Below are 56577 nucleotides of genomic sequence, written 5' to 3' on the forward strand. Positions count from 1 at the left end.
CAACATCGCCACGGCGGCCTTGAGCAGCCATGGCCTGGGGGTTGAATACGGCACGGCAGGCTCCGCCAGCGGCTCTTACCGCCTGGACAACGCCCTCAAATACACAGGCCGGTTCGGGCCCGTCACCGCACGCGCCATGTACAGCTTCGGAGAAAACGCTGGCAGCGCCTCGGCCCAATCCTCGGCGGGAGCAGGACTGGCCTATGCCGCAGGGGCCTGGACCGTCTCGGGCGCCGTCCAGCGCTTCAAAACGGCAGGCAACCTGTCGTTGCAGGCCTTTACGCTGGGCGCCGCCTACCAGCTGGGCAGCCTGCGCCTGGCCGCCAACACCGCGCGCAGCGAAGCCGACACTTCCACCACGGCACGCACGGAACAGCGGGTGCAGTCAGCGGGGGCGACCTGGTCGGCAACCGGCGCGGTGGACCTCACCGCCGCCGTGTACCGCCTGGACCGCCAGCGAACCGGCAAGCGGGAAGACGGCTACACCCGGACCCTCCTGTTTGCCGAGTACAAGCTTTCGCGCCGCAGCAAACTGTATGCAGAGCTGGACCGCACCCAGTGGCGCGACGGCTTCCAGGGCGCCGCCCACAAGGACCGCGCCACCGGCATCACCACCGGCGTGCTGCACACCTTCTGACCGGGCTCCAGACCCGGGCATCCAGAACGGCAAAAAAACGGCGGGGCTGCTCCTCACAGCCCCGCCGCTTCCAATGGGATGGCTTCCCGCACTCACCACATAGGCACTACCGGCCGATTTTTTCTAAAAATCACGCTGGCGCACTGGTGCGGATCAAATGATCGAACGCGCTCAGCGCGGCCGTGGCGCCGGCGCCTGCAGCAATCACGATCTGCTTGTAGGGCACGGTGGTGCAGTCACCGGCGGCAAACACCCCGGGCACGTTGGTGTGGCCCTTGGCATCGATCTCGATCTCGCCAAACTTGCTCAAGTTGACCGTGCCCTTGAGCCAGTCGGTGTTGGGCACCAGGCCGATCTGCACGAACACGCCCTCCAGCGGCACCAGATGCTCCTGGCCCGTCGCCCGGTCCTTGAACTTGAGGCCGTTGACCTTGCCGTCGGCACCGGTGATTTCGGTGGTCTGCGCGTTGGTGTGGATGGTGACGTTGGGCAGGCTTTGGAGCTTCTTGACCAGCACGGCGTCGGCCTTGAGCTGGTCGGCAAACTCCACCAGCGTGACATGCGCCACGATGCCGGCGAGGTCGATGGCCGCCTCGACACCCGAGTTGCCGCCGCCAATCACGGCCGTGCGCTTGCCCTTGAACAGCGGGCCGTCGCAGTGCGGGCAGTAGGCCACGCCCTTGTTCTTGTACTCAGCTTCGCCGGGCACGTTCACGTTGCGCCAGCGCGCACCGGTGGACAGGATCACGCTCTTGGCCTTGAGCGAACCACCGTTGGCCAGTTGCACCTCGATCAGCCCGCCAGGCTGCGCGGCCGGAATCAGCTTGTCGGCGCGCTGCAGGTTCATGATGTCCACGTCGTAGGCGCGGGTGTGGGCTTCCAGGGCGGCGGCAAACCTGGGGCCGTCGGTCTCGATCACCGAGATGTAGTTCTCGATGCCCAGCGTGTCGTTGACCTGGCCACCAAAGCGCTCGGCGGCCACACCGGTGCGTATGCCCTTGCGGGCCGCGTACACGGCGGCCGCGGCGCCTGCGGGGCCACCGCCAATGATGAGCATGTCGTAGGGGGCCTTGGCCGACAGCTTGGCCGCGTCGCGCGCGGCGGCGCCGGTGTCGAGCTTGGCCACGATCTCCTCCACCGTCATGCGGCCCGAGGCGAACTCCTGGCCGTTCAGGTACACCATGGGCACGGCCATGATGCCGCGCTCGGTCACTTCCTGCTGGAAGGCGCCGCCTTCGATGACCGTGGTCTTGACCTGGGGGTTGAGGATGGCCATGAGCGCCAGCGCCTGCACCACGTCGGGGCAGTTGTGGCAGGTCAGGCTCATGTAGACCTCGAAGTTGAAGTCGCCTTCCAGGGCCTGGATCTGCTCGATCACGTCCGCCTCGACCTTGGGCGGGTGGCCGCCGGTCCACAGCAGGGCCAGCACGAGGGACGTGAACTCATGGCCCAGCGGCAGGCCGGCGAAGCGCAGCTGGCTGGTGCTGCCCGTGCGCTGCAGCGTGAACGAAGGCTTGCGAGCGTCGTCGCCATCGGTGCGCAGGCTGATTTTGTCGCTGCGCAGCGACTGGATGGTTTGCAGCAGCTCCAGCATCTCGCGGGATGTGTCGCTGTCGTTCAGGGATGCCACCAGCTCGAACGGCTGCTGCACGCGCTCCAGGTATGCCGAAAGTTGGGTCTTGAGTTGTTCGTCGAGCATGGTGGTGTCCTTGTAGATTCGAGTGGCAGAGGGTGTGTGCTCAAGGCGCTTGTGGCGCCGCCCGCACAAAAAACGGACGTAAAAAAGCCGGACGGCATGGCGCGGGCGCCACAGCGTGGTCCGGCTTGGGAGCGCCTCCCAGGCGCTCCGCCGTCAAACAGTCTTGTGGCTTAGATCTTGCCGACCAGGTCCAGCGATGGAGCGATGGTCTTTGCGCCTTCGTTCCACTTGGCGGGGCAGACTTCGCCGGGGTGGGCGGCGGTGTACTGGGCAGCCTTGAGCTTGCGCAGGGTTTCCTTCACGTCGCGCGCGATTTCGTTGGAATGCACTTCCATGGTCTTGATCACGCCATCGGGGTTGATGATGAAGGTGCCGCGCAGCGCCAGGCCTTCTTCGGCAATGTGCACATCAAAAGCGTTGGTCAGCTGGTGCGTGGGGTCGCCCACCAGCGGGAACTGGGCCTTGCCCACGGCGGGCGAGGTTTCGTGCCACACCTTGTGCGAGAAATGCGTGTCGGTGGTGACGATGTACACCTCGGTGCCGGCCTTCTGGAATTCAGCGTAGTGCTCGGCAGCGTCTTCCACTTCGGTGGGGCAGTTGAAGGTGAAGGCGGCGGGCATGAAGATCACGACCGACCACTTGCCCTTCAGGCTCTCTTCGGTCACGGTGATGAACTTGCCGTTGTGAAAGGCTTCGGTCTTGAAGGGCTGAACTTGGGTGTTGATCAGGGACATTGCTGCTTCCTTGGTGGTTGGTTGACTGAACAGGATTGAAGTTTAGGCTTTTCAGGGAAATCAATCCAATTAATTGAATTCATTGAATCAATTGGTTATTGCTATTTTATGACAAGACCGCAGGCTGCTTCGCCACCCCGCCGCTCCTCGCAGGGGCTTGTGTTGCGCGCGTGCTGCCGGGCCGCGACAATCATTGCCGGAACAACCCACCAAGGAAACCACCATGAAGGGCGACACACAGGTCATTGGCCATCTGCAGGCCCAGCTCAAGAACGAGCTCACGGCCATCAACCAGTACTTTCTGCACTACCGCATGCTCAAGCACTGGGGTTTTGACAAGCTGGCCAAGAAGGAATATTCCGAATCCATCGGCGAGATGAAGCACGCCGACTGGCTGATGGACCGCATCTTCGTGCTCGACGGCCTGCCCAACCTGCAGGACCTGGCCAAGATCCAGGTGGGCGAAGATGTGCCCGAAATCCTGGCCTGCGACCTGCGCGCCGAACAAGGCGCCCAGGCCACCATCAAGGACGGCATCGCCCACTGCGAAACCGTGCGCGACTATGTCTCGCGCGACCTGCTGCAAAAGATCCTGGACGACACCGAGGAGCACATCGACTTCCTCGAAACCCAGATCGACCTGATAGCCAAGGTGGGCCTGCCCAACTACCTGCAGTCGCAGATGGGTGAAGTGGAGTGACGCTGCACCGGCGTTGCTGATGCGACGCCTTGGTGCGCCCACACGCCCCGCGTTTCAAGTGCTGCAGGCCCACAGCGCTTGCGGATCAGGCGCAAGCGGCCATAGGGAAAAAGCATTTCCGAGACAGGGCACCGGATCGGTGCCCCCGCCCGCAGTCCGGTCACCCACGCTCGCGCAGTGCCCGCTCGATGCGGTTGCGTTGCACGGTGGTCTTGGGCACCTTGAAGGGGAACCAGCTGCGCACGTCCTCTTCGAGCCCGATGCCGTGCATGTAGTTGTAGATGGCCTTCTTGAGCGCGCCGCCCAGGGCGTCGTGGTCCACGCCCGTGGGGTCGTGAAAGCCGATGTCGTTCTTGGCAAAGCTCACCGGCGGCAGCGGCTCCAGGGTCACGCCAAAGTCTTCGGGGTGCTGGCCCACCGGTGAGTGAACGGTGCAGGCAAAGCGGTGGAAAAAACCGCTTTGGATACAGCCATTGGCAAACAGCTGGCGCACGTATTCCAGCGCATCCACGGTGTCCTGCACCGTCTGCGTGGGAAAGCCATACATCAGGTAGGCGTGCACCAGAATGCCGGCGTCGGTAAAGGCCCGCGTCACGCGCGCCACCTGGTCCACCGACACGCCTTTTTTCATGAGATTCAGCAGCCGATCGGACGCCACTTCCAACCCGCCCGAGATGGCGATGCAGCCGCTGTCGGCCAGCAGGTTGCACAGCTCGGGGCTGAAGGTTTTTTCGAACCGGATATTGCCCCACCACGAGATGCCGGCATTGCGGGCGATGAGTTCGGTGGCCAGCGCCTTCAGGGCCTTGGGCGGCGCCGCTTCGTCCACGAAGTGAAAGCCGGTCTGCCCGGTCTCGCGCACGATGGTGTCGATGCGGTCGGCCAGCACGGTGGCCGAGGCGCCTTCGTAGCGGCCGATGTAGTCCAGGCTCACGTCGCAGAAACTGCACTTCTTCCAGTAGCAGCCGTGGGCCACGGTGAGCTTGTTCCAGCGCCCGTCGCTCCACAGCCGGTGCATGGGGTTGAGCATGTCAAGCAGCGAGAGGTAGCGGTCCAGCGGCAGGCCGTCCCAGGTGGGCGTGCCCACTTCGGCGAAGGCGATATCGGCCTCCATCAGGTTGATGTACTGCACGGCGCCCGCTTCATCGCGGACAAAGGTGCGCACCAGCCGCTGGCGACCGCGCTGGCCCTGCAGGTGTTCCAGCAGCGCCAGCAAGGGGCGCTCGCCCGCGTCCAGCGTCACGTAGTCGAACTGGTCGAACACGCGCGGCTCGGTCAGCTCGCGCAGTTCGGTGTTGACGAAGCCACCGCCCAGCACCGTGACGATGTGCGGGTGGTGTGCCTTGATGGTCTGGGCAATGCGGAAAGCCGCGTAGGCCGAGCCCGGGAACGGCACCGACAGCAGCACCACGGTGGGCGCATGGCGCTGCACGGCGGCCAGCGTCAGATCGCGCAAGGTGTCGTCCACCAGGTTGGTCGGCGCGGCCAGCGCCTGCGCCAGGGGCTCGAAGGTGGGCTGGCTGCCCGCCAGCGACTCGGCATAGCGCACAAATTCGAAGCGCGGGTCGACCGCATCGCGCAGCACATCGGCCAGGTCATTCAGGTACAGCGTGGCCAGGTGCTTGGCGCGGTCGTGCAGGCCCAGGGCGCCAAAGGCCCAGCCCAGCGGGTCGCCACCCTCGTCATCCACATACACATCCAGTGACGCAAAGCGTGGCCCCTCGGGCAAAAAGTTGCGCCCCACGATGCGGTGCGCCAGGGTGGAGTCGCGCCCCTGCAGGAAGGCAATGGCGGGCGCGATGGTGGCCAGGTAGCGATCGCGCTGTGCCATAAAGCTCTGCACCGCCGGGCTGCGCCTTGGCGCGGGCAATGCGTCCACCTGCGCCGCCACCGCGCGCAGGCCTGCGGGCGACAGCAGTTGCAGCACCAACGCCAGCGCCAGGTCTTCCTGCACCGCCGCCACCCCGCGCGAACGCAGGAACCCCGTGAGGTACGCGGTGGACGGATACGGGGTGTTGAGCTGCGTCATCGGCGGGATGACGGACAGGACGCGAAGGGCAGGCTGGGCGGGCATGGAAGGATGGACAGGGTGGCCACCTGTGCGGGGCGGGTGCTGATTATCGGCGCCCTCACCCGGCGGCGCTGCCAGGCCCCGCAAGCCATGGCCTCCCGTGCGGGAACAGGGCCGAGCCACGGCGCCTGCACGCAAGGCCGCAGCCAGGTCGTTGCTTGCCTGCTAGGCCACAACGATACAAATGAGATCAATTATCATTTGTATTGTAAGATTCGATGTTCGCAAGCCACAGCCGCCCCGGCTGGAGCCAGCACCCACCCTGCCGAGACTTTTCGGGTTGCCTGGCTTGAACCACTCCCTTGCTCCCACGGACCTTCTGTCTGCATCCCTGCCAGCCGGTGATCGGGCCGTGCAGGCGCGGGCCAGGGATTCGCGCAAGTGCCCGCCAAACCTTTAGCACCAACCGCCCCGCCATGCTTTCTCCCGTCGCCATCCGTCGCTGGTCCTGGGTCCATCAATGGTCCAGCCTGGTGTGCACCGTGTTCATGCTGCTGCTGTGCCTCACGGGCCTGCCGCTCATTTTTCACCATGAAATAGGGCACCTGCTGGGCACCGAGGTCGAAGCACCGGCCATGCCCGCCAACACGCCACGAGCCAGCCTCGACCAGGTGCTGGCCGCCGCACAGGCACTGCACCCGCAGCGCGTGGTGCAGTTCGCGTCGCAACCCGAGGACGACGATGCGCTCTGGTTCGTCACCCTCACCCCCACGCCCGCGCCCACCGACGACTTCAAGTCGATCGCCGTGGACGCCCGCACGGGTGCCGTGCTCTCCGAGCTGCCGGTGGGCGAAGGCTTCATGCATGTGATGTTGCGCCTGCATGTGGATTTGTTCGCGGGCCTGGCCGGTAAGTTATTCCTGGGGCTCATGGGTTTGCTGCTGCTCGTCGCCATCGTCACGGGCGTGGTGCTGTATGCGCCGTTCATGCGCAAGCTGTGCTTTGGCGAGGTGCGGCAGCACCGGTCCACCCGTGTGAAATGGCTCGACCTGCACAACCTGCTGGGCATCGTCACGCTGACGTGGGCCCTGGTGGTGGGTGCCACGGGCATGGTCAACACCTGGGCTGATCTGGTCATCCAATACTGGCAGCACGACCAGCTTTCGGCCTTGCTCAAGCCGTATGAAGGCCAGCCCATCGTGCCCGCCATCGAGCGCGGCCCGCTCCAGCACTCGCTGGAGGCAGCACAAGCCGAGGCGCCAGGCACCAGGCTGTCGTTCATCGCGTTCCCGGGCACGTCGTTTTCCAGTCCGCACCACAACACGTTCTTCCTGCGCGGCAACACGCCCCTTACCTCGCGCCTGCTGCAGCCGGTGCTGGTGGATGCGCGCACGGCGCAGGTCACCGCTGCGCCCCAGTTGCCTTGGTATGTGACGGCGCTGCTGGTCTCGCAGCCGCTGCACTTTGGCGACTACGGCGGCATGCCCATGAAGATCCTCTGGGCGCTGCTGGACATTGCCACCATCGCGGTGCTGGGCAGCGGCCTGTACCTGTGGCTGCGCCGCAAGGCCCCGGCGGCGGCGGCGCAGACCACGTCCACGCCGCCCGTCAAGGGCCAACCCCTGGTGGCCACGGCACTCACCCACAGCAAGCACACGGCATGAAAAAGTCGTCCTTTCTCGCCATGTGGGGTTGGCCCCTGGCCCTGGCCGTCTTGTCGGCTTCGGGTCTTGCAACCGCCCTGGTATCCGACACCTGGGGCGACTGGTGGTCCTGGCTGGGTCTGGGCCTGCCGGTGGCCGTGATGGGCTGGCACGCCTGGCCCCGTTCACGTGCCCTGCCCGCCCCGGTCGCCCTTGCACTGCATCACCGCTGCGACGCCGACAACGCTTGCACACCTCACTCAACCCACCGCTGATCACCATGCGCCATTTCCACCTCTCTTCGCCATCCCGCAAACGCCCGGTATTCGCCCCGACTCCTGCCGCCATGCTGTGCGTGCTGGCGCTGCCCTCGGCCCAGGCCCAGACAGCGTCCACCACCACCGCGAACGGCGACAAGACCTTGTCCACCGTGACGGTGAACGCCAGCGCCGACGCATCGGCCCCGGGCCTGTCGCCCGCCTATGCCGGCGGCCAGGTGGCCCACGGCGGCCGTGCGGGCGTTCTGGGCACACGCGACGCCATGGAGACGCCGTTCTCCATCACCAGCTACACCCACGAACTCATCCAGGACCGCCACGCCCGCAGCGTGGGCGATGTGCTGCAAAACGACCCCACCGTGCGCGTGGCACGGGGCTTTGGCAATTTCCAGGAGGCCTACTTCATTCGCGGCTTCATCCTGGCTTCGGACGACACCGCCTACAACGGCCTGTACAGCCTGCTGCCACGCCAGTACATCGCCACCGAACTGTTCGAGCGTGTGGAAGTGCTGCGGGGCGCCTCGGCGTTTCTGAACGGCGCCAGCCCCGGTGGCGGCGGCATTGGCGGCAGCATCAACCTGCTGCCCAAGCGTGCCCCCAATGCGCCGTTGAACCGCGTGACCTTTGGCGTGGGCAGCGGCGGCCAGACCCAGGTGGCGGCCGACATCGCTCGCCGCTTCGGTCCGGACGGCAGCACCGGCATCCGCGTGAACGCAGCCTCGCACCAGGGCGGCACCGCCGTGAACGACGAAGACGCCCGGCTCGGCCTGCTGGCCGTGGGCCTGGACTGGCGCAGCCGCGACGTGCGCCTGTCGGGCGACATCGGCTGGCAAGACCACAAGCTCCAGCGCACCCGCACCAACGTGACCCTGGGCCCCTCCGCCACCAGCGTGCCTGCGGCGCCCGACAACCAGACCAATTTCGCCCAGCCCTGGAGCTATTCCAACGAGCGCGACACCTTCGGCACGCTGCGCGGCGAATGGGACATCGGCACCAGCGTGACCGCCTGGGCGGCAGCCGGTGCGCGCCGCAGCGAAGAAGCCAACGCGCTGGCCAACCTCACCGTCCACAATGCGGCAGGCGCCGCCACCACCTACCGCTTCGACAACACCCGCAAGGACAGCGTGAACACCGGTGAACTCGGCCTGCGCGGCAAGCTGCAAGCGGGCGGCGTGGGGCACGAATGGGTGGCTGTGGCCTCGGCCTTCAGCGCCGAGAAGAAAAACGCCTACGCCATGGACTACGCCAACACCCAGGCCACCCACCTGTACGGCCCCGTGGCCACCAGCCTGCCCGCCTTCAGTGCCAACGCCTTCCGCGGCGGCGATCTGGCCCACCCGCTGCGCACCGGCCTCACGCGCCTGACCAGCGTTGCCGTGGGCGACACCCTGTCGCTCATGGACCAGCGCCTGCTGCTCACGGCCGGCCTGCGCCACCAGAAGATCGACATCGGCAACTACGCCTATGGCACTGCCGCACTCACCGACCGCTACGAGCAAAGCCGCACCAGCCCGCTGCTGGCTGGCGTGTTCAAGCTGGACAGGAGCGTGTCGCTTTACGCCAACTACGTCGAAGGCCTGAGCCAGGGGCAAACCGCGCCCAGCACCGCCGCCAACCGGGGTGACATGCTGGCGCCCTACGTCTCCAGGCAAAAGGAAGTGGGCGTGAAGTACGACGGCGGCCGCGTGGGCGGCAGCCTGGCCTTCTTCAGCACCGACAAGCCCCGCGCCTACCTGGACAGCAACAACATCTTTGGCACCAACGGCAAAGACCGCCACCAGGGCCTGGAGCTGGCCGTGCAGGGCGAGGCCACCAAGGGCCTGCGCCTGCTGGGCGGCCTGACCTGGCTGGACGCCACGCAGCAGACCACCGGATCGGCCACGACCGATGGCAAGCGCGTGATCGGCGTGCCCAAGCTGCAAGCCAACCTGGGCGCCGAATGGGATGTTCCCGGCCTACCCGGCCTGGCCCTGGATGGCCACGTGGTGCACACCGGCGCCAGCTACGCCAACGCCACCAACACCCTCCAGCTGCCCCGCTGGAGCCGCCTGGACGCAGGTGCCCGCTACCTCACCGAAGTGCAAGGCCGCCTCGTCACGCTGCGTGCCCGCATCGACAACCTGACCAACCGCAGCTACTGGGCATCCGCCGGCGGCTACCCCGGCCAGGGCTACCTGGTGGTGGGTGCGCCGCGCACGCTGTCGATCAGCGCCAGCGTGGATTTCTGACGCGGCCTGCCCATTTGATTATTCTTGTCAAATAGGGGCGCATCCCGGACGATCATATGGCCGCCTGTGGAACAGATCCGGGTGCTCCTGATACCGCTGCATGGCTGTTGAACCGGCGGGTCTTGAGCACATCGGTGATGCGCCCAGTCACCACCCCGACAGACTTCACATGGCCCATGGTCGCCAGTATGCTGGCAGTGTATGGCTACCGTGAAAGAAGACGACATGATGGCTTTATTGCGCAGAACGGCTGTGGGCTTATGGATCGTGTTCGCTGCAATCGGCGTGACATGGGCAGAAGATATCGCTGCCACAGTGGAGCCACCTGTTGTGAAGGCGCAAGAGCCGGAGGCATTTTTGGTGGTGCTCAATATCAGCGGCCCCACTTTGTTGGCCAGCAACCAGGACATCACAGACAACGGAAAGGAACTGGTCAGCCTGCCTCGCAGCACATACAAGCGTTTGAGCATCGCGCCCGGCCCGCATGAATTCCGATTCAAACCCTTTCCGTCCGGCAAGCGTGTCGCCCATCTGGAAGCACAAGCGAACAACACGTATTACCTGGTGGTGGGCTACAGCCCTGGCAAGTCGTGGGCCTTTCCGCTGGGGGGCGACCCCATGACCATCAAGGTCGTGAGCGAAGAAGATGCGACGCCATTGATGAAGGAAATGATGGCCCAGTGATTCGCTCTGGAGGCCAGCATGACCAACGTGCGCTCCAACCCATGCGGCCGCCTGCGCGTGAACGGGGAACGGCGGGAGCGCGGTTGACCATCCTTCCGAATCTGGCAGATTTTCACGCACGCTGCCCCGATATCTGCAACGCCATGGAACGCCCAAGCATCCCCTGGGCATTGAACCGGGCGGCTCAATTGCGCCAGAACGTGCCCCTGCTGCAGTGCGTCACATGCGCCACCGCCATGTTCGCATTCGCCTTATGCTTGCGGCCATGAATGCCCCAGCATCCCCCCCCACCCCGGCCCCCGACAAGCCCGCAGCCGACATCGCGGCGCCCCCCGGTGCGCGCGCCACCCAGGCCCACAACCCCTTGCATGGCGTGACGCTGGAAGCCATGGTGGTGGCACTGGCCGACTATTTTGGCTGGCAGGGGCTGGGCGAGCGCATCCCGGTGCGCTGCTTTCAAAGCGACCCCAGCGTGTCATCGAGCCTGAAGTTCCTGCGCAAGACGCCCTGGGCGCGCGCCAAGGTCGAAAGTCTTTATCTCTTCATGCTGCGCGAGCAGCGGCGCAAGGCGCCAGACGCCCCCTGAAGCTCCCGGCACAAACGCTGGCGCCTGGGAAGCGGCGGAACCGGATGCCTCAATCGGCTGCCACCACCAGGAAGTCGCGGCTGATCCCCCCGCCCAGGTCATTCACCCGGTCCAGAAACTGCGTGAGATAGGCGTGCAGGCCGGTGGCCAGGATTTCGTCGATGTGCCCGTATTGCAGGTCTGCCAGCAGCCGCCCGGCACAGCGCTGCGTCTCGGCGGATTGCCCGTTGGCCACCATGGCCAGGTTGTCCACCACCTCGCGCAGGCTGGCATGCAGCGAGCGCGGCATGTCGCGGCGCAGGATCAGCAGGTCGGCCACCCGCCCCGGCGTGATCACGTCGCGGTAGACCTTGCGGTACACCTCGAAGGCGGACACGCTGCGCAGGATGGCGCTCCAGTGGTAGAAGTCCTTTTCCTGGTTGCGCTCGCTGGCGCGGCCGAAAAAATCGCTCTCGACCGCATGGAACTTCACGTCCAGCAGCCGCGCCGTGTTGTCGGCCCGCTCCAGGAAGGTGCCCAGGCGCAGGAAATGAAAGGCCTCGTCCTGCAGCATGGTGCCCAGCGTGACCCCGCGCGAGAGGTGCGAGCGGTACTTGACCCACTCGAAGAACTGCGCAGGATCGCGCTCGAAGGCGCCGCCTTCGAGTTGCCGGGCCAGTTCCAGCCAGGTCTGGTTCTGCGTTTCCCAGACTTCCGTGGTGAGTGCCCCGCGCACCGCCCGCGCGTTCTCGCGCGCTGCCCGCAGGCACGACAGGATGGAGGACGGGTTGTTGCCATCGCGCACCATGAATTCGAGCACCTTGGCGGGGGCGACCTCCCCATGCTTTGCGGTGTAGGCCGGAATCAGCTCGCTGATCGACAGCAAGCCCAGCCAGCCCTCCTGGGCGACAGCGGCGGACTGCGGCAGCAGCGATGTCTCGTAGCTCACATTGAGCATGCGGGCGGTGTTCTCTGCCCGCTCGGTATAGCGAGACATCCAGAATAGATGATCGGCAGTGCGGCTCAGCATGCTTCCTCCCCGGGCAGAGAACCCCGCACGCGCTGCGCGCGCGCGCTGTGTTGTGATGAAAGTCCGCCTGCGGCAACCTTTTCTGCCCGCTCGGTATAGCGTGACATCCAGAACAAGTGGTCGGCAGTACGGCTCAGCATGTTTCACCCCCTTCCTGTCCCAGTACCCAGGTGTCCTTGGTGCCCCCGCCCTGCGAGGAGTTGACCACCAGCGAGCCTTCCTGCAGCGCCACGCGCGTGAGGCCGCCGGCCACCATCTGCACCCCGCGCCCGCTGAGAACGAAGGGGCGCAGGTCGATGTGGCGCGGAGCGATGCCGCTGTCCACATAGGTCGGGCAGGTGGACAGGCTGAGCGTGGGCTGGGCGATGTAGCCCGCCGGATTGGCCAGCAGGGCACGGCGAAAGTCGGTGATTTCTGCCTGCGTGGCGGCTGGGCCGATGAGCATGCCGTAGCCCCCGGCGCCATGCACTTCCTTCACCACCAGTTCGGGCAGGTGCGCCAGCACATGCTGCAGATCGTCAGGCTTGCGGCACATCCAGGTGGGCACGTTTTGCAGGATCGGCGCTTCCCCCAGGTAAAAGCGGATCATTTCGGGCACATAGGGGTAGACCGATTTGTCATCGGCCACGCCCGTCCCCACGGCATTGCAGATGCCCACGTTGCCCGCGCGGTAGGCGTCCATGAGGCCGGCGCAGCCCAGCGTGGAGTTGCGGCGAAACACCTGCGGATCGAGGAAATCGTCGTCCACGCGCCGGTAGATCACATCCACACGCCGCAGGCCGCGCGTGGTGCGCATGTACACAAACCGGTCCTTGACCACCAGGTCCTGCCCCTCCACCAGTTCCACCCCCATCTGCTGCGCCAGAAAGGCATGTTCGAAATAAGCGCTGTTGTGCATGCCGGGCGTGAGCACCACCACCGTGGGCGCGGCCACGGTGGTCGGGGCGCTGGCCCGCAGGGTTTCGAGCAGCAGGTCGGGGTAATGCGCCACCGGGGCCACCGCATGCGCGCTGAACAGCTCGGGAAAAAGCCGCATCATCATCTTGCGGTTTTCCAGCATGTAGGAGACACCCGAGGGCACACGCAGGTTGTCTTCGAGCACGTAGTACACGCCATCGCCCTGGGCGTCGGCGGCCCGCACGATGTCGATGCCGGCAATGTGCGCATAGAGGTTGCAAGGCACCTGCACACCCACCATCTCGGGGCGGTATTGGGCATTGCTCAGCACCAGGTCGGTCGGAACAATGCCGGCACGCAGGATGTCCTGGCCGTGGTACACGTCATGGATGAAGCGGTTGAGCGCCGTGACCCGCTGCACCAGGCCGCGCTGCATCTGCGTCCATTCATGCTCCGGAATGATGCGGGGAATCAGGTCGAACGGAATGAGCCGCTCGCTGCCCGCGCCACTCTCGTCCTTGGTGCCATAGACCGCAAACGTGATGCCCACGCGCCGGAAGATCATTTCGGCCTCGGCACGCCGGGCCTGCATGGCGTCTGCCGGCTGGCGCGCGAGCCATTGGCCATAGCGCTTGTAGTGTTCGCGCACATCGCTGCCGTCAAAGGGCAGCATGGCGTACATCTCGTCGAATTTCTGCATCGGCGGGCCTCCTGGAAATCAGGATAGCAAGTTGCGCACCCACCGCCTCTGCTCCATGACAACCCATGCAACCAGACCGCTCGCGCAGGCGTTGGCGCCTGACGCCGGTCAGGGTGCGAGGGTATGCTGCCAGTAGCGCCGCCCGGCCTCCCGCTCGCAGCGCACCTGCCGGGGCTGCAGCGACTGCCAGGTGGCCGCACCGCAGCGTGCGGACTCCACCACCCGGATCTGCCGCTCCTGGTAACGCCCCAGCACCTCGGGAGCCGGGTGGCCAAAGCGGTTGCGGTAACCGGCCTGCACCAGGGCGGTGCGCGGCTGGACAGCGTCCAGAAACGGCGCGCTCGACGACGTCTTGCTGCCATGGTGCGGCACCAGCAGCAGATCGGCGGCCAGCGGTGCGGCACCCGCCACCAGGGCCTGCTCCTGGGCCTGCTCGATATCCCCGGCCAGCAAGGCCACGGCGGGCTGCGGCCCCTGCGTCGCGATGCGCAACACGCAACTGGCAGCATTGGTGCGTGCGGCGCTCTTGGCGCGGGCGCCATCGCCCACCGCCGGGTGCAGCACCTCGAAGGCCACGCCATCCCAATCCCAGCGCTGACCCGCCACACAGGGCGTGACCGGGCGCAACGCCTGCAAGCCATGTTCGGCCTCGATCGATCCCGTCACGGCGGCCTGGGGTTGCTGGGCCAGCACGGCCGCCGCGCCGCCTGTGTGGTCGGAATCGCGGTGGCTCAGCATGAGCAGGTCCACCCGCTCGCCTAAAGCGCGCAGCAGCGGCACCAGCACCCGGTGGCCCGCGTCGCTTTCACGGCTGAAGCGGGGGCCGGCGTCGTACAGCAGCGCATGGCTGGCGGTGCGCACCAGCACGGCGTTGCCCTGGCCGATATCGGCCGCAAGCACCTCAAACTCGCCCGGCGCAGGCCGCGCCGGTTGCCACCACAGCGCGGGCACCAGCAGCGGCAGCGCCAGCGCGCGCACCGCCCAGGGCAGGCGCATGGCCAGCAGGGTGCCGCCCACCACGGCCGCCACGCCCGCCCACAGCGGCGCCATCGGCACAAACGCTACCGCAAAAGGCCAGGCCGCCAGCCATTGCAGGAAAACAGCCAGGGGCTGCACGGCCCATGCGGCCAGGCTCCACAGCGGCGCCCACAAGACGCCCGCGAGCGCCAACGGAGTCACCACCAGCGTGACCCACGGAATGGCCAGCAGGTTGGCCGCAAACCCCACCAGCGACACCTGGCCAAACAGCAGCAGGGTGAGCGGCGTCAGCGCCAGCGTGACGACCCACTGCTCTCTCCAAAGTGCATAGAAATGGGCTCTGGCGCCCGTACCGTCATTGCGACCGGCTATCGGATCCGTCGCAAAAAGCACCGCCACAGCGACAAAACTCAGCCAAAATCCCGCCTGCCACAGCGCCCAAGGGTCCGCCACAACCACCACTGCACAGGCCAGCAGCCACACCTGTGGCCAAGGCCAGCGGCGCCCGCTCAAGCGCAGCGCGGCAATGGTGGCCAGCATCAGCACGGTGCGCTGCGCGGGCACACCCCAGCCACTGAAGAGCGCATAGCCAGCGGCCAGCAGGACACCCGCCAGCAGCGCCGCAGAGGGCGCCGGCAGCGCCAGGCACAAGCGCGAAGAACGGCACCACAGCCGCCGCACCACCAGTGCCGCCAGCCAGGCAAACAGGGTGATGTGCAAGCCCGAAATACTCATCAGGTGCGCCACGCCGGTGGCGCGGAACACATCCCAGTCGGCACGGTCAATCGCGCGCTGGTCGCCCGTGACCAGCGCTGCCACCACCCCCGCAACACGCCCTGGGCCCTCGTCGCCAGCAGCGGCATGGCCGGCGAGGCGGGTCACGATGGCGTCGCGCACAGCCTGGCGCGCGCGCTCGACAGGGTGGCGCCAGGTGCTGCCCAGCCGCACCGGCGGCACATCCTTCGCGCCGGTGCGCACATAGCCCGTGGCCTGCACGCCCTGCTCCCACATCCAGAGTTCGAAGTCGAACCCATGGGGGTTGCGCGCACCGTGGGGGGCTTTCAGGCGCACCGTCATTTCCCAGCGCTCGCCGGCCCGCAGTGGTGGCGGCTGCCGCCCTGCATCGGCAGGCTGCGCCCACCCCTGCGCCGGCTCGCCGTACCACGACACATCCACCAACGGCGGCAGCGTCACCGCCGTGCCTTGCCACAAGGCAGACTCGATTTCCAGGCGCAGGCGCACACCCGCTTCATTCACCTGCGGCATGGTGGCGACCACACCGGTCACGCGCAGGTCGCGCCCCTCCAGCCCCGGTGCCAGCGCATGGGACGCATAGGCACCGGCACGCAGCCCGCACAGCGCAAACAAGGCCAGCGCCCCCGCACAGGCTGCAAAGCCCAAGGCCCACCACCGTGCCACACGCCGCCCGGCAGCCAGGTGATACGCCACCCGCAATACCCTGCGCGAACCACTGAGGAGCCACGCCACACCCGCCAGGGCCAGCACCACCCCATAGGCCCGCCCATTCCAGAGCAGGGGCTGCTGCAACTGCAGCGCCGCACCCACCAGCATCCCCAGCAAGCACGCCGGCAAGCGCCAGGCGCCCCGCGCGAAACTCTCCTCTGGCGGATGGGGCGCAGCAGGATGGATGGCGCTGGGCGCAATGGGTGACATGGGCACATGCTAAACCCACCTTCCATCGCAGAAATGGGCGGTTTTCGCGCAGGCTTGTGCAACACTGGCGCCCTCTGCACCGAAATCCAGGCGCCGCACTCTATTGCACGCCTGACCGGACTTTCCCTTCACCCCTCCGAGGAAAACCATGAGCGTTTACGACAAGCTGAAAGAACTCCAGATCACCCTGCCCCCCGTGTCGGTGCCTGCGGCCGCCTATGTGCCTTATGTGCAGACCGGCAACCTGGTGTTCCTGAGCGGCCATATCGCACGCAAGGACGGCAAGCCCTGGGCCGCCCAGTTTGGCCGCGACATCACCACCGAAGAAGGCAAGGCCGCCGCCCGGGCCGTGGCGATCGACCTGATGGGCACGCTGCACGCAGCCTGCGGGGGGGACCTCAACCGCGTCCAGCGCATCGTGAAGGTGATGAGCCTGGTCAACTCCACCGGCGACTTCACCGAACAGCACCTGGTGACCAATGGCGCCAGCGAGCTGCTGGGCCAGGTCTTTGGTGAAAAAGGGGTGCACGCCCGCAGCGCCTTTGGCGTGGCGCAGATTCCCATGGGGGCATGTGTGGAAATCGAATTGATCGCCGAACTGGCCTGAAAGACGGAGCGTACTGTGATCAGTCCGCTCCAAAAGGCACTCAGCCGCCAGGGGCCACCACCAGGCCGCTCGCCTGATGGGCGCTGCGGGCACTTTGCTGGATGGTGCCGGTGAACTGCTCCATGGCGGCCGCTGGTGCCTGCAGATTGCGGGAACCCGCGCTGCCATGTCCTTCACCACCGCGTCGGTCTGCACCTTTGCCGGCCGGTACCCCGAAAACCTGCCACCACGCTCCGCATGACCATGGCCCGGTGACGGCCAGCCACAGCTGGCGGGCAAGACGAAGCCGGTTCTGCATCATTGGTCGCCCGCACTCGGATGATTTGCCACGGACAGTGTGCAATTTTCTGTTTTCACGAATCCCTAGCATTCCCGTCGGGCGTCCCATTCCGGCGAAAAATGCCGGCGCACAGCCATTATTCGACGCGCACCACGGATGCGGGCTTGAAGCCTAAATCTGCGACCTTGCCCTTGCGCCCCCGTGCGGCGCGGGCATTGTTGAGCGAGCGGATTTCCAGCGTTTCTTCCCGCACCTTGCCGCCCCGGCCCACACCCTCGATGCGGATGCTGCGCGTGTAAGCGGCGGCCCCCGCCAGCTGGTCTTTGGGCTCCAGGTCGATCAGCACCAGGCCACGGCCACCGTTGGCCATGGTCTTGAGTTCGCTGATCTCGAACGTCAGGATGCGCCCCCCCGCCGAGGCGCAGGCCACATGCGTGGCGGCAGGCAGCGGCTGCCCCCCGGTGCTGCCCGCCGCATGGGAGGGTGGGCACACGCTCTCGCCATCGCCCAAGGTCATGAAGGACTTCCCGCCCTTCTGGCGCGACACCAGGTTTTCCACACTGGCCAGAAAGCCATAGCCACCCGAATTCGACAGCAGCAAGGTGGCGCTGGCCGGGCCGGCGAAGTAATGCAGCAGTTGCGTGCCCGACTCCAGTTCGATCAGGGTGGTCACAGGCTGCCCGTCACCTCGCCCGCCGGGCAGTTGCGCCACCGGCACCGAATAGACGCGGCCATTGCTGCCAAACCCGATGAGCTGGTCCACGGTACGGCATTCAAACGTGGCATAGAGCCCGTCACCCGCCTTGAAGGCAAAGCTGGCCGCCTCGTGGCCATGGCCAGTGCGGGCGCGCACCCAGCCTTTTTGGGACACCACCACCGTCACCGGCTCGTCCACCACCTTGACCTCGGCCACGGCCTTCTTTTCGGCCTGGATCAGCGTGCGGCGCGGGTCGGCAAAGGTCTTGGCGTCCGCCTCGATCTCCTTGACCATGGTGCGGCGCAGCGAACCGGGGTTGTTCAGGATGTCTTCGAGCTTGCCCTGGCTTTCGCGCAGTTCCTTCAGCTCCTGCTCGATCTTGATGGCTTCGAGCCGCGCGAGCTGGCGCAGGCGGATTTCCAGGATGTCCTCGGCCTGCCGGTCGCTCAGGTTAAAGCGCGCTACCAGCGCGGCCTTGGGCTCCTCCGCAGCACGGATGATGGCGATCACCTCGTCGATGTTGAGCAGCACGGTCTGCCGCCCTTCCAGGATGTGGATGCGGTCCAGCACCTTGGCCAGCCGGTGCTGGCTGCGGCGGGTGATGGTGGTCTGGCGGAAGGCGATCCATTCTTCCAGCATCACGCGCAGCGATTTCTGCACGGGCTTGCCATCCAGCCCCACCATGGTCAGATTGATGGGGGCCGAGGTCTCCAGGCTGGTGTGGGCCAGCAGCGCGGTGATCAGCTCCTGCTGCGGGGTCTTGCCCGTCTTGGGCTCGAACACCAGGCGCACGGGCGCATCCTTGCTCGACTCGTCGCGCACCACGTCCAGCACGGCCAGCATGCTGGCCTTGAGCTGCGTCTGGTCCTGGTTCAATGCCTTCTTGCCGGCCTTGACCTTGGGGTTGGTGATTTCCTCGATCTCTTCGAGCACGCGCTGCGTGCTCACGCCGGGCGGCAGCTCGTTGACCACCAGCTGCCATTGACCACGGGCCAGTTCTTCGATCTTCCAGCGCGCCCGCACCTTGAGGCTGCCCCGGCCCGTGCGGTAGGCGTCGGCAATGTCGCCCGCGCTGCTGATGATCTGGCCGCCACCAGGGTAGTCCGGGCCCGGCACGATGGCCAGCAGCTCTTCCTGGCTCAGCGCGGGCGTCTTGATGAGCGCGATGCAGGCATCGGCAATCTCGCGCAGGTTGTGGCTGGGGATTTCAGTGGCCAGGCCCACGGCAATGCCGCTGGCGCCGTTGAGCAGCGCGAATGGCAGGCGTGCGGGCAACTGGCGCGGCTCCTCGGTGCTGCCGTCGTAGTTGGGCATGAAATCCACGGTGCCCTCATCGATCTCGTCGAGCAGCAGGCTGGTGATGCGCGACAGGCGCGCCTCGGTGTAGCGCATGGCGGCGGCGCCATCGCCGTCGCGGCTGCCGAAGTTGCCCTGGCCGTCGATCAGCGGGTAGCGCTGGGCAAAGTCCTGCGCCATGCGCACCAGTGCGTCATAGGCCGACTGGTCGCCGTGGGGGTGAAAGCGTCCCAGCACATCGCCCACCACGCGGGCACTCTTGACCGGCTTGGCCGCCGTGCTGCGCGTGGGGCCGCTATAGCCCAGGCCCATGCGATCCATCGAGTACAGGATGCGCCGCTGCACGGGCTTGAGGCCGTCGCACACATCAGGCAGCGCGCGGCCCTTGACGACAGAGAGTGCGTATTCGAGGTAGGCGCGCTGGGCGTAGCCTGCCAGATCCAGGGAGTCACCCCCATCGCCAGCGGTGGTGAAATCGAGAGTGGGTTGGTCGCTCATTCGTTCGGGTTCGGTTCAATCACGTTCTGGTGCGAAATCACGCGTGTCTGGAAGCTTGTCCCGGCCCAGGGCGCCGCCCGGAAGCTCCATGCGCACGCGGCCCGCAGCGGTGCGCTGGGCCAGCACGGTCGTAGGCGGCTTGAGCTGGGCATACAGGCCGAGCACGGTGCGCACATAGTTCTGGGTTTCCTTGAAGGCCGGAATCTGGTTGCCCGCCTTTTTCACCGCGCCCTCACCCGCGTTGTAGGCGGCCAGGGCCAGGTCCATGCGGCCGGGAAACAGATCGAGCAGGTAGCGCAGGTAGCGGGTGCCGGTGGACACATTCACGGCCGGGTCCACGAGTTTCTGCGCCACGGTCCGGCGGGCGTCCGCCGCCACGCCGAAGCGCCCCGCCGTGGCCGGCATCACCTGCATCAGGCCAATGGCGCCCTTGGGGGAGACGGCACCAGCGTCAAACCCCGACTCGGTGGCGATCAGGGCCTGCAGCAATTCATAGTCCACGCCCTGGTGGCTGGCCGATGCGCGCAGGTGGTGCCTCACGCGCTGGTAGTCGGGCGAGATGTCAAAAAACGCCAGCAAACGCGCACTGGCTGCGGGCAGCGCCCCCGGCATAGGCCCCAATGCACCCGGCGGCCCATTGCTCGATGAATCGAATTGCGTGCCACGGAAGAACAGCTGGTAACGCGCATCCGTCTGCTCTGCGGCGTAGTGGGTCACGCCGCGTTCGTCCACAAAGGCCCACAGGTCTGCATGCGCCGGTTGCTGCGTTACCCATAGCAACAGCGGCACAGCCAAAAATCGCAAACGGCCGAAAAGACTCAAAAAACGGTGCATCGTGGACATGGTAGATACCGGCAATGCGCGCTCAGATATCCACTTCCACCGCGTCACCATGCAGCTCCATCAGCTCGCGCCGCGAAGCCGCTTCGCCCTTGCCCATGAGCTTGGTGATGAGCCCTTCCGTGGCAGAGAAATCCGTGCCCCCCAGCTGCACGGGCAGCAGGCGGCGCGTATCAGGGTTGAGCGTGGTTTCCCACAGCTGCTCGGCATTCATTTCGCCCAGGCCCTTGAAGCGGCTGATCTGGCATTTTTCGTGCGGCACGCCGTCTTTCGCGCATTTGTCGAGAATGGCGGTGAGCTCGCCTTCATCGAGCGCATACATCTTGGCCGCTGGCTTCTTGCCGCGCGCGGGCACATCCACGCGAAACAGCGGCGGGCGCGCCACGTAGATATGACCGGCCTCGATGAGCTTGGGGAAATGCCGGAAGAACAACGTGAGCAGCAGCACCTGGATGTGCGAGCCGTCCACATCCGCGTCACTGAGGATGCACACCTTGCCGTAGCGCAGGCCCGAGAGGTCGGGTGTATCGTTGGGTCCGTGCGGGTCCACCCCCATGGCCACCGAGATGTCGTGGATCTCGTTGTTGGCAAAAAGCCGGTCGCGGTCCACCTCCCAGGTGTTGAGCACCTTGCCACGCAGCGGCAGCACGGCCTGGTTTTCCTTGTCGCGGCCCATCTTGGCGCTGCCACCGGCCGAGTCGCCCTCGACCAGGAACACCTCGTTGTAGGCGATGTCGCGGCTTTCGCAGTCGGTCAGCTTGCCGGGCAGCACGGCCACGCCCGAGCCCTTGCGCTTTTCGACTTTCTGCCCGGCCTTCTGGCGGGTTTGCGCGGCCTTGATGGCGAGTTCGGCCAGCTTCTTGCCGTATTCGACATGCTGGTTCAGCCAGAGTTCGAGCGCCGGACGCACAAAGCCACTCACCAGGCGCACGGCGTCGCGCGAGTTCAGGCGCTCCTTGATCTGGCCCTGGAACTGGGGGTCCAGCACCTTGGCACTGAGCACATAGCTGGCGCGTGCAAACACATCTTCGGGCATCAGCTTCACGCCCTTGGGCAACAGGCTGTGCAGCTCGATGAAGCTCTTGACGGCGTTGAACAGGCCATCGCGCAGGCCGCTCTCGTGCGTGCCGCCGGCGCTGGTGGGGATCAGGTTGACGTAGCTTTCGCGCACGGGCTGGCCGTCTTCGGTGAAGGCCACGCACCACGAGGCGCCCTCGCCCTCGGCAAAGTTGTCGTTGCCACTGTCGGCAAAGCCCTCGCCCTCGAACAGGGGGATCACCGGGTCGCCGTTGAGCGTCTGCTGCAGATAGTCGCGCAGGCCGCCCTTGTATTGCCAGGTTTGCGTGTCCCGCGTCTTCTCGTTGACCAGAGAGACCGACACGCCCGGCATCAGCACCGCCTTGCTGCGCAGCAGGTGGGTGAGCTCGCCCAACGGCAGGGTGCTCGATTCAAAGTATCTGGCATCGGGCCACACACGCACCGTGGTGCCCTGCTTGCGCTCGCCAGCCTCCAGGGGGCGGGCCACCAGGGGCTCGATCACGTCGCCGCCAGAGAACACCAGGCGCGCCACCTGGCCTTCGCGGTGGCTGCTGGCCTCCAGGCGCGTGGCCAGGGCGTTGGTGACACTCACGCCCACGCCGTGCAGGCCGCCCGAAAAACTGTAGGCACCGCCCTTGCCCTTGTCGAACTTGCCGCCCGCGTGCAGGCGGGTGAACACCAGTTCGATCACCGGGGCCTTTTCCTCGGGGTGCATGCCAAACGGAATCCCGCGCCCGTCGTCCTCGACGCCCACCGAGCCATCGGCGTGCAGCGTGACCTTGATCTTCTTGCCGTAGCCGGCCAGCGCCTCGTCGGCGGCGTTATCGAGCACCTCCTGGATGATGTGCAGGGGGTTGTCGGTGCGGGTGTACATGCCCGGGCGTTGCTTGACAGGCTCCAGCCCCTTGAGCACACGGATCGAACCCTCGGAATATTCGCTGGCGGACACAGAAGACGGTTTGGCAGACATGGGGCGGATTGTAGTGCCGCAGCAGTACACGAACTGGATAAATACCCAGCCATAAGTCCCGCATCGTCCCAGGTCATGCAGGTGTCAGGCAGATGCGTGCGGTATTCGCTACATTCCCCGCATGCCTACGAATCCTCCCAAACTGTCCATGCTCCAGGTGCTGGCCTGCGGTGCCGCCATCGTGACGCTGTCCATGGGCATCCGCCACGGCTTCGGGCTGTGGCTGCAACCCGTCACCCAGGAAATGGGCTGGACGCGGCAGTCGTTTGCGCTGGCCATTGCCATCCAGAACCTGTCCTGGGGGCTGATCGGCATTTTTGTTGGCATGGTGGCCGACCGTTTTGGCGCCTTTCGCGTGCTGGTGGGCGGTGCAGCGCTCTATGGCCTGGGTCTGGCCGGCATGGCGCTGTCTCCCACGCCCACCCTGTTTGCCATGACAGCGGGCGTGATGATTGGCGCGGCCCAGGCCGGCACCACCTACGCCGTGATCTACGGCGTGCTGGGCCGCCAGATCGCACCCGAAAAGCGCTCCTGGGCCATGGGCGTGGCGGCGGCCGCCGGCTCGTTCGGGCAGTTTCTGATGGTGCCGGTGGAGGGCTGGCTGATTGCCAGCCTGGGCTGGCAGCAGGCGCTGCTGGCACTGGCGCTGATGGTGCTGCTCATCGTTCCGCTGGCTTTCGGCCTGCGCGAACCCGGATTTCACGGGTCGGCACCCGCCCGACGCGACCAGACCATTGCCCAGGCGCTGGGCGAGGCGTTCCGCTACCCCAGCTTCCTGCTGCTGACGGCGGGGTATTTCGTATGCGGCTTCCAGGTGGTCTTCATTGGCGTGCACATGCCCAGCTACCTGCGCGACCATGGGCTCTCGCCCCAGGTGGCCAGCTATTCACTGGCGCTGATCGGGCTGTTCAATGTGTTCGGCACCTACATTGCGGGCACGCTGGGCCAGCACATGCCCAAGCGCAGGATTTTGGCCTTCATCTACTTTGCGCGGGCCGTGGTCATCACCGTTTTTCTGCTGGCGCCCCTGTCGCCGCTGTCGGTGTATGTGTTTTCCGCCGTGATGGGGGCACTGTGGCTGTCCACCGTGCCCCCCACCAATGCCACCATTGCGCAGATTTTTGGCGTGCAGCACCTGTCCATGCTGGGTGGTTTTGTCTTTTTCAGCCACCAGGTCGGCAGCTTCATGGGCGTGTGGCTGGGCGGCTACCTGTATGACCGCACGGGCAGCTACGATGTGGTGTGGTACATCGCGATCGGGTTGGGAATTTTTGCGGGACTGGTGAATCTCCCCATCAAGGAGGCGCCCATCCGCCGCGTCGCGCCACTGCCCGCCTGACCACACCCGTTCCGCACAATCCGTCCATGGCCCTGCACAACCCTGCTCCACGCCTTGCATTCCGCCCCGCCCGGCTGCTGGGCTGGGTGGCCGCCGTGCTGGCCTTGCTGGCGGTATTTGCGCTGTACACCGCGCCAAGCTTCATGGTCATGCTGTCGGACCAGCTCTGGGCATGTTTCTGAGGGTTTCAAGCCTTCCAAGCCACGAGCGCTCATGAATCAAGCGCCAACAGCTCTTATGACAATAGCAAACATTTCCCATGCACGGCACTGAAGCCCCTTCCAACTGGGTGCGCCGCTGGTCCCCCCTGGCACCGCCGGGCAGCGCGGTGCTGGACGTGGCCTGCGGCGCGGGCCGCCACCTGCGGTGGATGCACGAACGCGGCCACCCCACGGTGGGCGTGGACCGCTCCGCCGATGCCGTGGCCGCCTGCGCGGCCTGGGGCGAGATCCACTGCGCCGACATCGAAGCGGGTCCCTGGCCCTTTGCCGGCCGACAGTTTGGTGCGGTGATCGTCACCAACTACCTCTGGCGCCCGCTGCTGCCCCTTCTGGTGGACAGCGTGGCCCCCGGCGGCGTGCTGATCTATGAAACCTTCGCCAGCGGCAACGAAACCGTGGGCCGCCCTGCGCGCGCCGACTTTCTGCTGCGCCCCGGAGAGCTGCTGGCCGCCTGCGCGCGCCTGCGCACCGTTGCCTACGAAGACGGTTTTGTGGACGCCCCCGCGCGTTTCGTGCAGCGTATTGCGGCCGTGCGCGAAATCGAGCATCCAGGCCAGCCCGTCCGATACCGCCTGGACCTTCCGGTCTAGTTAGAATGCCCTTTTACCGTTTACCACTGCGGACATGACCTCTTCTTCCGTGCCCCTTACCGGCAGCATCGTCGCCCTTGTCACCCCCATGCACGAGGACGGTAGCGTGGACTACCCCGCCCTGCGCAAACTGATCGACTGGCACATCGCCGAGGGCACCGACTGCATCGGCGTGGTGGGCACCACCGGTGAATCGCCCACGGTCAACGTCGAAGAACACTGCGAAATCATCCGCGTGTCTGTGGAGCAAGCGGCCAAGCGCGTGCCCATCATGGCCGGCTGCGGCGCCAACTCCACCGCCGAGGCCATCGAGCTGGCCCAATTTGCCAAGAACGTGGGGGCCGACAGCCAGCTGCAGGTCGTGCCCTACTACAACAAGCCCACCCAAGAGGGCCAGTTCCAGCATTTCAAGGCGATTGCCGAAGCCACGGGCGACCTGCCCATCGTGCTCTACAACGTGCCCGGCCGCTCGGTGGCCGATATGCAGCACGACACCGTGCTGCGCCTGGCCCAGGTGCCCGGCATCATCGGCATCAAGGAAGCCACAGGCAACATCGAACGCGCCCAGTGGCTCATCCGCGACCTGCCCAAGGGCTTTGCCGTGTATTCGGGCGATGACCCCACCGCTGTCGCCCTGATGCTGTGCGGCGGCCACGGCAACATCAGCGTGACCGCCAACGTGGCGCCCCGCCTGATGCACGAGCTGTGCGTTGCCGCACTGGCCGGCAATGCCCGGCGCGCCATGGAAATCCAGTTCCAGCTGATGCCGGTGCACAAAAACCTGTTCATCGAAGCCAACCCCATCCCCGTCAAATGGGCCATGGCCCGCATGGGTCTGTGCGCAGGCACCATGCGCCTGCCCATGACGCCCCTGAGCCAGGGCAACGAATCCACGGTCGAAGCAGCCCTGCGCGCCAGCGGCCTTCTGTAAGCCGCCCGTCCCCCGACACTTGAGACACTCTGAGGATTTCCGCGTGAATCACACCGCACGACTGGGCCTGCTGGGCCTTGCCATGGCCCTGTCCGCCTGCTCCGTCCTGGAAAGCGACAAGATCGACTACAAAAGCGCCACCCGGGGGGCCACGCTGGAAGTACCGCCCGACCTGACACAACTGTCGCGGGACAACCGCTACGCGGTGCCCGGCACGACCGTCTCTGCGGCCGCATTCCAGGCAGGCCAGAGCGCGAAAACATCGAACACATCCACCACGGCAGCCACCAAGATTGGCGATGTGCGCATCGAACGCAATGGCAGCCAGCGCTGGCTGGTGATCGACCGACCGGCCGACCAGCTGTGGGAACCCGTGCGTGAATACTGGCTGGAGAATGGTTTCAACCTGGTTGTCGATCAGGTCGACCTGGGCATTCTGGAAACCGACTGGGCAGAAAACCGCGCCAAGCTGCCGCAGGACGTGATCCGCGCCACCCTCGGCAAGGTTTTTGATTCACTGTATTCCACCGGGGAGCGTGACAAGTTCCGCACGCGCCTGGAGCGCAATGCCGCAGGCGGCACTGAAATCTATGTCACCCACCGCGGCATGGTAGAGGTGTACACCAGCGCCGCCAAGGACAGCACCGTCTGGCAGCCCCGCGCCGCCGATCCCGAACTCGAAACCGAATTCCTGCGCCGCCTCATGGTCAAGCTCGGTGTGAGCCAGGAACAATCCCAGGCAGTGGCGGCAGCGCCCGCACTGAAGGCCGCCACGGTGCGCATGGCCTCGGTCAACAACGTTCCCGTGGTGCAGATGGACGAGGGCTTTGATCGCGCATGGCGCCGGGTAGGCCTGGCCCTGGATCGCACCGGTTTCACCGTGGAAGACCGCAACCGCAATGATGGTCTGTACTTTGTGCGTTATGTCGCTCCAGGAACCGACAAAAAGGAGCCCGGCTTCTTCAGCAAGCTGCTGGGCGGCAGCGCTTCCGCAACACCACCGCTCAAGTACCAGGTGGTAGTGCGCAGCCAGGGTGACGCCACCACGGTTTCCGTGCTGAACGAGGCCGGCGCTCCCGAATCATCTGCCAACGCCGAGCGCATCCTGCGCGTGCTGGCAGACGACCTGAAATAAGAGCCTGACTGCCAATGCTGCGCTTTCGCAGCTTGGGTAGCGGCAGCTCAGGCAACGCCACCGTGGTGGAGGCCGGCGACGGATCACAGATTCGCCGCCTGCTGGTGGATTGCGGCTTCGGCATCCGGCAGCTGGCCACGCGGCTTGGCGCTGCGGGTCTGGGCATCGACCAGATCGATGCCATTTTCATCACGCACGAACATGCCGACCATGTGGGCTGCGCCAAAGCTTTGGCGTTGCGACACCGCATTCCCGTATGGATGAGCGACGGCACCCACGCGGCACTGGGTTGTCCAGACCTGGACGGACTGCTGCAGGTGGCCTACGACATGGTGCCGATCGACCTCGGTACCCTGTGCGCATTGCCCTTCACCGTGCCACACGATGCACGGGAACCGCTGCAATTGCGCTGCACCGATGGCGCCTCTCACCTGGGTCTGCTCACCGACCTGGGCCACGCCAGCAGCCATGTGCTGCAGCAACTGCAGGGTTGCCACGCACTTTTGCTGGAAGCCAACCATGATCCGGGCATGCTCGAGGCGTCCAGCTACCCCGCCTTTCTCAAGCGGCGCATCGGAGGCGAGCACGGGCATCTGGCCAACCATGCGGCCGCCAGTATCCTGACGGCCGTTCAGCACGCAGGCCTGAATCGGGTGGTGGCGGCCCACCTCAGCGCTCAGAACAACCAGCCCTGGCTGGCACAACAGGCGCTGGCGCAGGCGCTGGACTGGCCTGCTCAGGGTGTGGACGTTGCCTCGGCCGTCGCAGGCACTGAATGGATCGACGTCACGTTGTCCCGCTAAGCCCGCCCACCACCGTTGCGGGAATACCCTCCCAACACGGAGGCCATCCACAAAAAAAAGCCCCGCACCTGCAGAGGTCGGGGCTTGCGGCTTCAGAAACTCCAGCAAAAAGCTGGAAGCCTCTGAAATCGTTTCTGGCTTTACTTGGCAGCAGAAGCGGCGTTGGTGGCGGCAGTCGCAGCAGCATCCACAGCGGCCTTGGCATCGGATGCTGCAGTGGCGGCAGCGTCCACAGCGGTCTGGGCGCCAGTGGCGGCCGTGGCGGCAGCGTCAGCAGCAGCCTTGGCAGCGTCTGCAGGAGCAGCTGCGTCAGCGGCGGGAGCCGGCGCTTCCACGGGAGCTGGGGCAGGAGCAGCAGCGGGCTCTTCTTTCTTGCCACAAGCGGCAAGGGCAGCAGCAGCGATCAGGGTAGCCAGAACGAGGGATTTCTTCATTTCAATTTTCCTAAATAGACAGACAAAGAACCGGAATTGCCACCACGATCAGCTTCGATAGCCGTTGACGCGTTGGCGGAATGCATTCGCATGCGTTTCAGCGCAGTCGGTAATTATATTGGGGATTCGTCAATACTGACTAACACTGACTAAACGCAAGCAGTGCATTGAATCTTTCAGATACACATCAGTATTAACGCTACAAGCCCAAAGTGGTTGACGGAAAGCCAGGAGAACTTTTACTCCGCAGCCACTCATTGAGCGATTCACGCAGCAAAACGCGCCGATCCGGTTCGAACCCGCTGACCCCCACACAGTGCAAGGGATCAACCCGGTGCAGCACCCAGGCGGGAGACCACAAAGCACTGGGAAGGTCCAGCGGATCTGCCGACGGGCTGCGCCGGCAGGTAATGATGTGATCCCAGGTGCCGCGCCAGCGCACAAAGCGCGCATGCCGCCGAATCACCTCATCAAACGTACAGGCCAGCATGGTGAATCGCCGGCCACTGCGCGCCCACTGCTGCAGTGATTCGATCACGGCGAGCTCACCCAACGGCCAGTCGTGGAAATTGGCATCACTCACCACGATCTCCGTCCAGCCGTCGCGGGCAGCGGTAGCCAGGCCATTGCGCACCAACTGCATGAAGGCATCCCGACCGCTGAACCGCCCCGAAGGCAAGCCAGGCAGCAAAGGAGCTGAGGGCGCGGCGTCGGTCATGGGGTTTCCTGGGCCTCTTGACAGGCATGGGCCCAGCCGGCGTCGCACCAGGCAGACAACAGCTCCAGGGCATCGTCACTCGCACGCGCCAGATCGCGGCTTTGCAGCCGGCGCTGATCCGCCAGGCGCCGCATCAACGTGGCGTCACGGCCTGCCGCACGATAGCTTTCGCCATTGATGAAAACGTGGTGCGCGTCGTACATCATGCGGGTGCGCCGATCCAGCGCAACGCCCTCCAGCATCACCCCTGCGTCATTTGCCTCGAACCACACGCTGGGCTTGGGCTCGGTCAGGTATTCCCCCAGCGCCCGCTCCAGCACCAGTGGCTCGCTCAATGCACGTTGCAGGGCCTCGCGGGCAAAGTCGTGCAGCCGATCCGGGATGGCGGCAGGTCGCTCCACCGCTTCCTGGCCCGCGTCGCGGTACAACACGGGCGCATCCTGTTCGCCCGCATCCTCTGCCACCCGCATCAAGAGCTCCTGGGCCAGATCAGCCCGTGCTGGAGCCCTGAAACCGATCGAGTAGGTCATGCACTCCCCTTCAGCGATACCGTCATGGGCATACCGGGGCGGAAGGTACAGCATGTCCCCCGGCTCCAGCACAAACTCCTGCTCGGGCTCGAACTGCGCCAGCACTTTCAGCGGAATATCGTCTCGCAAGCTCAGGTCTTTCTGGCGACCAATGCGCCAGCGGCGGCGGCCATGGGCTTGCAGGAGAAATACATCGTAGCTATCGAAATGCGGGCCCACACCCCCGCCATCGCTGGCATAGCTGATCATGAGGTCATCCAGGCGCGCATCCGGCACAAAACGGAATTGCTGCATGAGGGCGTGCACCTGGTCATTGTGCAGATCGACACCCTGCACCAGCAAGGTCCAGTCAGGCTGCTGGAGGACAGGCAATGCCCGGCGCGAAAACGGTCCGTGGCGCAGCTTCCAGACATCCTTGACCTTTTGCACCAGCCGGGATTCCACACCCTCCTGTGCAGCCAGCGCAAAGAGACCGGCACGCAACACGGGCGGCTTGAATCCGGGGATGGCCTGGCGTACCAGCAAGGGCTTTTTCTGCCAGTGCCGGTGCATGAATTGCGCGGGGGTCAGGCCGCCAAGGAGGGCGAGGGGTTGCTGGATATCCATGAGTACCTGTCCGCCCCATGACAGGGCCATTGATCAAACTGCGACAATTCTCCTATGGAAATTACCCAACAATGCGTGGTCGCACTGACCTGGACCCTGAAAGACACCCTCGGCGAAGAACTCGACGTGCTCGATGAGCCTGTCGAATTCCTGGTGGGCGGCGATGACCTGTTGCAGCGGATTGAGGAAGCCCTGCAAGGCCACGGCCCTGGCGCAACGCTTGCGCTCCACCTCGAACCCGAGGATGCCTTTGGCGACTTCGACGATCAATTGCTGTTCCTGGAACCGCGCAACCTCTTCCCCCCCGAAATCGAAGAAGGCATGACATTCGACGGAAGCGCGCTGCCGGAAGGCGTCAACCCTTCTGCGCCCCGCAGCGGGCTCTACACCGTGACGGAAATCTATCCAGACCATGTGGTACTGGACGGAAACCACCCGCTTGCCGGTATTGCACTGCGGCTGCAACTCACGGTGCGGGGGGTGCGCGAAGCCACCGAAGACGAGATTGGCAAAGGCACTGCAGGTACCGGTTTCTTTCGCATTCAGCCCCAGGCGCCTGGCAACTCGCTGCTGCATTGAATGCCATGGCGGCCGGCTGCGGCCGTCATGGTGTGCCTGCTCTTTACAGCCGGGAAATCTGGCCGTTGTAGAGACGCACCCGGTCACCAGGGCGCAGGTCGCCCGGATGGCTCACGTCGTAGGAACGATACCCCCCCTGGTCGAGCTGAATCGAGATGCGGTAGCCCTGCACTTCTCCGCCACCGGCATCGCGGTTGCGCCCTTCGATGGCATTTCCTGCCAATGCGCCACCGACCGCGCCCACCGCTGTGGCGGCAGTGCGGCCCGAGCCCCCACCCACCTGGTTGCCCAGCACCCCGCCCACCACGGCGCCCAGCACGGCACCGACACCGGTGGTCTGCCCCTGGCTGCGCGCCTGCAGCACCTCAATGTTGGCCACACGTCCATACTCGGTGCCCATGGGCTGGTTCGAATAGACCGGCGCATGGCTCTGGTAACCCCCGGAGGAATATCCGCCCGAAGGGTATTGGGCTGGGTATTGCGACGGGTAAGGCTGCTGCGGCGCACAGGCGGCCAGCGCTCCCAGCAAAAGGGCAGAGCTTGCCAGCGTGGCGAAACGTGTGATCTTGCGCATAAGGGTTCTCCTTGAAATATTCCAGTGGTGGCGGGCCGTGGCGAAGCCCTTGCCCTTGGCCACCCGGTGAATCGATTGAAGCATGGACCCGAGGTTCCCCGGGACGGTGAAGTACGAACGCAAAGGTCGGCCTGGGGCTCTGCACCGCGTAGGAATGCGCCGACACACCGATGGTACAAAAACGGCCCCAGGGCCACCCTTCATCGCTCACCCCTTGCCGGTGGAGCCGTAGCCGCCCTCGCCGCGCGTGGTGGCCTCGAACTCGGTCACCACATTGAACCGCGCCTGCACCACGGGAACGATCACCAGCTGGGCCAACCGCTCCATGGGCTCCAGCGTGAAGGGCACCGTGCTGCGATTCCAGGCACTGACCATGAGCTGCCCCTGGTAATCGCTGTCGATCAGACCCACCAGATTGCCCAGAACGATGCCGTGCTTGTGCCCCAGCCCCGAGCGGGGCAGGATCAGCGCAGCGTAACCGGGGTCTCGGATGAACACGGCGATGCCCGTGGGCACCAGATGCCAGGCATTGGGGGCCAGCACCAGGGGCGCATCCAGGCAGGCCCGCAGGTCCAGGCCCGCACTGCCCGGCGTGGCATAGGCCGGCAATTGACTGGCCATGCGCGGATCGAGAATCTTGACGTCAATCTTCACTTCTTGCTTTCTGATGCGTAGTGGTGGAGTGCGGGAACATTCGGTGCCCGTCCGTGAGCGCTCGCCCCGCATGAGGGCCACAGTGCCGGCGGCGCGCGCCACGGCCTGCGCTTGCGGATTCACTCGGGAGGCAGGCGCCGGGCGATCTCGGCAATCAGCTGTTGGGCCAGTACACGCTTGGAGGCCCGGGGCAGCTCGCGATGCCCCTGTGCATCCACCAGCAGCAGGGCGTTGTCGTCCTGCCCGAAGGTGGCGGGGCCGATATTGCCCACCAGCAGCGGCACGCCCTTGCGCTGGCGCTTGGCCGTGGCGTGCTGCAGCAGATCGTGGCTTTCGGCCGCGAACCCGACGCAATACAGGTCGCCCACCAGCGCATGCTGCGACCTGGCCACGGTCGCCAGGATGTCGGCGTTTTCGACAAAACCCAGCACCGGCATCTGGCCCGAGCCATCCTTCTTGATCTTCTGGGTGGAGGGCATGGCAGGCCGCCAGTCGGCCACTGCCGCTGTCGCGATGAAAACGGAAGCAGCCTGCGCACGCTGTTCAACCGCTGCAAGCATTTCCTGCGCCGATTGCACGTCCACGCGGTGCACACCACGGGGCGTTGGCAGATGCACGGGCCCCGCCACCAAAGCGACCTCGGCACCCGCCTCCCGGGCGGCACGCGCAATGGCAAAACCCATCTTGCCACTCGACAGATTGGTAATGCCGCGCACCGGATCGATCGCTTCAAAGGTCGGGCCGGCCGTGATCAGCACCTTGCGACCGCGCAGCAGCTTGGGCGCAAAAAAGGCCACCAGCTCATCCAGCAGCTCCAGGGGTTCGAGCATGCGCCCGTCGCCCGTCTCGCCGCAGGCCTGGTCGCCATGGCCCACGCCCAGCACCACGGCGCCATCCTGCGCCACCTGGGCCAGGTTGCGCTGGGTGGCCGGGTGGGCCCACATCTCGCGGTTCATGGCGGGCGCCAGCAGCAGCGGCACGCGCCCCGTGGGTCGCGCCAGGCACAGCAGGCTCAGCAATTCATCGGCCCGCCCCTGTGCCAGGCGCGCCACGAAATCGGCACTGCACGGCGCAATCACAATGGCATCGGCCTCGCGGCTCAGGTTGATGTGGGGCATGTTGTTGGCCTCGCGCGTGTCCCACTGCGAACCATAGACCGGCCGCCCCGACAAGGCCTGCATGGTCACCGGCGTGATGAATTGTTCCGCCGCCTCGGTCATCACCACCTGCACGGTGGCCCCCTCCTTGATGAGCTGGCGGCACAAGTCAGCCGCCTTGTAGCAAGCCACGCCCCCGCTCAGACCCAGAACAATGTGTTTGCCAGCAAGCTCATTCATGGACGCGAATTTAGCAGACGGCAGAAGGCCCCGCCGCTGCCGCTTGCCGGGGGCCCATCTATAATCCCGATTTCCCACCACCAAAAAAGACATGACCAAATTTGTCTTCGTCACCGGCGGTGTGGTGTCTTCCCTCGGTAAGGGAATCGCCTCAGCCTCCCTTGCCGCGATCCTCGAATCGCGGGGACTCAAAGTCACCCTCATCAAGCTTGACCCCTACATCAACGTAGATCCGGGCACCATGTCGCCGTTCCAGCACGGCGAGGTTTTCGTGACCGACGACGGCGCGGAAACCGACCTCGATCTGGGCCACTACGAGCGTTTCATTGAAACGCGCATGAAGAAGTCCAACAACTTCACCACCGGCAAGATTTACCAGTCGGTGCTCGAAAAAGAGCGCCGTGGCGACTACCTGGGCAAGACCGTGCAGGTCATCCCGCATGTCACCAACGAAATCCAGGAATACATCAAGCGCGGTGCCGGCATTGGCACCGAGGATGCGGTGGACGTGGCCATTTGCGAAGTGGGTGGCACCGTGGGCGATATCGAATCGCTGCCGTTCCTTGAAGCCGTGCGCCAGTTGAGCCTCAAGCTGGGCCCCAACAACTCGGCTTTTGTGCACCTCACCTACCTGCCCTGGATTGCCGCGGCCGGCGAGCTCAAGACCAAGCCCACGCAGCACACCGTACAGGAGCTGCGCAAGATCGGCATCCAGCCCGACGCCCTGCTGTGCCGTGCACAGAAGCCGGTGCCCGAAGAAGAGCGCGAGAAGATTTCGCTGTTCACCAATGTGCCCGAATGGGGTGTGATCAGCATGTGGGATGTGGACACCATCTACAAGGTGCCCCGCATGCTGCACGAGCAGGGCCTTGATGGCCTGATCTGCGACAAGCTGCGCCTGAACACCCCGCCCACCAGCCTCAAGCGCTGGGACGAGCTGGTGTATGAAACCGAGCACCCCCGGGGCGAAGTCACCATCGCCATGGTGGGCAAATACGTGGATCTGTCGGACAGCTACAAGTCCGTCAACGAGGCGCTGCGCCACGCGGGCATGAAGAACCATGTGCGCGTGAAGATCGAGCACCTGGACTCGGAAACCATCGACCACGCCAACGCCGCTGCAAAACTGGCCAGGTACGACGCGATTCTGGTCCCCGGCGGCTTCGGCAGCCGCGGGGTGGAAGGCAAGATCAGCACCGCCCAGTTTGCCCGCGAGCACAAAGTGCCCTACCTGGGCATCTGCCTGGGGATGCAGGTGGCCACCATCGAATACGCGCGCCATGTGGCGGGTCTGGCGGGCGCCAACAGCACCGAGTTCGACCCCGCAACGCCCCACCCCGTGATCGCCCTGATCACCGAGTGGAAGGATGCGGACGGCACCATCAAGAAGCGCGACGAAAATTCGGACCTGGGCGGCACCATGCGTCTGGGCGCGCAAAGCTCCGACGTGTCGGCGAACACACTGGCCCACAGCATCTATGGCGACGTGGTGACCGAACGCCACCGCCACCGCTACGAAGCCAACGTGAACTACCTGGACCAGCTGCGCAAGGCGGGCCTGGTGATTTCGGCCCTGACGCAGCGCGAGCAGCTCACCGAAATCGTCGAGTTGCCCAGCGCTGTGCACCCCTGGTACATCGGCGTGCAGTTCCACCCCGAGTTCAAGTCCACACCCTGGAATGGCCACCCGCTGTTCAATGCCTTCATCGAGGCGGCCGTGGAACACCAGAAGCAAGCGTCGCAAGCCTGAGGGAAACTACCATGCAACTGTGCGGATTCGACGTCGGCCTCGACCAGCGCTTTTTCCTGATCGCGGGCACCTGCTCCATCGAAGGCCTGCAGATGTCGCTGGACGTTGCCGGCCAGCTCAAGGAGGCCTGCACTGCGCTAGGCATTCCCCTGATCTACAAGGGCTCGTTCGACAAGGCCAACCGCTCGTCTGGCACCAGCCAGCGCGGCGTGGGCCTGGATGCGGGCCTGAAGATCCTGGACGAGGTGCGCCGCCAGTTGCAGTTGCCCATCCTGACCGATGTGCACGACGCGTCCCAGGTGGCCGAAGTGGCCAGCGTGGTCGATGTGCTGCAAACGCCCGCCTTTCTGTGCCGCCAGACGGATTTCATCCGCGCCGTGGCACAAAGCGGCAAGCCGGTGAACATCAAGAAGGGCCAGTTCCTCGCGCCCTGGGACATGAAGAACGTCATCGACAAGGCCCGCGCGGCCGCGGCGGAAGTAGGCCTGTCCCCAGACCGCTTCCTGGCCTGCGAGCGCGGCGTGAGCTTTGGCTACAACAACCTCGTGGCCGACATGACCAGCCTGGCCGAGATGCGCAAGTCCGGCGCGCCGGTGGTATTTGACGTGACCCACTCGGTGCAAAAGCCCGGTGGCCTGGGCGCGGTCAGCGGCGGCGCCCGCGACATGGTGCCGGTGCTGGCCCGTGCCGGCGTGGCTGTGGGCGTGGCGGGCCTGTTCATGGAAACCCACCCCCGACCCGCCGAGGCCTGGTCGGACGGGCCGAACGCCGTGCCACTCAAGCACATGAGAGCCCTGCTGGAAACCCTGGTGGCGCTGGACGACGTGACCAAGCAGAGCGGGTTCCTGGAGAACCACTTCGACGCCTGATTGACAGTATATTTTTGGTAGCTGGAAGCGACTACCCCATAAGCGCTACAGGCCAAGAGGGTCTGAAAAATTTTAAACTTCCCATCCAAGGAAAACCATGAGTGCCATTGTTGACATCGTAGGCCGCGAAGTGCTGGACAGCCGCGGCAATCCCACCGTCGAATGCGACGTGCTGCTCGAATCGGGCGTGATGGGCCGTGCGGCCGTGCCCTCGGGCGCATCCACCGGTTCGCGCGAAGCCATCGAGCTGCGCGACGGCGACAAGAGCCGCTACCTGGGCAAGGGCGTGCTCAAGGCCGTAGAGCACATCAACACCGAAATCTCCGAGGCCGTGCTGGGCCTGGACGCTTCGGAACAAGGCTTTCTGGACAAGACCCTGATCGACCTCGACGGCACCGAGAACAAGAGCCGCCTGGGCGCCAACGCCATGCTGGCCGTGTCGATGGCGGTGGCCCGCGCTGCGGCCGAAGAATCGGGCCTGCCGCTGTACCGCTACCTGGGCGGCATGGGCAGCATGCAACTGCCCGTGCCCATGATGAACGTCATCAACGGCGGTGCACACGCCAACAACAGCCTGGATCTGCAGGAGTTCATGATCATCCCCGTGGGGGCACCGAGCTTTCGCGAGGCCGTGCGCTGGGGCGCCGAGGTGTTCCACGCACTGAAAAAGATCATCCACGACAAGGGCATGAGCACCGCGGTGGGCGACGAAGGTGGTTTTGCGCCATCGGTGGAAAACCACGAAGCGGCGATCCAGCTCATCCTGCAGGCCATCGAAGCCGCCGGCTACACGGCAGGCGAGCAGATCGCCCTGGGCCTCGATTGTGCGGCCAGCGAGTTCTACCAGGACGGCATGTATGTGCTCGAAGGTGAAGGCGGCCTGAAACTCACCGCCCAGCAATGGACCGACATGCTGGCATCGTGGTGCGACAAGTACCCCATCATCAGCATCGAAGACGGCATGCACGAAGGCGACTGGGACGGCTGGAAGATCCTGACCGAGCGCCTGGGCAAGAACGTGCAGCTGGTGGGCGACGACCTGTTCGTCACCAACACCAGGATCCTGAACGAAGGCATCGACAAGGGCATCGGCAATTCGATCCTCATCAAGATCAACCAGATCGGCACCCTGACCGAAACCTTTGCCGCCATCGAGATGGCCAAGCGCGCCGGCTACACCGCCGTGATCTCGCACCGCTCGGGTGAAACCGAAGACAGCACCATCGCCGACATCGCCGTGGGCACCAATGCCGGCCAGATCAAGACCGGCTCGCTGTCGCGCTCGGACCGCATCGCCAAGTACAACCAGCTGCTGCGCATCGAAGAAGACCTGGGTGAAATTGCCCACTACCCTGGCCGGGCTGCGTTCTACAACCTGCGCTGAAGCATGCCAAGCCCCTGGCTCCGCTGCGCTCGCCCCACAGCCCCCGGGCGCCCTGTGGCGCTGGGGCAGCGGCTGGGTGAAACGGATGGCACGCCCCCCCTTTCCGGGCGTACCATTTAAGCCATGGTGTCCCGTCTGGTTCCCGTTGTCCTGCTGGCCCTGCTGGCAGCCCTGCACGCCCAGCTCTGGCTGGGGCGGGGCAGCATTCCGCGCGTGCAGGAGATGCAGCGCCAGCTGGCCACGCAGACGGCCGCCAACGACCAGGCCCGCCAGGCGAATGAACGCCTGAACTCCGAGGTGCACGACCTCAAGGAGGGGCTGGACATGGTGGAAGAAAAGGCACGCAGCGAGCTGGGCATGGTCAAGCCCAACGAGGTCTACGTGCAATACACCCCCCGCTGAACCGCCAGGCCGTCATCGTGCCTGTGCCGCAGACCATTGCCCTGCTGGGAGCCCCCGGCAGCGGCACGGCCGAACTGGCCGAGGCCCTGAACCTCCGTCTCGCCGATTCCGCGCTCACGGCCCAGGCCATTGCACTGGCAGATGCCCCGCATCTGCCCGACGCGATGCGCCACCGCCTGCACAGCGCCGCCATCACCTTGCTGATGGGCCTGGACGCGCCCTGCACCGCACCCGAACAAGCGCGGCGCGAGGCTTTCGACGCACGCCTGCGCGCCCTGCTGACAAATGCGGCCGTGCGCTACCAGGTGGTGTACGGACAGGGGGCCCAACGCATCGACAATGCGTTGAACGCTATTGAAGCAATAGCAACAAAAGCACGATCAACAAGCGCAAGAAATCAGTTCGACGACAAACCCATGCGCCTGCGCGCCTGGGATTGCGAGAAATGCAGCGACCCCGACTGCGAGCACCGCCTGTTCAGCACCCTTGCCGGCCGGGGCACGGCCCAACGCGTTGCAGGGCTTACTGGATTCCGGGAGACACCGGAGGCTGGCTGACGGCCGGCGAGACAAAGATCTGCGCCGCATCCACCGCGTCGAAGCGGTACTGCTGCCCACAGAATTCGCAGCCCACCTCGACATCGTCGCGCTCGGCCAGAATGCTCTCGATCTCGTCCCGACCCAGGTTGCGCAGCATGTTGCCCACGCGTTCGCGGCTGCAACTGCACGCAAAGCGGGGCCCGGTTTCGCCCTGCTGCGGCTCGAAACGCAGCAGCTTTTCTTCCCAGAAGAGGCGGCGCAGGATGGTGTCCACATCCAGGGTCAGCAGTTCCTCGCGGGTCAGGCTCGATGCCAGGTGGGCAATGCGGTTGTAGTCCTCGTTGCGGCCGATCTGGTCTTCATTCTCGCGGTGCGTCAGGCCTGCCGCCAGGTTGCCCTCACCCTTGAGGGGCATGCGCTGGATCAGCAGGCCGGCCGCCACGGTGTCGTTGGCCGCCAGCACCAGCACGGTATCGAGTTGCTCGGATTGCAGCATGTAGTGCTGCAGCACATCCGACAGGCGCTCAAGCTTTTCATGCTGATCGCCATGCAATGGCACCACGCCCTGGTAGGGTTTCTGGCCCGGGTGGCGGTCCTTGGGGTCGAGCGTGATGGCGCAGCGCCCGCCGCCCGCCACATTGAGCATCTGGCTCAGGCGCGCGCCGTCGGCCACGGGGCCGTTGACCGTGGCGGTGGCACGCAGGCTCAGGTCGGACTGCACCTCGGCCACGGCCAGCTTGACCGGACCGTCGCCAAACACCTGCAGCACCAGTGCGCCGTTGAACTTGATGTTCGACTGCATCAGCACGCCAGCAGCGGCCATTTCGCCCAGCAGCTCGCGCACAGGCGCGGGATAGGGGCCGGTGGCGGTGTTGCTGGCGCGGCGCTGCAGGATGTCGGTCCAGGCCTCGGTCAGGCGCACCAGCATGCCGCGTACGGGCATGCCATCGAAAAGAAACTTGTGGAGTTCAGACACGCAGGGGATTCCCGGAGAAATAAATCGGCAGCGGCATTCAGCCGATTCGGTGCAGGCCGTTTTGAAAGCGGCGTGCGTTGTCCATGTAGTGCCGGGCACTCTGTCGCAAGCCCTCGATCTGCTCGGGGCTGAGTTCGCGCACGACTCGGGCAGGGCTGCCGATGATCATGGAACCATCCGGAAACTCCTTGCCCTCGGTCACCAGCGCGCCCGCGCCCACCAGGCAGTTCTTGCCGATCCTGGCGCCGTTGAGCACGATGGCGCCGATGCCGATCAGTGTTTCGTCGCCAATGGTGCAGCCGTGCAGCATGACCTGGTGGCCCACGGTCACGCGCTCACCCACCACCAGCGGCTTGCCGAAGTCGGCATGCAGCACGCTCGCATCCTGGATGTTGGAGCCCGCACCGATGGTGATGGCCTCCATATCGCCGCGCACCACGGTGCCAAACCACACGCTGGCGTCCTCGCCCAGCGTGACGTTGCCGATCACCTGCGCGCTGTCGGCCACCCAGGCCGAGTCCGCCACACGGGGAGCCGCGCCATCCAGTTCGTAAATCGCCATGCACCATACTCCGTAAAAATGGATCTGCCTGTTGGTGACAGAGCATGTGCTCTGGCCCGCAGTGCAGGGCCTAGAATTGTAAAGATGGAGCTTCGCCAACGTGCACTGCAGGTCTTGTGCCTCTCAGACCCAGAACAGAAAACGGCTGCAGCAATTGACCTTCATGCGCAAGCAGCTACGCTTTCAATAGCAGAACAAACCCCCACTGTCCCGGTGGATGCCAGCACCCTGCCCGGCCATCCCGAGCGCCCGGCATTGCTGCGTCACACCGAGGTCGCTCGCCGCTCCCCGGCCACGGCCGAAGGCCGCGCCGTTCTCATCCACGCCATCGCGCACATCGAGTTCAACGCCATCAACCTGGCCCTCGATGCAGTCTGGCGTTTTGACGGCATGCCGCAGGCCTATTACCGCGACTGGTTGCGCGTGGCGGCCGAAGAGGCCCGGCACTTTCGGCTGCTGCGCGACCACCTGAGCCGCCAGGGCCATGACTACGGCGATTTTCCGGCCCACCAGGGCCTGTGGACCATGTGCGAGAAGACCCGGCACGACATCGTGGCCCGCATGGCCCTGGTGCCGCGCACCATGGAAGCGCGCGGGCTCGATGCCACGCCGCAAATACAGCGCAAGCTGCGCCAGGTGGGCACGCCCGATGCCCTGGCAGCCGCCGGCATCCTCGACACCATCCTGCACGATGAGGTGGGCCACGTAGCCATTGGCAACCATTGGTACCGCTGGCTGTGCGCGCGCCAGGGGCTGGACCCCGAAACCCTGTACGGCGAGCTGGTGCGCCAGTACGAGGCGCCGCGGCCCAAGCCACCGTTCAACGAGGCCGCGCGCCGCAGCGCGGGCTTTACCGAAGCCGAATTGCGGTGGTTGCAGCAGGGCTGATCGAGGCACCCCGATCACCGATTCTTTCCGCCATCGCCAGAGGCCGCGTCTGTCCTCCTGCGCGGGCACCGAAGCGCTGGTGGGCAAGAAGCCCATCCTTGTCAATGGCCCCCACGAAAGCCTGACGGTGGCTACCCCGAACGGGTGGACCCCGACAAGGTCGTGCTCGCCCCCCTTGTGCCACACCGCTGGCGCCGAGGTGGCCATCGGTTCCAGGGGTACTGGTTCGCCCGCCCCGCGCTCATCGAAGCCGAACTGCTCCCGGCCTCGCAGGCCGGCATCATCCATCGCATCAACCTGGTGCACCACCAAGCCAGTACATCAACCTGGCCCATCTGCAGGCACTCGCCTGGGCGGACCAGCGCACGGAGTGATCTCCCGGGCAGCGGCCCCGGTCTAGAATGCCCCGGAACCTCTCCCGCAACCCCTGACCAGCGACACCCATGTCGAGCACCCACGAACAAGACATCCCGGAAGCCGCAGTCACCGCATCCGATGGCACAGAGAACGAAAATCTGGTCATCATCGCGCGCCAGGCCATCGTGGATGCCAACCGTGCGGTCTATGGCTACGAGCTGTTCGACCGCACCACGGCATCGAACTCCCACACCGCCGCCAGCGATGCCGCACTGCTGTTCAATGCCCTGTCGCATGCCGGCACCGAAGCCCTGGTCGGCAAGAAAACGGTGTTCATCAACTGCACGCATGAAAGCCTGGCAGGCGGTCATCTGGAGCTCATCCACCCCGACAAGGTGGTGCTGGAGGTTCCCCCGCTCGCCGACAGCGCCACGGCCGAGGACATCGAAGCCCGGGTTGCCACGCTGGACGCCCTGCGCACCCGCGGTTTCCGGCTGGCATTCGACCAGAACGTGCTCAAACGCAGCTACGTATCGTGGTTACCGCTGGCAGGCTTCATCAAGCTGGACATGCAGGCCTTCCAACCCGACCTGGCGGACCCGCTGGTCAAATTTGCCAGTCTCCACAGCCAGGCCACGCTGGTGGCGGAGAAAGTGGAAACCTCCGAGCAGTACCAGCTGATGGCGGACCTGGGCGTCCAGCTGTTCCAGGGCTACTGGTTCGCCAAGCCCTCGCTGGTCAAGGCCACCACCATCCGCCCCTCCCGGGCGACCATCATCCAGTTGATCAACCTGGTGCACAAACAGGCCAGCACCGCTGAAATTGAAGACCTGCTCAAGAAAGACCCCACGCTGTCTTTCAACCTGCTGCGCTTCATCAACGCCTCGGGTTTTGGCCTGTCGTGCGAGGTCACCTCGTTCCGCCACGCGGTCATGATCCTGGGGCTCAAAAAGCTGTTCCGCTGGGCCGCCTTGCTCATGACCACCTCGCGCGCGGGCGGCGCACCGCCAGCCATAGGAACCACGGCGGTAGTGCGGGGCCGGCTCATGGAACTGCTGGCGGCCGAACTGCTGACCCCCGAAGAATGCGACCACGCCTTCGTCGTGGGCGTTTTCTCGCTGCTCGATGTGATGCTGGGCGTGCCGCTCGAAAAAGCCCTCGCATCGGTGGCATTGCCAGAGCCCGTGACAGATGCGCTGCTGCATGGCACGGGCGTGTTTGCGCCGTTTCTTGAACTCACACAGGCCTGCGAAAGCGGCGACGAAGTGGCATTCGCCAAGGCGGCAGAGGCCCTGCACCTGTCCAACCGCCAGGTCAACTGGGCCCACCTGCAGGCCCTGACCTGGGCCGAGAGCCTGGGCGAAGAGTAATCCGGCGGCAGCGCCGCCCGGACGGAACCGCAGCGGCTTGAGCCCCGGGCTCAGTTGCCCTGGATGCCGGCACTGCGGATGATGCGGGCGTTGTTCTCGGATTCCAGCGCAATCTGGCGGGCAAACTCGGCCGCCGTTCCACCCGTTGGCACGTTGTCGGTGGCATCGAGCTTGTTGCGGATGTCGGGCTGCGCCAGCGCCTTGTTCAGTTCGGCATTGAGCCGGGCCAGCACGGCGGCAGGGGTCTGCGCCGGCGCATAGATGCCGAACAGCGACGACATGTTCGCGGCCGGCAACCCCAGCTCCGCCAGTGTGGGCACATCGGGCAGGCTGTCGAGCCGTGCCGGCGCGCCCACCGCCAGGGCCTTGAGCTTGCCCGACTTCACATGCTGCAGCACGGCCGGGCCGGCATTGGTGGAAAGCACCTCGAACTGCCCGCCGAGCGCATCGTTCATCTGCTGGCCACCCCCCTTGTAGGGCACGTGGGTGATCTGCACCTGGGCGCTGGCCATGATCTGCTCCAGCATGATGTGGCCCAGCGAGGCAGGGCCCGACGTGGTCCAGCGCATCTCGCCAGGTTTGGCGCGCGCGATGGCCAGCAGATCGCGGAAGTCGCGCGCCTTGCTGGCGGGCGTGCCCAGCAGCAGCACCGGCGAATACATCACGCTGACCACGGGGGCGATGTCCTTTTTCGGATCAAAGGGCGACTTGCCCAGGTGCGGGTTGAGCGCCAGCGGACTGATGGAAGCAAAGCCCAGGGTGTAGCCATCAGGGGCGGCCTTGGCCACCGCATCCACGCCAATGCTGCCGCTGGCACCGGCCTTGTTTTCAATCACCACCGGGGTGCCCAGCTGCGCCGCCAGCTTGTCCGCCAGTGCGCGCGCCACCGTGTCGCTCACCCCTCCCGCGGGGTAGGCCACCACGATGCGGATGGGTTTGGCGGGCCAGGCTGCCGCTTGCGATTGGGCGTGGCCCAGGGGCGCCAGGGCGCTCAGGCACAGGGAGGCCAGCAGGCGGCGACGGCTTTGGAATGGCATGGCGGGTCTTTCAGAAAGCGTGAAACCGTCGATTTTCGCGCAGGTCTCGGGGCTGCGCCCGCGCCCCCTTCACCCCCGCGGATGGTGGCGTTCGTGCAGCGCCTTCAGGCGCTCGCGCGCCACATGGGTGTAGATGGTGGTGGTGGAGATATCGACATGGCCCAGCAGCAGCTGCACCACGCGCAGGTCGGCCCCATGGTTGAGCAGATGGGCGGCAAAGGCATGGCGCAGCGTGTGCGGCGACAGCGGCACCGTGATGCCCGCCACCGCGGCCCATTTCTTGACGATCATCCAGAAACTCACGCGCGTCATGCCAGCGCCGCGCTGGGTGACAAACAGGTCCTCGGTCTGCTGGCCGCCCAGGATCACGCCGCGCGATTCCTGCAGGTAGCGCTCGATCCATAGCCGGGCCTCCTCGCCAAACGGCACCAGGCGTTCCTTGCTGCCCTTGCCCATCACCCGCAGCACGCCTTCATTCAGGCCGAGCTGAAAGGTCTTGAGCGTGACCAGCTCGGTCACGCGCAGGCCGCTGGCATACATCAGCTCCAGCATGGTGCGGTCGCGCAGGCCCAGCGGGGTGCCCACATCGGGGGCGTTCAGCAGGGCCTCGACCTGCGCCTGCGACAGGGTTTTGGGCACGCGCAGCGGCTGGCGCGCGGCCTCCAGCCGCACCGTGGGATCGGCGCTGATGCGCCGCTCGCGCAGCGCCCAGTGGAAATAGCGCCGCAGCACCGTCAGGCGCCGGTTGGCCGACGTCGCCCGTGTCTGCGCATGGCGCTCGGCAAAGTAGGCCTGCAGGTGGTGCTCGGCCGTGCCATCCAGCGCCAGCGCGGGCTGCTGCTGCGCCAGCCAGGTGGCATACAGCGTGAGATCGCGCCGGTAGGCCGCCAGCGTGTTGCGCGCCAGGCCGTCTTCCAGCCACAGGGCATCCACAAAGGTATCGATGGCGGTCAGGCTGGCGGCAAGCATGTAAAAACCTGTTCAAAATCTTTTCGGGGATCGCATTGGAGTGCAATCGGGATCAGTGGATGCTTCGGATGCGCCGCATGGGCTCGTGCCCATGCCAGCAGCCGGGGCGGCGTGCAATCGCCCGATTTCACTCCAACCCTGCGGGCAAGTGCCTTGCCGGGCGGTCTGCTGCGTTGCGGCGCTTGCCAATAGCCGCGCCATTGGCCGCGCACCGCGCCTTGCATCCCATCCCGGCAAGGTACTTGTGCGACCCCGAAAAGATCTTGAACAGATTCTAAAAACCATAGCACGTAAAAAAGCCGCCCGGGGTGCGGGCGGCTGCAGGCGGGGGCAAGCCGGGAGATTATTCCAGCGTGAGTTTCTGCCTGGCCACCACGTCCTTGTACACCGCGTACTCGGCCTTGATCTGCTCGCTGAACTGTTCCGGCGTGTTGCCCACGATGAGCGAGCCCGTGTCTTCAATGCGTTTTTTCACAGCCGGGTCTTCCAGCGCCTTGCGCACGGCGGCATGGATCTTGTCGACGATGTCCTTGGGCAGCCCCTTGGGGCCCACGATGCCGTAGTAGGCCATGCGGTTCACCGGCTCCAGGCCCAGTTCCTTGAAAGTGGGCACATTGGGCAAGGCCGCCACGCGCTGGGGTGCGGCCACCACGATGGGCACCAGGCGGTTCTCCTTGATGAAAGGCAGCGCCGAGGGCAGGTTGTCAAAGATCATGGGCACCTGGCCGGCCACGGTGTCGTTCAGTGCGGGGCCTGCACCGCGGTAGGGGATGTGGGTCACGAAGGTGCCCGAGAGGTTCTTGTACAGCTCCATCTGCAGGTGGCCGATGCCCCCCGTGCCCGACGAGGCATACGAGTATTTGCCAGGCGACTTCTTGACCTCGGCCACGAACGACTTGTAGTCCTTGGCCGCGAAGCTGGGATGCACCGCAATGATGTTGGGCGTGGCCGCGATGTTGATGATGGGCGTGAAATCGGTCAACGGGTTGTACGGCGTCTTGGGGTTGATGGCCGGGTTGGCCGCCGTGGTGGACACCGTGGCCACGCCGAGCGTGTAGCCATCGGGTGCCGACTTGGCCGTTTCATTGGCGCCCACGATGCCACCGCCGCCCGACTTGTTTTCCACGATCACGCTCTGGCCCAGTGCGCGGCCCAACGGGTCGGCAATGACGCGGGCGATGATGTCGGTGGTGCCACCGGGTGCAAACGGCACCTGCAGCTTGATGACCTTGTTGGGATAGCCCTGGGCCGCGGCGGTGCCAGCAGCGGCCGCGAGGGTGAGAGCGAGCCATTGACGACGATGCATTCAGTTCTCCTTTGTGAGGGTGACAGACCGGCCAATGGTATGCGCAATACGTGTACGCCTCGCCCATGGATTCCCCATGGGGGCTAACCCGCAGCCAACGGCCCCATCAGGTATTCTCGGCGCCGTGAATTACGCCCAGCTCCTTCTCCCCGACTTCACCCTCATCCTCTTTGGCTACCTGGTCTGCCGCTACACCGCCCTGAACCGTTCGGTCTGGCAGCCGGTGGAGAGCCTGGTGTATTACCTGCTGTTTCCGGTGCTGCTGTTCCAGTCCATCGTGAAAAGCCCGGTGGACGTTCGGGCAGCGTCGGGCCTGATCGGCGCGGGGGTGCTGTCGGGCCTGGCCGGCATTGCACTGGCCTACAGCCTGCCGCACTGGCCCTGGCTCGGCAAGCGGCTGGACGCCCGTGACCATGCGGCCAGCGCCCAGGTGGCGTTCCGCTTCAATTCCTTCATCGGCCTGGCGCTGGCCGAGCGGCTGGCCGGCGCGCAAGGCCTGCTGATGATTGCCGTGCTGATCGGTGTCTGCGTGCCCCTGTTCAACGTGGCCGCCGTGTGGCCTATGGCACGCCAAGGCCAGCACGGCTTTGCGCGCGAGCTGCTGCGCAACCCGCTCATCGTCGCTACCGCATCGGGGCTGGTGGCCAACCTGCTGGGCTTTCGCGTCCCCGTGTGGCTGGAACCCACCGTGAGCCGCATCAGCGCCGCCTCGCTGGCGTTGGGGCTGATGGCGGCGGGCGCAGGCATGCAGTTCGGCCTGCTCACGCGCAGCAAGATGCTGAGCACCGCCGTGCTGTCCATCCGCCACCTGGCGCAGCCGCTCATTGCCTTCGGCATGGCGCGCCTGTTCGAGCTCAACCCGGTGCAGACCACCGTGCTGCTGGCTTTTTCGGCCCTGCCCACCGCGTCCACCTGCTACGTGCTGGCGGCGCGCATGGGCTACAACGGGCCCTATGTGGCGGGTCTGGTGACGCTTTCGACCCTGCTGGGCATGGTCAGCCTGCCGTTTGCGCTGGGGTTTTTGCGATGAATGCCCAGGCATGCACAGCCGACGCATACGGCCCCCGCCCCCGCACGCCGGCGCGCTGCCAACCACTGCGCTCGGGCCAGGGAATGCCCCCGTTTTGATAGCTGCCAGCGCTTACGCTACAAGCGCCAGTGGCACTTTTCATTCAGGCCCCAGCGCCCAAGCCACATGCTCGCGCACCAGCGCGCTGGCGTCCTCGGCGCGCGACTGCAGCGCCGCACGCAAGGCCTCGTCGCCCGTGGCGTGCAGCGCGTTGCCCAGCGCCACGGCCACGTTGCGCAGCCAGCGCTCATGGCCGATGCGGCGGATGGGGCCGCCCTCTGTCATGCGCAAAAAGGTCGCTTCGTCCCAGGCAAACAGGTGCACCAGCTGCTGGCCGGCCAGGCCTTTGCGCTCGTCAAAATCCGGCAGGCGGCTGACCTGCGCGAATTTGTTCCACGGGCAGATCAGCTGGCAGTCGTCGCAACCATAGATGCGGTTGCCCATCAGCGGGCGCAGCTCCACAGGGATCGGCCCCGCATGCTCGATGGTGAGGTACGAGATGCAGCGCCGCGCATCCAGCCGGTGCGGCGCGATGATGGCCTGCGTGGGGCACACATCGATACAGGCGCTGCAGCTGCCACAGTGCGCGGTGACAGGCTCGCTCGGTGGCAGGGCCATGTCCACGTAGATCTCGCCCAGAAAAAACATCGAACCCGCCTCGCGGTTGAGCACCAGCGTGTGCTTGCCGCGCCAGCCCTGGCCGCTGCGGGAGGCCAGTTCGGCCTCCAGCACCGGCGCCGAATCGGTGAACACGCGGTGGCCGAAAGGGCCTATGGCCTCGGCAATGCGGTCGCTGAGCTTTTGCAGGCGCGCACGCAGCACCTTGTGGTAGTCGCGCCCCCGGGCATACACCGACACAATGCCCTCTTGCGGGCGCGAAAGGCGGGCCAGCTCTACGGCCTGCCAGCCCTCGGGCGTCTGCATGAGCATGTCACGCGGCAGGTAGTCCATGCGCGCGGTGATCACGCTCACGGTGCCCGGCACCAGTTCGGCCGGGCGTGCGCGCTTGAGGCCGTGCGCCGCCATGTAATGCATGTCGCCATGGAACCCTTGCGCCAGCCATTGCATCAACCCGGTCTCGGACGCAGACAAATCCACACCCGCCACGCCAATTTGGGAAAATCCAAGTTCGCGGGCCCAATCCCGCAATTGAGGAACGAGTTGACTGTTGCACCACATATCGGCCGGATTGTAGAAACTGCCACCGCCAAGGCTCCCGCCCCTACCCCGTGCGTGCTGACCTGGCACAGCGAAGACGACACGGCGGCGTTTGCCCGCGCCCTGGCCGCACAGCCCCTGCTGGCCAATGCCTTCCTCACGCTGCATGGCGACCTGGGCGCCGGCAAGACCACCCTGGTGCGCCACCTGCTGCGCGCCCTGGGCGTGCAGGGGCGCATCAAGAGCCCCACCTACGCCGTGGTCGAGCCGCATGAAGCGCCGGGCCTGGCGATCTGGCACTTTGACTTCTACCGCTTTGACGACCCGCGCGAATGGGAAGACGCGGGTTTCCGGGATATTTTTGCCAGCCCGGGCCTCAAGCTGGCAGAATGGCCAGAGAAGGCTGCAGAACTTACCCCGCCTGCGGACCTTGCTATACACATTGAAGCAATTGACGACACCGAAAGGAAAGTCACGCTGCAGGCCCCCACCCCCCTGGGCCGCAGCCTGCTGCAAGGAATGACCGCATGACCCCTGCCCCCGGCCAGCCACGGCCTGCAAAGCCTTCCGTCCCATCGCGCCGCACCGTGCTGCAGGCCGGCAGCCTGGTGCTGCTGCTGGGCGCGCAGCAGATCGCGCGGGGCGCCACCATCGTGGCGGTGCGCGTGTGGCCCGCGCCCGAGTATTCGCGCGTCACCATCGAATCCGATGGGCAGCTGACCACCAAGCAGTTGTTCGTCACCACCCCGCCCCGCCTGGCGGTGGACATCGAAGGCATCGACCTCAGCCCCGAACTGCGCGAACTGGTGGCCAAGGTCAAGGCCGACGACCCCAACATTGCCGGCATCCGCGTGGGCCAGAACACGCCAGGGGTGGTGCGCCTGGTGATCGATCTCAAGCAGGCCGCCATGCCCCAGGTCTTCACGCTGACGCCCGTGGCCGCCTACGGCCACCGGCTGGTGCTGGACCTGTACCCCGCACAGCCCGTGGACCCGCTGGAAGCCCTGATTGCCGAGCGCCTGCGTGATGCACCTGCGGCCCCGGCTGTGGCCACAGCGCCCGCTGGCACCCGGGCCGGCGCGGCGCCACACGCCACCGCCTCGCCCTCTGCCGAGACAGACCCCCTGGGCGAGCTGATGACCCAGCGCGCCACGCGTGCGCTGCCACCCGAAGCGCCCCCGGCCGTGGTCACCGCCACAGCCCCCGCCCCGGCACAGCCCACCACACCGCCGGCACGCAGCACCGGCAGCTCCCGGGCCAGCACCCAGCAGACCGACCGCATCATCATCGTGGCGCTGGACCCCGGCCATGGCGGCGAAGACCCGGGCGCCATCGGCCCGGCCGGCACCCGCGAGAAAGACGTGGTGCTGCGCGTGGCCCACCTGCTGCGCGACCGCATCAACGCCACCACCGTGGGCGGCAACCCCATGCGCGCCTACCTCACGCGCGATGGCGACTACTTCGTGCCGCTGGGCACCCGTGTCGAGAAAGCGCGGCGCGTGCAGGCCGACCTGTTTGTCAGCATCCACGCCGATGCCTTCACCACGCCCGCGGCGCGCGGTGCCAGCGTGTTTGCACTGAGCCAGGGCGGCGCCTCCAGCACCGCCGCGCGCTGGCTGGCGAACAAGGAAAACCAGGCCGATCTGGTGGGTGGCCTGAACGTACAGTCGAAAGACCAGCATGTGCAGCGCGCCCTGCTGGACATGAGCACCACGGCGCAGATCAACGACAGCCTCAAGCTGGGCACCGTGCTGCTGGGCGAAATCGGCAACGTGGGCAAGCTGCACAAACCGCGCGTGGAGCAGGCGGGCTTTGCCGTGCTCAAGGCCCCCGACATTCCGAGCGTGCTGGTCGAAACTGCCTTCATCAGCAACCCCGAGGAAGAAGCGCGCCTGCGCAGCAGCGCCTACCAGGTGCAGCTGGCGGATGCGCTGATGCGCGGCATCACGCGCTATTTCGCCAAGAACCCGCCGCTGGCGCGCAGCCGGTCGGTTTAGAGTCGATCCATTCATCCGACTGCACAGGAGACACCCCATGGCACTTCCCCACACCCCTTCTGGCCAGGTCGTCAGTGTCCTTCCGCTCGGCGACCGCCTGGCACAGGCCACCTCCAGCGCCATCCTCAAGGCCGGCCAGCTGGAAGTCATGCGCATGGTGCTGCTTGCCGGCAAAAGCATGCGCGAGCACCACACCCCCGGTGAAGCGACCGTGCAGTGCCTGGAAGGCACGGTGGAGTTCAAGGCCGGCGGCGACACGCACCTGCTGCGCGCGGGCGATCTGGTGCACCTGCAGCCACGGGCCCTGCACGCCCTGACGGCCGTCGAAGACGCCTCGCTGCTGGTCACCCTCTGCCTGGCGCCGGGCTGAGCACTGGCGCGCGCCCGGCGCAGACCGGAGCTGGGCCAGCCCACCAGCCCCCAGTGGCTCCCCTGTCCTACACCGTCCGGTCGGGGCGTCCTACAGCGCAGCACCCCCTGGCGTGCGATAGTGGGATCGCGGCCCCGCGGTGGCCCTGATGGCCTTGCCGCCACGGTCTTTCCACAGCACTTTCAAGGATTCCCGCCATGAAAATCCGTTTCGCTCTCGCCACCTCTGTCTGCGCTGCCACCCTGGCCCTGGGTGGATGCGCCTCCAACCCCACCAATGCCCAGATCGGTACCGGCGTAGGTGCCGTGGTCGGGGGCGTTGCCGGCAACGCCGTGCTGGGCGGCACACTGGGCACCGTAGGCGGTGCCGCCGCTGGTGCCCTGATCGGCAATGAACTCGGCAAGGACCGCGACCAGTCCAAGCCCCGCCGCTGATTCAGCGCCCCAAACAACAAGGGCCTGGCGCGGAACACATCCGCGCCAGGCCCTTGTTTTTTTGCCCCCCTCAGACCGCGTTGGCCTTGCGGCCCGCACGCCAGGCGCCAAAGATGGCCATCAAGCCGGGAATGAAGATCATGGCCCAGATGATCTTGTCCAGGTTCTCCTTCACCCAGGCAAAGTTGCCAAAGAAATAGCCTGCGGAGCAGATCCCCAGCACCCAGAGCAGGGCGCCACCGACATTGAAGGCAGTGAACTTGGCCCGCCCCATCTGTGCCACGCCGGCCACGAACGGAGCAAACGTACGAATGAACGGCATGAAGCGTGCAATCACGATGGTGATGCCACCATAGCGTTCGTAAAAATCATGGGCCTGGTTGAACGCCCGCCGGTTGAACCAGCGCGAGTCTTCCCACTGGAACACCTTGGGACCAAAGTAACGGCCAATCGAATAATTGCACTGGTCGCCCAGGATGGCCGCGGCGATCAGCACGGCACTGGCGAGCGGAAAGCTCATCATCCCCGCCCCGCACAGCGCGCCCACGATGAACAGCAGCGAGTCGCCCGGCAGAAACGGCATGACCACCACGCCGGTTTCCACAAACACGATCAGGAACAGCAGGGCATACACCCAGGCCCCATAGCTGGCGACAAAGGCTTCGAGGTATTTGTCGACATGCAGGATGAAGTCGATCAGAAAAGTCACTAATTCCATGGAGGTTCCGGCAACACAAAGGCAGCGCGCATTATCCCCATCGGCCCCTAGCGCCCCATCCGATGCCCCTGCGCGGCCGCCCTAAAATCACCCGGTGAACGACACCACCCTCTCCCCACCGCCCCGCCGCCCCATCCGCGATCTGCCCGACGAACTCATCAGCCAGATCGCCGCTGGCGAAGTGGTAGAGCGCCCGGCCTCCGTGGTGCGCGAACTGGTGGACAACGCACTCGACTCGGGTGCCACGCAGATCACCGTGCGCCTGCTGGCTGGCGGCGTGCGGCTGATCGCCGTGGAAGACGACGGCTGCGGCATTCCGCAGGAAGAGCTGCCCATTGCCCTGCGCCGCCACGCCACCAGCAAGATCACCAGCCTGAGCGACCTCGAAACCGTGGCCACCATGGGCTTTCGGGGCGAGGCGCTGGCCGCCATCGGCTCGGTGTCCGAAATGGCGCTGCTGTCGCGCCCCGCGCACCAGCCGGGCGCCTTTTTGCTCGATGCCCGCAGCGGCGAGCTGCGCCCGGCGGCGCGCGGCACCGGCACCACGGTCGAGGTGAAAGAGCTGTTTTTCTCCACCCCCGCGCGCCGCAAGTTCCTGAAGGCCGATGCCACCGAGCTGGCCCACTGCATCGAATCGGTGCGCCGCCACGCGCTGGCGCGGCCCGATGTGGGTTTTGCCATCTGGCACGAGGGCAAGCTGGTGGAGCAGTGGCGCGCCACCTTCGTGCCGGGCGACGCCAACCTGCAGGACGCCCTGGCGCGCCGCCTGGCCGATGTGCTGGGCGAAGACTTCGTGGCGCAGTCGGTGGCCGTGCAGCACCGCGTGGGACCTGTCACCGTCACGGGCCGCGCAGGCCTGCCCGATGCCGCCCGCTCGCGCGCCGACCAGCAGTACTGCTATGTCAACGGCCGCTTCGTGCGCGACAAGGTGCTCACGCACGCCGCGCGCAGCGCCTACGAAGACGTGCTGCATGGCCACAAGCAGCCGGTGTATGCGCTGTATGTGGAGATCGACCCGGCCCGTGTGGATGTGAACGTGCACCCCACCAAGATCGAGGTGCGCTTTCGTGACAGCCGCGAAGTGCACCAGGCCGTGCGCCACGCGGTCGAAAACGCGCTGGCCGCCCCGCGCGCCGCCGCGCTGGCCGCCGGGGCATCGCCCCCCCCCGAAACGGCTGCCATCCCCGGCGGCGCCGAGGACTTCAAGCCAGAACAGCCGCTAGCGCAGATTTGGCAAGCGCAAGCCGCTATCCAATTTGAAGAACGTGGCCACCATGTAGCCGACCTGCAGGCCCTGTGGGGGCCGAAAAAGGACAGCGCGGGTGCCGTGCCGGCCGGGCCCACCGCACCACGGGTGGACTGGATGGCCAGCAGCAGCAGTGTGCAGACGGACACCATGCCACCACCCCCGGCGCCCATTCCCCTCAACCCACGCAACAGCGACCAAGCCATCTGGCCGCTGGGCAAGGCCGTGGCCCAGCTCCACGGCGTGTACATCCTGGCCGAGAACGCGCAAGGCATGGTGGTGGTGGACATGCATGCCGCCCACGAGCGCATCGTCTACGAGCGCCTCAAGGCCCAGGTGGACAGCGGCGCCCGCATTGCCAGCCAGCCGCTGCTGATTCCTGCCACGTTTGCCGCCACCCCCGAAGAGGTGGCCACCGCCGAGGCGTCGGCCGAGGTGCTGGCCACGCTGGGACTGGAGGTGGTGCCCTTCTCCCCCAAGACCCTGGCCGTGCGCGCCGTGCCCACCACGCTGGCCACGGCGTCCGGGTTTGGCGACCCGGTGGAGCTGGCCCGCAGCGTGCTGGCCGAACTGGCCGCGCACGACGCCAGCACCGTGGTGCAACGCGCGCGCAATGAAATCCTGGGCACCATGGCCTGCCACGGCGCCGTGCGCGCCAACCGCAAGCTCACCCTCGACGAGATGAACGCCTTGCTGCGGCAGATGGAGACCACCGACCGGTCGGACCAGTGCAACCACGGGCGCCCCACCTGGCGGCAGCTGTCGATGCGCGAGTTGGACGCGCTGTTCCTGCGCGGCCGATAACCGCTCCACGGGCCGGCAAAGGTCAGAAAAGAAAATCGGCCCCGAAGGGCCAACAGAGCGATCAAGCGAAGCGCTGCCCTCGCGCCGGCACGGCCGAACGCCAGCGCTCCCGCGCAAGGGCCGCCCCGCCGCGCTGGGAGCGTCCCCCTTTGGGGGATGGCGCGCAGCGCCTCAGGGGGCTTCAATTCCCCCGCGCGGCCTTGGCGTGGTCCGGGAAATCACTGAACACACCATCCACGCCCAGGTCGAAGAACAGCTGGTATTCGGCCTTGGGGTCTCCCTTGAAGTCCGACGCCAAGCGCTTGGCCTCGCTGCGGAAGGTGTAGGCATGCACGAACAAGCCGGCGGCGTGGGCGTCCTTGACCACGCTGGTGGGCGCCATCATCACGCGGTCGCGGTCGTCGATCCTGCCGTCGCCGTTGAGGTCATCGGGCTTGCCGTCGTTGTTGGCGTCCACCTGCCTGGAAGGAATGAGGTAGGGCTTCCAGGGACCCACGCCGTCGGCATAGGTCTTTACCTCCTTCAGCCCTGCGGGGGTGAGCAGGCTGGCGAAGGTGCGGGCATCACCCGCCACGGCAAAGTCGTAAGGCTTGTCATAGGGCGCTGTCAGATCCATGCTGCCGTTGGCGTTGACGTCATTGGCATCCACCAGTTGCACCAGGCGGACCTGCGTCTTGGTGCGCAGGTATCGGAGGTTGGACACCTCGAACGACTGCACGATCACGGGCGACGCCTTGGTGGTGTAGCCGTATTTGGCCAGCGTGGCCAGCAGGCGGTCTTCAAGCTTCAGGCCCAGGTTGACGTGGTAGGTGGGATGCTTGGTTTCGGGGTACACGCCCACCGTGCGGCCGGCCTTGGTGCCTTCGCTCCTGGCGAGGTCCAGCACTTCATCGAGCGTGGGGATCTGGTACTTGCCGTTGAACGACTGGTCGCGGTCGGCCATGGGCTGGATGGCGCGCAGGGTCTTGATTTCTGCCAGGGTGAAGTCCGAGGCAAACCAGCCCTCCTCTTCCACGCCGTCGACCACTTTCTTGGTCTTGCGGCTGGCAAATTCGGCGCGGGTGGACACGTCGGTGGTGCCGGTGATGTTGGGCTCGTGGCGGGCGATGAGCACACCATCCTGGGTGGCGACCAGATCGGGCTCGATGAAATCGGCCCCCATCTCGATGGCCTTCCGGTAGCTTTCGAGCGTGTGGTCCGGCAGGTAGCCGCTGGCGCCGCGGTGCCCGATCACCAGGGGCCGCTCGCCGCTGAGCGTCGGGTAGTTCGGCCCATCGCTGCCACCGCATGCCACCAGCGCAGTGGCTGTTATCAGGACAAGGAGCCCGACTTTTGCAATGGGTTGTTGACGCATCTCTTCCGCCCCTCTGGTGTGTATTGAAAACGGTCCACTATGGTGCGAAAGGGTGACAAACGCATGACATGCCAATGCACCAAAATCGATCGCCAGAACGCACCAAAAACCGGCAGACCCCACCCAAAATGCCCCATCACGGTGCAACGCCATGCATGAGTGCATGTCTTTTTGACATAATTCGGTGCTGCAACGCCGCATATTTCGTTTTTTGCACAGAAAGTCCTTTCCATGAAGTACGAGTCCGTAGACAGCTTCCTCGCGCAGGTCGCACAGCGCAACCCTGGCCAACCTGAATTTCTGCAAGCTGTCACAGAAGTCATGGAAAGCCTGTGGCCCTTCATCGAAAAGCACCCCCGCTACGCCGAGCACGGCCTGCTGGAACGGCTGGTGGAACCCGAGCGGGTGGTGATGTTCCGCGTGTCGTGGGTGGACGACCATGGCAGCGTGCAGGTCAACCGCGGCTACCGCATCCAGCACAGCATGGCGATTGGCCCCTACAAAGGCGGCCTGCGCTTCCACCCCTCGGTGAACCTGTCGGTGCTCAAGTTCCTGGGGTTCGAGCAAACCTTCAAGAACGCGCTGACCACGCTGCCCATGGGCGGCGGCAAGGGCGGCTCCGATTTCGACCCCAAGGGCAAGAGCCCTGGCGAAGTGATGCGCTTTTGCCAGGCCTTTGTGTCGGAACTGTTCCGCCATGTCGGCGCCGACACCGACGTACCGGCCGGTGACATCGGCGTGGGCGGCCGCGAAGTGGGCTACATGGCCGGCATGTACAAGAAGCTCAGCAACCGTGCGGACTGCGTGTTCACGGGCAAGGGCCTGTCGTTCGGCGGCTCGCTGATCCGCCCCGAGGCCACCGGCTACGGCACGGTGTACTTTGCACAAGAGATGCTCAAGACCCGCGGCCAATCGTTTGACGGCAAGACCGTGTCGGTATCCGGCTCGGGCAATGTGGCGCAGTACGCAGTGGAAAAGGCCATGGCCCTGGGCGCCAAGGTGCTGACGGTGTCCGACTCCAGCGGCACGGTGTACGACAAGGATGGTTTCACGGCCGAAAAACTGGCCATCCTGATGGAAGTGAAGAACCACAAATACGGCCGCGTCAACGACTACGCCCAGCTGGTGGGCGCCGAGTTCCAGGCCGGCAAGACGCCATGGCACATCGCCGTGGACGTGGCCCTGCCCTGCGCCACGCAAAACGAGCTCAACGCCGACGATGCCGCCGCCTTGATCAGGAACGGCGTGCTGTGCGTGGCCGAAGGCGCCAACATGCCTTCCACCATCGAAGCGGCCAAGGCGTTTGAAGCCGCTGGCGTGCTGTACGCACCGGGCAAGGCATCGAATGCCGGTGGCGTGGCCACGTCGGGCCTGGAGATGAGCCAGAACGCGGCCCGCCTGAGCTGGCCCGCCGAAGAAGTGGACGCCCGCCTGCTGCAGATCATGCAGGGCATCCATGCCGCCTGCCTGAAATACGGGCAGCGCGCCGATGGCTCGGTCAGCTACATCGACGGTGCCAACATCGCCGGCTTTGTGAAGGTGGCCGACGCCATGCTGGCACAGGGAGTGGTGTAATCCGCAACGCGGATTCGCACACCGGGATCAGGGGGGCATTCGCCCCCTTTTTTGCGCCGCGCGCTCCAGCGGATATGCTCGCCGGGGCATACAAATTGCCACATTTAGCGGAATTCACCGTGGAAATCTTCAGCTTCCTGAACGCCCTGGTCGAGAACGGCGGCTCTGACCTCTTCTTCAGCGTGGGCGCTCCCGTCAATCTCAAGGTCGAAGGCGTCACCCATCCGCTGACGATGCCCGCCCTGTTGCCGGGGCAGGTCAAGCAGCTGGCTTATTCGGTGATGAACGAAAAGCAGATCAGCGAGTTC

Annotated in this window: 54 protein-coding genes (2 of these 54 running past the window's edge); 30 read left to right on the forward strand and 24 right to left on the reverse strand. The window is 65.6% G+C overall.

Annotated features, from left to right (window positions below):
- On the forward strand, window positions 1-637 hold the 3' portion of the coding sequence (locus K225_RS0110300; protein ID WP_026436331.1) for a porin. Its footprint begins 425 nt before the window's first position; 637 of the gene's 1062 nt are visible here — the last part of the coding sequence; the start codon falls outside the window, past its left edge; the stop codon is at window positions 635-637.
- Window positions 638-767: 130 nt separating this feature from the next.
- Here the strand turns inward: K225_RS0110300 and ahpF are convergent, their stop codons facing one another.
- The gene (ahpF, locus tag K225_RS0110305) at window positions 768-2336 is read right to left on the reverse strand and encodes an alkyl hydroperoxide reductase subunit F (protein WP_026436332.1); all 1569 of its coding nucleotides are present in this window, start codon (window positions 2334-2336) and stop codon (window positions 768-770) included.
- Between the two features lie 170 nt (window positions 2337-2506).
- Window positions 2507-3070, reverse strand: coding sequence for an alkyl hydroperoxide reductase subunit C (ahpC, locus tag K225_RS0110310; protein ID WP_026436333.1), 564 nt, complete (start codon window positions 3068-3070; stop codon window positions 2507-2509).
- 223 nt (window positions 3071-3293) lie between these two features.
- On the opposite strand from ahpC, the gene bfr reads away from it, so the two are divergent.
- Complete coding sequence (bfr, locus tag K225_RS0110315; protein WP_026436334.1) at window positions 3294-3770, forward strand: bacterioferritin; 477 nt, start codon at window positions 3294-3296, stop codon at window positions 3768-3770.
- Between the two features lie 160 nt (window positions 3771-3930).
- Here bfr and K225_RS0110320 read toward each other — a convergent pair whose 3' ends face one another.
- Entirely contained in the window at window positions 3931-5844 is a 1914-nt protein-coding gene (locus K225_RS0110320) for a radical SAM protein (protein ID WP_026436335.1), read from the reverse strand.
- 413 nt (window positions 5845-6257) lie between these two features.
- Here K225_RS0110320 and K225_RS20690 point away from each other — a divergent pair, with 413 nt between their 5' ends.
- The 5 genes from K225_RS20690 to K225_RS0110345 all read left to right on the forward strand — a co-directional run bounded on the left by K225_RS20690 (window position 6258) and on the right by K225_RS0110345 (window position 11200).
- Window positions 6258-7445 carry a PepSY domain-containing protein gene (locus tag K225_RS20690; protein ID WP_034712388.1) on the forward strand — a complete coding sequence of 396 codons (1188 nt, stop codon included), beginning with the start codon at window positions 6258-6260 and terminating at the stop codon, window positions 7443-7445.
- Window positions 7442-7699: a hypothetical protein gene (locus K225_RS20695; RefSeq protein ID WP_034712389.1), complete on the forward strand. Its 258-nt coding sequence runs from the start codon at window positions 7442-7444 to the stop codon at window positions 7697-7699. Before K225_RS20690 ends, K225_RS20695 begins: the two co-directional genes overlap by 4 nt.
- A gap of 5 nt (window positions 7700-7704) precedes the next feature.
- Window positions 7705-9930: a TonB-dependent siderophore receptor gene (locus tag K225_RS0110335; RefSeq protein WP_051248874.1), complete on the forward strand. Its 2226-nt coding sequence runs from the start codon at window positions 7705-7707 to the stop codon at window positions 9928-9930.
- Window positions 9931-10140: 210 nt separating this feature from the next.
- The gene (locus K225_RS0110340) at window positions 10141-10614 is read left to right on the forward strand and encodes a hypothetical protein (protein WP_155885248.1); all 474 of its coding nucleotides are present in this window, start codon (window positions 10141-10143) and stop codon (window positions 10612-10614) included.
- Between the two features lie 265 nt (window positions 10615-10879).
- Window positions 10880-11200, forward strand: coding sequence for a VF530 family DNA-binding protein (locus K225_RS0110345; RefSeq protein WP_034712408.1), 321 nt, complete (start codon window positions 10880-10882; stop codon window positions 11198-11200).
- A gap of 49 nt (window positions 11201-11249) precedes the next feature.
- Here K225_RS0110345 and K225_RS0110350 read toward each other — a convergent pair whose 3' ends face one another.
- From K225_RS0110350 to K225_RS0110360, 4 genes are all read right to left on the reverse strand, one after another.
- Complete coding sequence (locus K225_RS0110350) at window positions 11250-12209, reverse strand: alpha-E domain-containing protein (RefSeq protein WP_026436339.1); 960 nt, start codon at window positions 12207-12209, stop codon at window positions 11250-11252.
- Entirely contained in the window at window positions 12203-12349 is a 147-nt protein-coding gene (locus K225_RS22805) for an alpha-E domain-containing protein (RefSeq protein WP_081679651.1), read from the reverse strand. The genes K225_RS0110350 and K225_RS22805 overlap by 7 nt, the downstream gene beginning before the upstream one ends.
- Window positions 12343-13806 carry a circularly permuted type 2 ATP-grasp protein gene (locus K225_RS0110355; protein WP_026436340.1) on the reverse strand — a complete coding sequence of 488 codons (1464 nt, stop codon included), beginning with the start codon at window positions 13804-13806 and terminating at the stop codon, window positions 12343-12345. The genes K225_RS22805 and K225_RS0110355 overlap by 7 nt, the downstream gene beginning before the upstream one ends.
- 108 nt (window positions 13807-13914) lie before the next feature.
- Window positions 13915-16458 carry a DNA internalization-related competence protein ComEC/Rec2 gene (locus K225_RS0110360; RefSeq protein WP_051248859.1) on the reverse strand — a complete coding sequence of 848 codons (2544 nt, stop codon included), beginning with the start codon at window positions 16456-16458 and terminating at the stop codon, window positions 13915-13917.
- Between the two features lie 148 nt (window positions 16459-16606).
- On the opposite strand from K225_RS0110360, the gene K225_RS0110365 reads away from it, so the two are divergent.
- On the forward strand, window positions 16607-17065 hold the full coding sequence (locus tag K225_RS0110365; protein WP_026436342.1) for a RidA family protein: 459 nt from the start codon (window positions 16607-16609) through the stop codon (window positions 17063-17065).
- A gap of 416 nt (window positions 17066-17481) precedes the next feature.
- Here the strand turns inward: K225_RS0110365 and parC are convergent, their stop codons facing one another.
- From parC to K225_RS0110385, 3 genes are read right to left on the reverse strand one after another with little or no spacing between them, the layout of a single operon-like run.
- On the reverse strand, window positions 17482-19836 hold the full coding sequence (parC, locus tag K225_RS0110375) for a DNA topoisomerase IV subunit A (protein WP_026436343.1): 2355 nt from the start codon (window positions 19834-19836) through the stop codon (window positions 17482-17484).
- A 15-nt stretch (window positions 19837-19851) separates the two neighbouring features.
- The gene (locus K225_RS0110380; protein ID WP_238323217.1) at window positions 19852-20679 is read right to left on the reverse strand and encodes a lytic transglycosylase domain-containing protein; all 828 of its coding nucleotides are present in this window, start codon (window positions 20677-20679) and stop codon (window positions 19852-19854) included.
- Between the two features lie 22 nt (window positions 20680-20701).
- Window positions 20702-22684, reverse strand: coding sequence for a DNA topoisomerase IV subunit B (locus tag K225_RS0110385; RefSeq protein WP_026436345.1), 1983 nt, complete (start codon window positions 22682-22684; stop codon window positions 20702-20704).
- Between the two features lie 121 nt (window positions 22685-22805).
- Between K225_RS0110385 and K225_RS0110390 the strand changes: the two genes are divergently transcribed.
- From K225_RS0110390 to K225_RS0110415, 6 genes are all read left to right on the forward strand, one after another.
- On the forward strand, window positions 22806-24023 hold the full coding sequence (locus K225_RS0110390) for an MFS transporter (protein WP_026436346.1): 1218 nt from the start codon (window positions 22806-22808) through the stop codon (window positions 24021-24023).
- 26 nt (window positions 24024-24049) lie between these two features.
- Window positions 24050-24205, forward strand: a complete 156-nt coding sequence (locus tag K225_RS22450; protein WP_202900043.1) for a hypothetical protein — start codon at window positions 24050-24052, stop codon at window positions 24203-24205.
- Window positions 24206-24282: 77 nt separating this feature from the next.
- Window positions 24283-24834 carry a bifunctional 2-polyprenyl-6-hydroxyphenol methylase/3-demethylubiquinol 3-O-methyltransferase UbiG gene (locus K225_RS0110400; protein WP_026436347.1) on the forward strand — a complete coding sequence of 184 codons (552 nt, stop codon included), beginning with the start codon at window positions 24283-24285 and terminating at the stop codon, window positions 24832-24834.
- A 34-nt stretch (window positions 24835-24868) separates the two neighbouring features.
- Entirely contained in the window at window positions 24869-25765 is an 897-nt protein-coding gene (gene dapA / locus K225_RS0110405) for a 4-hydroxy-tetrahydrodipicolinate synthase (RefSeq protein WP_026436348.1), read from the forward strand.
- A gap of 43 nt (window positions 25766-25808) precedes the next feature.
- On the forward strand, window positions 25809-26900 hold the full coding sequence (bamC, locus tag K225_RS0110410) for an outer membrane protein assembly factor BamC (RefSeq protein WP_026436349.1): 1092 nt from the start codon (window positions 25809-25811) through the stop codon (window positions 26898-26900).
- 14 nt (window positions 26901-26914) lie between these two features.
- Complete coding sequence (locus tag K225_RS0110415; RefSeq protein WP_026436350.1) at window positions 26915-27703, forward strand: MBL fold metallo-hydrolase; 789 nt, start codon at window positions 26915-26917, stop codon at window positions 27701-27703.
- 140 nt (window positions 27704-27843) lie between these two features.
- On the opposite strand, the gene K225_RS0110420 is transcribed toward K225_RS0110415, so the two are convergent.
- The 3 genes from K225_RS0110420 to K225_RS0110430 form a co-directional block, all read right to left on the reverse strand.
- The gene (locus K225_RS0110420) at window positions 27844-28137 is read right to left on the reverse strand and encodes a hypothetical protein (protein ID WP_026436351.1); all 294 of its coding nucleotides are present in this window, start codon (window positions 28135-28137) and stop codon (window positions 27844-27846) included.
- Between the two features lie 199 nt (window positions 28138-28336).
- Window positions 28337-28855, reverse strand: coding sequence for a hypothetical protein (locus tag K225_RS0110425; RefSeq protein WP_026436352.1), 519 nt, complete (start codon window positions 28853-28855; stop codon window positions 28337-28339).
- Window positions 28852-29991, reverse strand: a complete 1140-nt coding sequence (locus K225_RS0110430; RefSeq protein ID WP_026436353.1) for a cupin domain-containing protein — start codon at window positions 29989-29991, stop codon at window positions 28852-28854. Before K225_RS0110430 ends, K225_RS0110425 begins: the two co-directional genes overlap by 4 nt.
- A 54-nt stretch (window positions 29992-30045) precedes the next feature.
- Between K225_RS0110430 and K225_RS0110435 the strand changes: the two genes are divergently transcribed.
- Window positions 30046-30570 (forward strand): peptidylprolyl isomerase, encoded by a 525-nt coding sequence (locus K225_RS0110435; RefSeq protein WP_026436354.1) that lies wholly within the window; start codon window positions 30046-30048, stop codon window positions 30568-30570.
- Window positions 30571-30613: 43 nt separating this feature from the next.
- Here K225_RS0110435 and K225_RS0110440 read toward each other — a convergent pair whose 3' ends face one another.
- From K225_RS0110440 to coaBC, 3 genes are all read right to left on the reverse strand, one after another.
- Window positions 30614-31144 carry a glycine zipper 2TM domain-containing protein gene (locus K225_RS0110440; RefSeq protein WP_026436355.1) on the reverse strand — a complete coding sequence of 177 codons (531 nt, stop codon included), beginning with the start codon at window positions 31142-31144 and terminating at the stop codon, window positions 30614-30616.
- A 207-nt stretch (window positions 31145-31351) separates the two neighbouring features.
- Window positions 31352-31798, reverse strand: coding sequence for a dUTP diphosphatase (gene dut / locus K225_RS0110445; protein WP_026436356.1), 447 nt, complete (start codon window positions 31796-31798; stop codon window positions 31352-31354).
- Between the two features lie 119 nt (window positions 31799-31917).
- Entirely contained in the window at window positions 31918-33135 is a 1218-nt protein-coding gene (gene coaBC / locus K225_RS0110450; protein WP_026436357.1) for a bifunctional phosphopantothenoylcysteine decarboxylase/phosphopantothenate--cysteine ligase CoaBC, read from the reverse strand.
- A gap of 91 nt (window positions 33136-33226) precedes the next feature.
- Here coaBC and K225_RS0110455 point away from each other — a divergent pair, with 91 nt between their 5' ends.
- From K225_RS0110455 to K225_RS21465, 5 genes are all read left to right on the forward strand, one after another.
- Complete coding sequence (locus K225_RS0110455; RefSeq protein WP_026436358.1) at window positions 33227-34885, forward strand: CTP synthase; 1659 nt, start codon at window positions 33227-33229, stop codon at window positions 34883-34885.
- A gap of 11 nt (window positions 34886-34896) precedes the next feature.
- A complete protein-coding gene (gene kdsA / locus K225_RS0110460) occupies window positions 34897-35754 on the forward strand; it encodes a 3-deoxy-8-phosphooctulonate synthase (protein WP_026436359.1) in 858 nt (285 codons plus the stop codon).
- Window positions 35755-35851: 97 nt separating this feature from the next.
- A complete protein-coding gene (eno, locus tag K225_RS0110465; protein ID WP_026436360.1) occupies window positions 35852-37138 on the forward strand; it encodes a phosphopyruvate hydratase in 1287 nt (428 codons plus the stop codon).
- A 123-nt stretch (window positions 37139-37261) separates the two neighbouring features.
- A complete protein-coding gene (locus tag K225_RS0110470; protein ID WP_026436361.1) occupies window positions 37262-37540 on the forward strand; it encodes a septum formation initiator family protein in 279 nt (92 codons plus the stop codon).
- Between the two features lie 17 nt (window positions 37541-37557).
- Window positions 37558-38097, forward strand: coding sequence for a hypothetical protein (locus K225_RS21465; RefSeq protein WP_155885250.1), 540 nt, complete (start codon window positions 37558-37560; stop codon window positions 38095-38097).
- Here the strand turns inward: K225_RS21465 and K225_RS0110480 are convergent.
- Together K225_RS0110480 and K225_RS0110485 are read right to left on the reverse strand one after the other, a co-directional pair.
- A complete protein-coding gene (locus tag K225_RS0110480; protein WP_026436362.1) occupies window positions 38063-39055 on the reverse strand; it encodes an Hsp33 family molecular chaperone HslO in 993 nt (330 codons plus the stop codon). The genes K225_RS21465 and K225_RS0110480 overlap by 35 nt on opposite strands.
- A 37-nt stretch (window positions 39056-39092) precedes the next feature.
- Entirely contained in the window at window positions 39093-39617 is a 525-nt protein-coding gene (locus K225_RS0110485; protein ID WP_026436363.1) for a gamma carbonic anhydrase family protein, read from the reverse strand.
- 84 nt (window positions 39618-39701) lie between these two features.
- Between K225_RS0110485 and K225_RS0110490 the strand changes: the two genes are divergently transcribed.
- Window positions 39702-40505 carry a ferritin-like domain-containing protein gene (locus K225_RS0110490; protein ID WP_026436364.1) on the forward strand — a complete coding sequence of 268 codons (804 nt, stop codon included), beginning with the start codon at window positions 39702-39704 and terminating at the stop codon, window positions 40503-40505.
- Window positions 40506-40948: 443 nt separating this feature from the next.
- Window positions 40949-42232 (forward strand): EAL and HDOD domain-containing protein, encoded by a 1284-nt coding sequence (locus tag K225_RS0110495; protein WP_026436365.1) that lies wholly within the window; start codon window positions 40949-40951, stop codon window positions 42230-42232.
- Between the two features lie 50 nt (window positions 42233-42282).
- Here the strand turns inward: K225_RS0110495 and K225_RS0110500 are convergent, their stop codons facing one another.
- From K225_RS0110500 to K225_RS0110510, 3 genes are all read right to left on the reverse strand, one after another.
- The gene (locus K225_RS0110500; RefSeq protein WP_026436366.1) at window positions 42283-43269 is read right to left on the reverse strand and encodes a tripartite tricarboxylate transporter substrate binding protein; all 987 of its coding nucleotides are present in this window, start codon (window positions 43267-43269) and stop codon (window positions 42283-42285) included.
- Window positions 43270-43338: 69 nt separating this feature from the next.
- Window positions 43339-44238, reverse strand: coding sequence for a site-specific tyrosine recombinase XerD (gene xerD / locus K225_RS0110505; RefSeq protein ID WP_026436367.1), 900 nt, complete (start codon window positions 44236-44238; stop codon window positions 43339-43341).
- Window positions 44239-44581: 343 nt separating this feature from the next.
- On the reverse strand, window positions 44582-45544 hold the full coding sequence (locus K225_RS0110510) for a tripartite tricarboxylate transporter substrate binding protein BugE (protein ID WP_026436368.1): 963 nt from the start codon (window positions 45542-45544) through the stop codon (window positions 44582-44584).
- A 76-nt stretch (window positions 45545-45620) separates the two neighbouring features.
- On the opposite strand from K225_RS0110510, the gene K225_RS0110515 reads away from it, so the two are divergent.
- A complete protein-coding gene (locus K225_RS0110515; RefSeq protein ID WP_202900044.1) occupies window positions 45621-46574 on the forward strand; it encodes an AEC family transporter in 954 nt (317 codons plus the stop codon).
- 138 nt (window positions 46575-46712) lie between these two features.
- On the opposite strand, the gene queG is transcribed toward K225_RS0110515, so the two are convergent.
- Window positions 46713-47762, reverse strand: coding sequence for a tRNA epoxyqueuosine(34) reductase QueG (gene queG / locus K225_RS0110520; RefSeq protein WP_026436370.1), 1050 nt, complete (start codon window positions 47760-47762; stop codon window positions 46713-46715).
- A gap of 12 nt (window positions 47763-47774) precedes the next feature.
- On the opposite strand from queG, the gene tsaE reads away from it, so the two are divergent.
- From tsaE to K225_RS0110540, 4 genes are all read left to right on the forward strand, one after another.
- Complete coding sequence (gene tsaE, locus K225_RS0110525; RefSeq protein WP_026436371.1) at window positions 47775-48302, forward strand: tRNA (adenosine(37)-N6)-threonylcarbamoyltransferase complex ATPase subunit type 1 TsaE; 528 nt, start codon at window positions 47775-47777, stop codon at window positions 48300-48302.
- Window positions 48299-49768, forward strand: coding sequence for an N-acetylmuramoyl-L-alanine amidase (locus K225_RS0110530; protein ID WP_026436372.1), 1470 nt, complete (start codon window positions 48299-48301; stop codon window positions 49766-49768). Before tsaE ends, K225_RS0110530 begins: the two co-directional genes overlap by 4 nt.
- Before the next feature lie 37 nt (window positions 49769-49805).
- Window positions 49806-50138, forward strand: a complete 333-nt coding sequence (locus tag K225_RS0110535) for a cupin domain-containing protein (RefSeq protein WP_026436373.1) — start codon at window positions 49806-49808, stop codon at window positions 50136-50138.
- 197 nt (window positions 50139-50335) lie between these two features.
- A complete protein-coding gene (locus K225_RS0110540) occupies window positions 50336-50572 on the forward strand; it encodes a glycine zipper 2TM domain-containing protein (protein WP_026436374.1) in 237 nt (78 codons plus the stop codon).
- Window positions 50573-50642: 70 nt separating this feature from the next.
- Here the strand turns inward: K225_RS0110540 and K225_RS0110545 are convergent, their stop codons facing one another.
- A complete protein-coding gene (locus K225_RS0110545; RefSeq protein ID WP_026436375.1) occupies window positions 50643-51290 on the reverse strand; it encodes a DedA family protein in 648 nt (215 codons plus the stop codon).
- Between the two features lie 94 nt (window positions 51291-51384).
- Between K225_RS0110545 and mutL the strand changes: the two genes are divergently transcribed.
- Window positions 51385-53340 (forward strand): DNA mismatch repair endonuclease MutL, encoded by a 1956-nt coding sequence (gene mutL / locus K225_RS0110550; RefSeq protein ID WP_026436376.1) that lies wholly within the window; start codon window positions 51385-51387, stop codon window positions 53338-53340.
- Window positions 53341-53521: 181 nt separating this feature from the next.
- Here the strand turns inward: mutL and K225_RS0110555 are convergent, their stop codons facing one another.
- Window positions 53522-54694, reverse strand: coding sequence for a glycerophosphodiester phosphodiesterase (locus tag K225_RS0110555; RefSeq protein ID WP_026436377.1), 1173 nt, complete (start codon window positions 54692-54694; stop codon window positions 53522-53524).
- Window positions 54695-54925: 231 nt separating this feature from the next.
- Here K225_RS0110555 and gdhA point away from each other — a divergent pair, with 231 nt between their 5' ends.
- Both gdhA and K225_RS0110565 read left to right on the forward strand, forming a co-directional pair.
- Entirely contained in the window at window positions 54926-56269 is a 1344-nt protein-coding gene (gene gdhA, locus K225_RS0110560; protein WP_026436378.1) for an NADP-specific glutamate dehydrogenase, read from the forward strand.
- Between the two features lie 119 nt (window positions 56270-56388).
- On the forward strand, window positions 56389-56577 hold the start of the coding sequence (locus K225_RS0110565) for a PilT/PilU family type 4a pilus ATPase (protein WP_034712415.1). It continues 945 nt past the right edge of the window; 189 of the gene's 1134 nt are visible here — the first part of the coding sequence; it begins with the start codon at window positions 56389-56391; the stop codon falls past the right edge of the window.

It is taken from the genome of Acidovorax sp. JHL-9 (assembly GCF_000426205.1).
GTDB classification, from domain to species: Bacteria; Pseudomonadota; Gammaproteobacteria; order Burkholderiales; family Burkholderiaceae_C; genus Acidovorax; species Acidovorax soli.

Coding starts and splice junctions, on each gene's coding strand:
- ahpF (WP_026436332.1), bottom strand. CDS start 2,336: ATGCTCGACGAACAACTCAAGACCCAACTTTCGGCATACCTGGAGCGC.
- ahpC (WP_026436333.1), bottom strand. CDS start 3,070: ATGTCCCTGATCAACACCCAAGTTCAGCCCTTCAAGACCGAAGCCTTT.
- bfr (WP_026436334.1), top strand. CDS start 3,294: ATGAAGGGCGACACACAGGTCATTGGCCATCTGCAGGCCCAGCTCAAG.
- K225_RS0110320 (WP_026436335.1), bottom strand. CDS start 5,844: ATGCCCGCCCAGCCTGCCCTTCGCGTCCTGTCCGTCATCCCGCCGATG.
- K225_RS20690 (WP_034712388.1), top strand. CDS start 6,258: ATGCTTTCTCCCGTCGCCATCCGTCGCTGGTCCTGGGTCCATCAATGG.
- K225_RS20695 (WP_034712389.1), top strand. CDS start 7,442: ATGAAAAAGTCGTCCTTTCTCGCCATGTGGGGTTGGCCCCTGGCCCTG.
- K225_RS0110335 (WP_051248874.1), top strand. CDS start 7,705: ATGCGCCATTTCCACCTCTCTTCGCCATCCCGCAAACGCCCGGTATTC.
- K225_RS0110345 (WP_034712408.1), top strand. CDS start 10,880: ATGAATGCCCCAGCATCCCCCCCCACCCCGGCCCCCGACAAGCCCGCA.
- K225_RS0110350 (WP_026436339.1), bottom strand. CDS start 12,209: ATGCTGAGCCGCACTGCCGATCATCTATTCTGGATGTCTCGCTATACC.
- K225_RS22805 (WP_081679651.1), bottom strand. CDS start 12,349: ATGCTGAGCCGTACTGCCGACCACTTGTTCTGGATGTCACGCTATACC.
- K225_RS0110355 (WP_026436340.1), bottom strand. CDS start 13,806: ATGCAGAAATTCGACGAGATGTACGCCATGCTGCCCTTTGACGGCAGC.
- K225_RS0110360 (WP_051248859.1), bottom strand. CDS start 16,458: ATGTCACCCATTGCGCCCAGCGCCATCCATCCTGCTGCGCCCCATCCG.
- K225_RS0110365 (WP_026436342.1), top strand. CDS start 16,607: ATGAGCGTTTACGACAAGCTGAAAGAACTCCAGATCACCCTGCCCCCC.
- parC (WP_026436343.1), bottom strand. CDS start 19,836: ATGAGCGACCAACCCACTCTCGATTTCACCACCGCTGGCGATGGGGGT.
- K225_RS0110380 (WP_238323217.1), bottom strand. CDS start 20,679: ATGTCCACGATGCACCGTTTTTTGAGTCTTTTCGGCCGTTTGCGATTT.
- K225_RS0110385 (WP_026436345.1), bottom strand. CDS start 22,684: ATGTCTGCCAAACCGTCTTCTGTGTCCGCCAGCGAATATTCCGAGGGT.
- K225_RS0110390 (WP_026436346.1), top strand. CDS start 22,806: ATGCCTACGAATCCTCCCAAACTGTCCATGCTCCAGGTGCTGGCCTGC.
- K225_RS22450 (WP_202900043.1), top strand. CDS start 24,050: ATGGCCCTGCACAACCCTGCTCCACGCCTTGCATTCCGCCCCGCCCGG.
- K225_RS0110400 (WP_026436347.1), top strand. CDS start 24,283: ATGCACGGCACTGAAGCCCCTTCCAACTGGGTGCGCCGCTGGTCCCCC.
- dapA (WP_026436348.1), top strand. CDS start 24,869: ATGACCTCTTCTTCCGTGCCCCTTACCGGCAGCATCGTCGCCCTTGTC.
- K225_RS0110415 (WP_026436350.1), top strand. CDS start 26,915: ATGCTGCGCTTTCGCAGCTTGGGTAGCGGCAGCTCAGGCAACGCCACC.
- K225_RS0110420 (WP_026436351.1), bottom strand. CDS start 28,137: ATGAAGAAATCCCTCGTTCTGGCTACCCTGATCGCTGCTGCTGCCCTT.
- K225_RS0110425 (WP_026436352.1), bottom strand. CDS start 28,855: ATGACCGACGCCGCGCCCTCAGCTCCTTTGCTGCCTGGCTTGCCTTCG.
- K225_RS0110430 (WP_026436353.1), bottom strand. CDS start 29,991: ATGGATATCCAGCAACCCCTCGCCCTCCTTGGCGGCCTGACCCCCGCG.
- K225_RS0110435 (WP_026436354.1), top strand. CDS start 30,046: ATGGAAATTACCCAACAATGCGTGGTCGCACTGACCTGGACCCTGAAA.
- K225_RS0110440 (WP_026436355.1), bottom strand. CDS start 31,144: ATGCGCAAGATCACACGTTTCGCCACGCTGGCAAGCTCTGCCCTTTTG.
- coaBC (WP_026436357.1), bottom strand. CDS start 33,135: ATGAATGAGCTTGCTGGCAAACACATTGTTCTGGGTCTGAGCGGGGGC.
- K225_RS0110455 (WP_026436358.1), top strand. CDS start 33,227: ATGACCAAATTTGTCTTCGTCACCGGCGGTGTGGTGTCTTCCCTCGGT.
- kdsA (WP_026436359.1), top strand. CDS start 34,897: ATGCAACTGTGCGGATTCGACGTCGGCCTCGACCAGCGCTTTTTCCTG.
- eno (WP_026436360.1), top strand. CDS start 35,852: ATGAGTGCCATTGTTGACATCGTAGGCCGCGAAGTGCTGGACAGCCGC.
- K225_RS0110470 (WP_026436361.1), top strand. CDS start 37,262: ATGGTGTCCCGTCTGGTTCCCGTTGTCCTGCTGGCCCTGCTGGCAGCC.
- K225_RS0110485 (WP_026436363.1), bottom strand. CDS start 39,617: ATGGCGATTTACGAACTGGATGGCGCGGCTCCCCGTGTGGCGGACTCG.
- K225_RS0110490 (WP_026436364.1), top strand. CDS start 39,702: ATGGAGCTTCGCCAACGTGCACTGCAGGTCTTGTGCCTCTCAGACCCA.
- K225_RS0110495 (WP_026436365.1), top strand. CDS start 40,949: ATGTCGAGCACCCACGAACAAGACATCCCGGAAGCCGCAGTCACCGCA.
- K225_RS0110500 (WP_026436366.1), bottom strand. CDS start 43,269: ATGCCATTCCAAAGCCGTCGCCGCCTGCTGGCCTCCCTGTGCCTGAGC.
- xerD (WP_026436367.1), bottom strand. CDS start 44,238: ATGCTTGCCGCCAGCCTGACCGCCATCGATACCTTTGTGGATGCCCTG.
- K225_RS0110510 (WP_026436368.1), bottom strand. CDS start 45,544: ATGCATCGTCGTCAATGGCTCGCTCTCACCCTCGCGGCCGCTGCTGGC.
- K225_RS0110515 (WP_202900044.1), top strand. CDS start 45,621: ATGGGGGCTAACCCGCAGCCAACGGCCCCATCAGGTATTCTCGGCGCC.
- K225_RS0110530 (WP_026436372.1), top strand. CDS start 48,299: ATGACCCCTGCCCCCGGCCAGCCACGGCCTGCAAAGCCTTCCGTCCCA.
- K225_RS0110535 (WP_026436373.1), top strand. CDS start 49,806: ATGGCACTTCCCCACACCCCTTCTGGCCAGGTCGTCAGTGTCCTTCCG.
- K225_RS0110540 (WP_026436374.1), top strand. CDS start 50,336: ATGAAAATCCGTTTCGCTCTCGCCACCTCTGTCTGCGCTGCCACCCTG.
- K225_RS0110545 (WP_026436375.1), bottom strand. CDS start 51,290: ATGGAATTAGTGACTTTTCTGATCGACTTCATCCTGCATGTCGACAAA.
- K225_RS0110555 (WP_026436377.1), bottom strand. CDS start 54,694: ATGCGTCAACAACCCATTGCAAAAGTCGGGCTCCTTGTCCTGATAACA.
- gdhA (WP_026436378.1), top strand. CDS start 54,926: ATGAAGTACGAGTCCGTAGACAGCTTCCTCGCGCAGGTCGCACAGCGC.